54 protein-coding genes (2 of these 54 running past the window's edge) are annotated in these 57,168 nt (G+C 67.6%); 35 read left to right on the top strand and 19 right to left on the bottom strand.

What is annotated here, in order from left to right; translation table 11 throughout:
* A protein-coding gene (locus tag GNX95_RS02110; protein WP_222853340.1) for a serine hydrolase domain-containing protein crosses the window boundary here: on the bottom strand, positions 1-504 show its start. Its footprint begins 837 nt before the window's first position; the window shows 504 of its 1,341 coding nt (coding positions 1-504); it begins with the start codon at positions 502-504; the stop codon falls past the left edge of the window.
* Positions 497-1,486 (bottom strand): methyltransferase, encoded by a 990-nt coding sequence (locus GNX95_RS02105; RefSeq protein ID WP_163505409.1) that lies wholly within the window; start codon positions 1,484-1,486, stop codon positions 497-499. Before GNX95_RS02105 ends, GNX95_RS02110 begins: the two co-directional genes overlap by 8 nt.
* A 91-nt stretch (positions 1,487-1,577) precedes the next feature.
* Between GNX95_RS02105 and GNX95_RS02100 the strand changes: the two genes are divergently transcribed.
* On the top strand, positions 1,578-3,221 hold the full coding sequence (locus GNX95_RS02100) for a glutamate--tRNA ligase (RefSeq protein WP_163505408.1): 1,644 nt from the start codon (positions 1,578-1,580) through the stop codon (positions 3,219-3,221).
* A gap of 755 nt (positions 3,222-3,976) precedes the next feature.
* Complete coding sequence (locus GNX95_RS02095) at positions 3,977-6,754, top strand: AfsR/SARP family transcriptional regulator (protein ID WP_163505407.1); 2,778 nt, start codon at positions 3,977-3,979, stop codon at positions 6,752-6,754.
* Here GNX95_RS02095 and GNX95_RS02090 read toward each other — a convergent pair.
* A complete protein-coding gene (locus tag GNX95_RS02090) occupies positions 6,751-7,311 on the bottom strand; it encodes a TetR/AcrR family transcriptional regulator (RefSeq protein WP_163505405.1) in 561 nt (186 codons plus the stop codon). The genes GNX95_RS02095 and GNX95_RS02090 overlap by 4 nt on opposite strands.
* Before the next feature lie 78 nt (positions 7,312-7,389).
* On the opposite strand from GNX95_RS02090, the gene GNX95_RS02085 reads away from it, so the two are divergent.
* Together GNX95_RS02085 and GNX95_RS02080 are read left to right on the top strand one after the other, a co-directional pair.
* The gene (locus GNX95_RS02085; RefSeq protein WP_163505403.1) at positions 7,390-7,806 is read left to right on the top strand and encodes a PNPOx family protein; all 417 of its coding nucleotides are present in this window, start codon (positions 7,390-7,392) and stop codon (positions 7,804-7,806) included.
* A gap of 74 nt (positions 7,807-7,880) precedes the next feature.
* Positions 7,881-9,452 carry a serine/threonine protein kinase gene (locus GNX95_RS02080; RefSeq protein ID WP_163505401.1) on the top strand — a complete coding sequence of 524 codons (1,572 nt, stop codon included), beginning with the start codon at positions 7,881-7,883 and terminating at the stop codon, positions 9,450-9,452.
* 40 nt (positions 9,453-9,492) lie between these two features.
* On the opposite strand, the gene GNX95_RS02075 is transcribed toward GNX95_RS02080, so the two are convergent.
* Positions 9,493-10,320 carry a helix-turn-helix transcriptional regulator gene (locus tag GNX95_RS02075; protein WP_246281488.1) on the bottom strand — a complete coding sequence of 276 codons (828 nt, stop codon included), beginning with the start codon at positions 10,318-10,320 and terminating at the stop codon, positions 9,493-9,495.
* Positions 10,321-10,443: 123 nt separating this feature from the next.
* Between GNX95_RS02075 and GNX95_RS02070 the strand changes: the two genes are divergently transcribed.
* Positions 10,444-11,157 carry a dienelactone hydrolase family protein gene (locus tag GNX95_RS02070; protein ID WP_163505397.1) on the top strand — a complete coding sequence of 238 codons (714 nt, stop codon included), beginning with the start codon at positions 10,444-10,446 and terminating at the stop codon, positions 11,155-11,157.
* On the opposite strand, the gene GNX95_RS02065 is transcribed toward GNX95_RS02070, so the two are convergent.
* The 8 genes from GNX95_RS02065 to GNX95_RS02030 form a co-directional block, all read right to left on the bottom strand.
* A complete protein-coding gene (locus GNX95_RS02065; RefSeq protein ID WP_222853339.1) occupies positions 11,144-11,812 on the bottom strand; it encodes an alpha/beta fold hydrolase in 669 nt (222 codons plus the stop codon). The two genes, GNX95_RS02070 and GNX95_RS02065, sit on opposite strands and share 14 nt — an antisense overlap.
* Positions 11,812-12,399, bottom strand: coding sequence for a TetR/AcrR family transcriptional regulator (locus tag GNX95_RS02060; RefSeq protein ID WP_163505395.1), 588 nt, complete (start codon positions 12,397-12,399; stop codon positions 11,812-11,814). Before GNX95_RS02060 ends, GNX95_RS02065 begins: the two co-directional genes overlap by 1 nt.
* 10 nt (positions 12,400-12,409) lie before the next feature.
* Positions 12,410-13,216 carry an ATP-binding cassette domain-containing protein gene (locus GNX95_RS02055; RefSeq protein WP_163505393.1) on the bottom strand — a complete coding sequence of 269 codons (807 nt, stop codon included), beginning with the start codon at positions 13,214-13,216 and terminating at the stop codon, positions 12,410-12,412.
* Positions 13,213-14,877, bottom strand: coding sequence for a dipeptide/oligopeptide/nickel ABC transporter permease/ATP-binding protein (locus GNX95_RS02050; protein WP_163505391.1), 1,665 nt, complete (start codon positions 14,875-14,877; stop codon positions 13,213-13,215). Before GNX95_RS02050 ends, GNX95_RS02055 begins: the two co-directional genes overlap by 4 nt.
* Positions 14,874-15,815, bottom strand: coding sequence for an ABC transporter permease (locus tag GNX95_RS02045; RefSeq protein WP_163505389.1), 942 nt, complete (start codon positions 15,813-15,815; stop codon positions 14,874-14,876). The genes GNX95_RS02050 and GNX95_RS02045 overlap by 4 nt, the downstream gene beginning before the upstream one ends.
* Before the next feature lies 1 nt (position 15,816).
* On the bottom strand, positions 15,817-17,337 hold the full coding sequence (locus tag GNX95_RS02040) for an ABC transporter substrate-binding protein (RefSeq protein ID WP_163505387.1): 1,521 nt from the start codon (positions 17,335-17,337) through the stop codon (positions 15,817-15,819).
* 62 nt (positions 17,338-17,399) lie between these two features.
* On the bottom strand, positions 17,400-18,377 hold the full coding sequence (locus GNX95_RS02035) for a methyltransferase family protein (protein WP_163505385.1): 978 nt from the start codon (positions 18,375-18,377) through the stop codon (positions 17,400-17,402).
* Between the two features lie 64 nt (positions 18,378-18,441).
* Positions 18,442-19,368 (bottom strand): aldo/keto reductase, encoded by a 927-nt coding sequence (locus GNX95_RS02030; protein ID WP_163505382.1) that lies wholly within the window; start codon positions 19,366-19,368, stop codon positions 18,442-18,444.
* Positions 19,369-19,435: 67 nt separating this feature from the next.
* On the opposite strand from GNX95_RS02030, the gene GNX95_RS02025 reads away from it, so the two are divergent.
* A complete protein-coding gene (locus GNX95_RS02025) occupies positions 19,436-20,158 on the top strand; it encodes an SDR family NAD(P)-dependent oxidoreductase (protein WP_187369580.1) in 723 nt (240 codons plus the stop codon).
* Here GNX95_RS02025 and GNX95_RS02020 read toward each other — a convergent pair.
* The gene (locus GNX95_RS02020) at positions 20,151-21,500 is read right to left on the bottom strand and encodes an amidohydrolase (protein ID WP_222853338.1); all 1,350 of its coding nucleotides are present in this window, start codon (positions 21,498-21,500) and stop codon (positions 20,151-20,153) included. The two genes, GNX95_RS02025 and GNX95_RS02020, sit on opposite strands and share 8 nt — an antisense overlap.
* A 75-nt stretch (positions 21,501-21,575) precedes the next feature.
* On the opposite strand from GNX95_RS02020, the gene GNX95_RS02015 reads away from it, so the two are divergent.
* The 11 genes from GNX95_RS02015 to GNX95_RS01965 all read left to right on the top strand — a co-directional run bounded on the left by GNX95_RS02015 (position 21,576) and on the right by GNX95_RS01965 (position 32,217).
* Positions 21,576-22,673, top strand: a complete 1,098-nt coding sequence (locus GNX95_RS02015; protein ID WP_187369579.1) for a zinc-binding dehydrogenase — start codon at positions 21,576-21,578, stop codon at positions 22,671-22,673.
* Positions 22,674-22,683: 10 nt separating this feature from the next.
* On the top strand, positions 22,684-23,640 hold the full coding sequence (locus GNX95_RS02010) for an aldo/keto reductase (RefSeq protein WP_163505380.1): 957 nt from the start codon (positions 22,684-22,686) through the stop codon (positions 23,638-23,640).
* Positions 23,640-24,614 carry an alpha/beta hydrolase gene (locus GNX95_RS02005; protein WP_222853337.1) on the top strand — a complete coding sequence of 325 codons (975 nt, stop codon included), beginning with the start codon at positions 23,640-23,642 and terminating at the stop codon, positions 24,612-24,614. The genes GNX95_RS02010 and GNX95_RS02005 overlap by 1 nt, the downstream gene beginning before the upstream one ends.
* The gene (locus GNX95_RS02000; protein ID WP_163505376.1) at positions 24,611-25,555 is read left to right on the top strand and encodes an alpha/beta hydrolase; all 945 of its coding nucleotides are present in this window, start codon (positions 24,611-24,613) and stop codon (positions 25,553-25,555) included. Before GNX95_RS02005 ends, GNX95_RS02000 begins: the two co-directional genes overlap by 4 nt.
* 61 nt (positions 25,556-25,616) lie before the next feature.
* Positions 25,617-26,552, top strand: a complete 936-nt coding sequence (locus GNX95_RS01995; protein ID WP_222853336.1) for an AraC-like ligand-binding domain-containing protein — start codon at positions 25,617-25,619, stop codon at positions 26,550-26,552.
* A gap of 74 nt (positions 26,553-26,626) precedes the next feature.
* On the top strand, positions 26,627-27,394 hold the full coding sequence (locus tag GNX95_RS01990; RefSeq protein ID WP_163505372.1) for a MoaF C-terminal domain-containing protein: 768 nt from the start codon (positions 26,627-26,629) through the stop codon (positions 27,392-27,394).
* A 9-nt stretch (positions 27,395-27,403) separates the two neighbouring features.
* Entirely contained in the window at positions 27,404-27,790 is a 387-nt protein-coding gene (locus tag GNX95_RS01985) for a nuclear transport factor 2 family protein (protein WP_163505370.1), read from the top strand.
* A 17-nt stretch (positions 27,791-27,807) separates the two neighbouring features.
* Positions 27,808-28,977: an ABC transporter substrate-binding protein gene (locus GNX95_RS01980; RefSeq protein ID WP_163505368.1), complete on the top strand. Its 1,170-nt coding sequence runs from the start codon at positions 27,808-27,810 to the stop codon at positions 28,975-28,977.
* 9 nt (positions 28,978-28,986) lie between these two features.
* Entirely contained in the window at positions 28,987-29,847 is an 861-nt protein-coding gene (locus tag GNX95_RS01975; RefSeq protein ID WP_163505366.1) for a branched-chain amino acid ABC transporter permease, read from the top strand.
* A complete protein-coding gene (locus GNX95_RS01970) occupies positions 29,834-31,528 on the top strand; it encodes a branched-chain amino acid ABC transporter ATP-binding protein/permease (RefSeq protein WP_163505364.1) in 1,695 nt (564 codons plus the stop codon). The genes GNX95_RS01975 and GNX95_RS01970 overlap by 14 nt, the downstream gene beginning before the upstream one ends.
* Positions 31,525-32,217 carry an ABC transporter ATP-binding protein gene (locus GNX95_RS01965; RefSeq protein ID WP_163505362.1) on the top strand — a complete coding sequence of 231 codons (693 nt, stop codon included), beginning with the start codon at positions 31,525-31,527 and terminating at the stop codon, positions 32,215-32,217. Before GNX95_RS01970 ends, GNX95_RS01965 begins: the two co-directional genes overlap by 4 nt.
* A 166-nt stretch (positions 32,218-32,383) precedes the next feature.
* On the opposite strand, the gene GNX95_RS01960 is transcribed toward GNX95_RS01965, so the two are convergent.
* Positions 32,384-33,184: an SDR family NAD(P)-dependent oxidoreductase gene (locus GNX95_RS01960; RefSeq protein WP_163505353.1), complete on the bottom strand. Its 801-nt coding sequence runs from the start codon at positions 33,182-33,184 to the stop codon at positions 32,384-32,386.
* 172 nt (positions 33,185-33,356) lie between these two features.
* Between GNX95_RS01960 and GNX95_RS01955 the strand changes: the two genes are divergently transcribed.
* Complete coding sequence (locus GNX95_RS01955; RefSeq protein WP_163505352.1) at positions 33,357-34,112, top strand: MoaF C-terminal domain-containing protein; 756 nt, start codon at positions 33,357-33,359, stop codon at positions 34,110-34,112.
* Positions 34,102-35,700 carry an amidohydrolase gene (locus GNX95_RS01950; protein WP_163505350.1) on the top strand — a complete coding sequence of 533 codons (1,599 nt, stop codon included), beginning with the start codon at positions 34,102-34,104 and terminating at the stop codon, positions 35,698-35,700. Before GNX95_RS01955 ends, GNX95_RS01950 begins: the two co-directional genes overlap by 11 nt.
* Here the strand turns inward: GNX95_RS01950 and GNX95_RS01945 are convergent.
* Positions 35,651-36,055, bottom strand: coding sequence for a peptidase inhibitor family I36 protein (locus tag GNX95_RS01945; RefSeq protein WP_163505348.1), 405 nt, complete (start codon positions 36,053-36,055; stop codon positions 35,651-35,653). The two genes, GNX95_RS01950 and GNX95_RS01945, sit on opposite strands and share 50 nt — an antisense overlap.
* A gap of 46 nt (positions 36,056-36,101) precedes the next feature.
* Entirely contained in the window at positions 36,102-38,006 is a 1,905-nt protein-coding gene (locus GNX95_RS01940; RefSeq protein WP_163505346.1) for an ABC transporter ATP-binding protein, read from the bottom strand.
* Between the two features lie 52 nt (positions 38,007-38,058).
* On the opposite strand from GNX95_RS01940, the gene GNX95_RS01935 reads away from it, so the two are divergent.
* Together GNX95_RS01935 and GNX95_RS01930 are read left to right on the top strand one after the other, a co-directional pair.
* Positions 38,059-41,178, top strand: coding sequence for a lantibiotic dehydratase (locus tag GNX95_RS01935; RefSeq protein WP_163505344.1), 3,120 nt, complete (start codon positions 38,059-38,061; stop codon positions 41,176-41,178).
* On the top strand, positions 41,175-42,425 hold the full coding sequence (locus GNX95_RS01930) for a lanthionine synthetase C family protein (RefSeq protein WP_163505343.1): 1,251 nt from the start codon (positions 41,175-41,177) through the stop codon (positions 42,423-42,425). Before GNX95_RS01935 ends, GNX95_RS01930 begins: the two co-directional genes overlap by 4 nt.
* Before the next feature lie 34 nt (positions 42,426-42,459).
* Here the strand turns inward: GNX95_RS01930 and GNX95_RS01925 are convergent, their stop codons facing one another.
* Entirely contained in the window at positions 42,460-42,714 is a 255-nt protein-coding gene (locus GNX95_RS01925) for a hypothetical protein (protein ID WP_163505341.1), read from the bottom strand.
* A 207-nt stretch (positions 42,715-42,921) separates the two neighbouring features.
* Between GNX95_RS01925 and GNX95_RS01920 the strand changes: the two genes are divergently transcribed.
* The 9 genes from GNX95_RS01920 to GNX95_RS01880 all read left to right on the top strand — a co-directional run bounded on the left by GNX95_RS01920 (position 42,922) and on the right by GNX95_RS01880 (position 52,565).
* Complete coding sequence (locus GNX95_RS01920; RefSeq protein ID WP_163505339.1) at positions 42,922-43,446, top strand: peptidase inhibitor family I36 protein; 525 nt, start codon at positions 42,922-42,924, stop codon at positions 43,444-43,446.
* Positions 43,447-43,610: 164 nt separating this feature from the next.
* On the top strand, positions 43,611-44,249 hold the full coding sequence (locus GNX95_RS01915; RefSeq protein ID WP_425483888.1) for a DNA alkylation repair protein: 639 nt from the start codon (positions 43,611-43,613) through the stop codon (positions 44,247-44,249).
* Positions 44,250-44,310: 61 nt separating this feature from the next.
* Positions 44,311-44,646 (top strand): hypothetical protein, encoded by a 336-nt coding sequence (locus tag GNX95_RS01910; protein ID WP_163505335.1) that lies wholly within the window; start codon positions 44,311-44,313, stop codon positions 44,644-44,646.
* Between the two features lie 177 nt (positions 44,647-44,823).
* The gene (locus tag GNX95_RS01905; RefSeq protein WP_163505333.1) at positions 44,824-45,999 is read left to right on the top strand and encodes an NAD(P)/FAD-dependent oxidoreductase; all 1,176 of its coding nucleotides are present in this window, start codon (positions 44,824-44,826) and stop codon (positions 45,997-45,999) included.
* Positions 45,996-46,880, top strand: a complete 885-nt coding sequence (gene sigJ / locus GNX95_RS01900) for an RNA polymerase sigma factor SigJ (protein ID WP_163505331.1) — start codon at positions 45,996-45,998, stop codon at positions 46,878-46,880. The genes GNX95_RS01905 and sigJ overlap by 4 nt, the downstream gene beginning before the upstream one ends.
* 116 nt (positions 46,881-46,996) lie before the next feature.
* The gene (locus GNX95_RS01895; protein ID WP_163505329.1) at positions 46,997-47,191 is read left to right on the top strand and encodes a hypothetical protein; all 195 of its coding nucleotides are present in this window, start codon (positions 46,997-46,999) and stop codon (positions 47,189-47,191) included.
* A gap of 3 nt (positions 47,192-47,194) precedes the next feature.
* Positions 47,195-50,089, top strand: coding sequence for a lantibiotic dehydratase (locus GNX95_RS01890; RefSeq protein ID WP_163505327.1), 2,895 nt, complete (start codon positions 47,195-47,197; stop codon positions 50,087-50,089).
* A complete protein-coding gene (locus GNX95_RS01885) occupies positions 50,086-51,330 on the top strand; it encodes a lanthionine synthetase LanC family protein (protein ID WP_163505325.1) in 1,245 nt (414 codons plus the stop codon). Before GNX95_RS01890 ends, GNX95_RS01885 begins: the two co-directional genes overlap by 4 nt.
* Positions 51,327-52,565 carry a lanthionine synthetase C family protein gene (locus GNX95_RS01880; RefSeq protein ID WP_163505324.1) on the top strand — a complete coding sequence of 413 codons (1,239 nt, stop codon included), beginning with the start codon at positions 51,327-51,329 and terminating at the stop codon, positions 52,563-52,565. Before GNX95_RS01885 ends, GNX95_RS01880 begins: the two co-directional genes overlap by 4 nt.
* A gap of 41 nt (positions 52,566-52,606) precedes the next feature.
* Here the strand turns inward: GNX95_RS01880 and GNX95_RS01875 are convergent, their stop codons facing one another.
* Positions 52,607-53,542 carry an SDR family NAD(P)-dependent oxidoreductase gene (locus GNX95_RS01875; protein WP_163507776.1) on the bottom strand — a complete coding sequence of 312 codons (936 nt, stop codon included), beginning with the start codon at positions 53,540-53,542 and terminating at the stop codon, positions 52,607-52,609.
* Between the two features lie 75 nt (positions 53,543-53,617).
* Between GNX95_RS01875 and GNX95_RS01870 the strand changes: the two genes are divergently transcribed.
* The gene (locus GNX95_RS01870; protein ID WP_163505322.1) at positions 53,618-54,187 is read left to right on the top strand and encodes a TetR/AcrR family transcriptional regulator; all 570 of its coding nucleotides are present in this window, start codon (positions 53,618-53,620) and stop codon (positions 54,185-54,187) included.
* On the opposite strand, the gene GNX95_RS01865 is transcribed toward GNX95_RS01870, so the two are convergent.
* A complete protein-coding gene (locus GNX95_RS01865) occupies positions 54,188-54,565 on the bottom strand; it encodes a nuclear transport factor 2 family protein (protein WP_163505320.1) in 378 nt (125 codons plus the stop codon).
* Positions 54,566-54,676: 111 nt separating this feature from the next.
* Here GNX95_RS01865 and GNX95_RS01860 point away from each other — a divergent pair, with 111 nt between their 5' ends.
* The 4 genes from GNX95_RS01860 to GNX95_RS01845 all read left to right on the top strand — a co-directional run.
* Positions 54,677-55,459, top strand: coding sequence for a helix-turn-helix domain-containing protein (locus GNX95_RS01860; RefSeq protein WP_163505319.1), 783 nt, complete (start codon positions 54,677-54,679; stop codon positions 55,457-55,459).
* A gap of 165 nt (positions 55,460-55,624) precedes the next feature.
* The gene (locus GNX95_RS01855) at positions 55,625-55,969 is read left to right on the top strand and encodes an ArsR/SmtB family transcription factor (RefSeq protein WP_163505317.1); all 345 of its coding nucleotides are present in this window, start codon (positions 55,625-55,627) and stop codon (positions 55,967-55,969) included.
* Positions 55,969-56,457 carry an SRPBCC family protein gene (locus tag GNX95_RS01850; RefSeq protein WP_163505315.1) on the top strand — a complete coding sequence of 163 codons (489 nt, stop codon included), beginning with the start codon at positions 55,969-55,971 and terminating at the stop codon, positions 56,455-56,457. Before GNX95_RS01855 ends, GNX95_RS01850 begins: the two co-directional genes overlap by 1 nt.
* Positions 56,457-57,168 carry the 5' portion of a dihydrofolate reductase family protein gene (locus tag GNX95_RS01845; RefSeq protein WP_163505314.1) on the top strand. It continues 5 nt past the right edge of the window, so only the first 712 of its 717 coding nucleotides appear in the window; the start codon lies at positions 56,457-56,459; its stop codon lies beyond the right edge, outside the window. Before GNX95_RS01850 ends, GNX95_RS01845 begins: the two co-directional genes overlap by 1 nt.

The raw sequence follows: 57,168 nt of genomic DNA, 5'->3' as shown, positions 1-57,168 counted from the left end.
GTCCCAGACTTTCCCGGTCACCACCTCGACAATCCGGCCGAGGATGGTGAAACCGCTGTTGCAGTAGGACATCGTGGCGCCAGGCGGGTGGTTTTGCCGTACGCCGGCACAGGCTTCGACGAACCCGCGTACGCAGTCGTCGCCGCGGCCGGTGTCGCGGATGACGTCGCCGTCGATGCCACTGGAATGGGTGAGCAGCTGGCGGATGGTGATCTCGCCGGTCGCCGCCGGATCGGCGACCTTGAACTCCGGCAGCACGTCGACGACCCGTTGGTCGATGTCCAGTCCGAGCCCCATCACCAGGGACGCCGTGTATGTCTTGGTGATCGAGCCGATCTGGAACAACGCGTCGGTCGTCGCCTCGACACCGGTGCCGCGATGCAGCACTCCGCTGGCAAACTCGTGGATCTGTCCGTCAGCCAGCACCGCGAGCGTCGCACCTGGCACGTGATGCCGTAGGCGCTCCTCGTCCAGCCGCTGTTGCCATCGCGAGAAATCAGTCACCCGGCACACAATCGACGAACAGGTAGCCGGGCGCAATTGTCCGTACGTGCGACACCCGCAGGCCCACCGCCTTGGCCAGCGCGCCGAAACCGTCCGCGTCGCGCTCTCGGCCACCGGCGAAAACGAGCATCCGCAGATCCATCTCCGCGTCCATGGCTTGCGTGCTGCGCGATTCCACGATCAGGACACGACCGTCTGGTCCGGCGGCGTCGACGCAGCGACGCAGGATCGCGACTGCCTCCTCGTCGGCCCAGTCGTGCAGCACGCCGGCGAGCACGTACACGTCGGCGCCGGCCGGCAGCGGCTCGAAGAAACTCTGTCCGACAAAGTCACAGCGATCGGCCAGGCCGCGCTCGGTCAACAGCTGCCGCCCGCGGTCGACGGTGTCCGGCAGGTCGACCAGCGTGCCACGGATGCCAGGATTGGCCCGCAAAACCTCGGCAAGCAACGCGCCGCTGCCGCCGCCGACATCCGCCAGGTGCCGCACGCCAGACCAGTCGTACTCGGCCACCGCCTTGGCGCGCGACGAGCCGGCCATCATCGCGTCGAAGGTCGCCGACAGCTCCGGATTGGCGGCCAGATAGTCCCAGATGGGCGCGCCGAAGACCGTCTCCCAGGCCGGCTGGCCGGTGCGTACGGTGTGCAACAGGCCGGTGAACGCGAGATCCATCCGGCCGTTGAAGCCGTCGAGATCCAGCGCATCGCGCATCCGCTCCGGATGGTCCGAACGCAGCAGGTCGGCCAGGTCGTTGCTGGCGAACCGGCCGGTCGCCGGCTCCGCGAAAACGCCGTGGCAGACCAGGTGGCGCAGCAGCCGGCCGAGCGCATCGGCGTCTGTCCCGCTCTCCCCCGCCAGCTCGTCGACGTGCCGCGGACCATCCGCCAGCAGGTCGGCGAGCCGCAACGTCGCGGCCACGCGTACGGCCATCGGCGTCACCAGATCCATCACCGGAGCCAGCCGGTCCCAAGCGCTGTCGGTCATTCGCCACACCGTAACGGCGGTGCGGCCACCCCGCTTGGACGAAACTGACCCGGCGCCCGAGCGCGAAGGCGCATGTAGAAGACTTCTTCCCATGTTGGACCGCACACTCGTCGACAGCCTGTTCCCCACCGACCTGCCGGATCCGGCGTTCTGGGAGGAGCGCTATCCGCCGCGGCAGCAGCCGGCGGAGGCGAAGGTGACGCGGCTCGGACCGTCGCCGACCGGGTCACTGCACCTCGGCGGACTGTACGTGGCGACCCTCAACGCCGACATCGCGCGCCGCTCCGGCGGTGCCTACCTGGTGCGCGTCGAGGACACCGACCAGGCGCGCGAGGTCGAAGGAGCCGTCGAGCAGTTCGACCGCGCCTTCGCCTACTTCGGCCTGCAGCCGGACGAGCACGGCGAGACCGGCTCGTACGGCCCGTACACCCAGTCGCAGCGCGCGATGATCTACCAGAGCTACGTCCGCGAGCTGCTGCGCCGCGACCAGGCATACCTGTGCTTCGCCACCAAGGACGAGCTGGCCGCGATCACCGCGCAGCAGCAGGCGCAGAAGGTGCCGACCGGCTATTACGGCACGTGGGCCCTGTGGCGCAACGCGAGCGCCGAGGAGGTGCGGGCGAAGCTGGACGCCGGCGTGCCGTACGTGGTGCGGTTCCGTACGCCGGCGGAGGCGGCCAACCAGCGCGTACATTTCGTCGACGCGATCCGCGGCCGGCTGGAGCACGAGGCCAGCCGCAACGACGCCGTGCTGCTGAAGAGCTCCGACCAGGACCCGCGGCTGCCGACGTACCACCTGGCGCACGTCGTCGACGACCACCTGATGCGCGTCAACCTGGTGATCCGCGGCGAGGAGTGGATCTCCTCGGTGCCGCTGCACCTGCAGCTGTTCGCCGCGCTCGGCTTCGAGCCGATCGAGTACGCGCACGTCGCGCCGCTGATGAAGCAGGACGGCGGCAGCAAGCGCAAGCTGTCCAAGCGCAAGGACCCCGAGGCCTCCGTCGACTACTACATCGAGACCGGTTTTCCGGCCGAGGCGGTGCTCCACTACATCCGCGGCCTGCTCAACGGCCGGCTCGCCGACACGCCGTTCACCGAGGCGCTGGACGCTCCGCTGCGGCTGTCCGAGTGTGGTGTCGCCGGTCCGCTGGTCGACATGGTCAAGCTGATGGACATCAGCGCGGATTACGTCGCGACGCTCAGCGGCGCCGAGGTCTTCGACGCCGTACGCACCTGGGCCGGCGAGTACGACGCGGAGCTGGCGACCGTACTGGCGAAGGAGCGCGACCTTGCGCTGCGCGCGATCAGCGTCGAGCGCGACGGCGTCGACAACCCGCGCAAGGACCTGCGGGTGTGGTCGGATTTCCGGACGGCATACGGATTCTTCTTCGACGACCTGTTCCAGCCGGTCACCGATCCGTCCGACGAGCGGTTCGGCGGCCTGGACCCCGCGGTCGTACGCGCGCTGGCCGCCGACTTCGTCGCCGGCTATCAGCTCGTGGACGACCCGCAGGAGTGGTTCGGGCAGATCCGCGAGCTCGCCGCCAAACACGGGTTTGCCAAGAATCCCAAGGAATACAAGAAGAATCCGGACGCGTATCCCGGCTCGATTCGGGAGGCGGCGCAGGTCTTCCGGGTCGCGATCACCGGCTCCACGCGCAGTCCCGATTTGCACGCGGTCGCGAGCGCGCTCGGGACACCGGAGGTGCTGCGCCGCGTCGGCTCGCTGCGGTGACTCGCCGGCGAGTGCCGCCATTCGCGCGGCACTCGCCGAATGACGCCATTTCCGCGGCGGCCAACGGCGAGCGACGCCAATTACGCGGCACTCGCCGAACGACGCCAAAACCGCGGCAGCCAGCGAGCGACGCCATTCAGGCGGCACTCGCCGAACGACGCCAATTACGCAGCAGTCAGCGGCGAGCGACGCCAATTACGCGGCACTTGGCGAGTGTCGCCAATTCTGCGGCGGTCAGCGATTGCCACCAATTACACGACACTCGCCGAACGACGCCAAAACCGCGGCAGCCAGCGAGCGACGCCATTCAGGCGGCACTCGCCGAACGACGCCATTTCCGCGCCAGCAATCGCCGAACGACGCCAATTACACGACACTCGCCGAACGACGCCAAATCTGCGGCGGCCAGCGAATGACGCAATTTGCGCGGTGCTCGGCGAATGACGTCGATAAGGCGTCAGTGGACGAAGCGGACGATCTCGGCGCGGGACCGTACGGCCGCGTGGCCGGACATCGCGCGAGTGGCGCGACGCGACGCTACAGTAAATGACGAATGACACTCACCGCTCGCGAGATTCGGACGACCGGAACTTGCGTTTCGGTCACCAGCATGAGCCGGACATTGTGACCGGTTCGTTATGGCTACCAGCCATTTCCTTGACCAGAGACACTATGCTCGTGCCGCAATGTATGTTTTCGGCGCCGTCCGGTTGGGCCGAGTGGTGTAGGCGTCGTGCATCCGAGGAGAGTGCGGCATGGCTGCGTCGGCCCTTGAGGACGTACGGATAGCGCTGCTGGGTCCGGTGACCGTCAGCCTCGACGGCTCCGTCGTACAGCTGCCGGGCGGCCGCGCGCGCAGCCTGCTGGCGGCGCTCGCGCTGTCAGCCGGCACGATGATCTCGCTGGACGACATCGTCGGCGTGCTGTGGGACCGCGAGCCGCCGGCGCAGGCGGTGGCCAGCGTCTACAGCCTCGCCTCGCGGCTGCGGTCGCAACTCGGCGGCCATTTTCTCACCAGAGCGGCCGGCGGCTATCGGCTCAACATCGCGCGTGAGTCGGTCGACCTGTTCCGGTTTCGCGAGCTGGTGTCGCAGTCCAGGACGCCCGGTGGCGACGAGCTCGCGCTGCTCCGCGAGGCCGAGGCGCTGTGGCGCGGAACGCCGTTGGCGGGCGTACGGTCGCGGCATCTGCAGCTGTACGAGGTGCCGCGGATCCAGGAGGAGCGGCTGGCCGTCACCGAGCGACGGCTGGAGCTGCAGATCGCCGCCGGCGACTATGCCGAGACGATCGGCGAGCTGCGCGAGCTGACGGCGATGCATCCGCAGCGCGAGCGGCTCTGGGCCGCGCTGGTGCACGCGCTGCACCTGGCCGGGCGGCAGGACGACGCGTACGCAGCGTACGACGTGATCCGCACACGGCTGCGCGACAACCTCGGCGCCGATCCCGGTGCCGGCCTCGCGGCCGAGCTGCAGTGCCTGTTGGCGGTCGGCGGCGAGACCGTCGAGCCAGCGCCGGCAGACGTGCCGCAGCCGCACCAGCTGCCACCGGTGTCCGGCGGCTTCGTCGGCCGCACCGGCCACCTGGCGATGCTCGACCAGGTGCTCACCGAGCAGCGGTTCCGGGTCGTGGTGGTCGACGGCGCCGGCGGTGTCGGCAAGACCACGCTGGCCACCCACTGGGCTCACCAGGTCGCCGACCGGTTTCCGGACGGCCAGCTCTATCTCAACCTGCGCGGCTTCGGCGGCACCGCGCCGCTGCCGACCGAGAGCGCGCTGGAGCTGCTGCTCAACTCGGTCGGTACGCTGCAGGGCCGCGGTCCCGGCATGCTGCCGGCCGACGTGGAGGCACGCTCGGCGCTGTTCCGCACGCGTACGGCCGGACGGCGGATGCTGGTCATCCTGGACAACGCCGCCGACACCGAGCAGGTGCTGCCGCTGCTGCCAGCGGCCGACTGCCTGACCGTGGTGACCAGCCGCAACCAGCTGCGCGGCCTGGTCGTGCGCGGCCGCGCCGCCAGAGTGAGCGTACGGCCGTTCTCGCCGGACGAGTCGAGCCAGCTGCTCGCCGACGTGATCGGCCGTCAACGTACGGTCGCCGAGCCGGACGCCGCGACCGCGCTGGCCGACCTGTGTGGGCACCTGCCACTGGCGCTGTCGATCTTCGCCGAGCGGGCCGCGCGCTTCCCGGCCGCCTCGCTGGCGGCGCTGCTGGACGAGCTGCGCGGACCAGGCGACCGGCTGGACGCCTTCGACGCCGGCGGCGGTGACGACACCAGCCTGCGCACGCTCCTGTCCTGGTCGTACGAGCAGCTGCACGAGCCGGTCGCGCGTACGTTCCGGCTGCTCGGCCGCTATCCCGGCGACAGCGTCAGCATCGCCGCGGCGGCCGCGGTCACCGGACAGTCGATCGCCGTGACGCGCGACCAGCTCGATCAGCTGACCGCGGTCAACCTGCTCGAACAGACCAGCCTGGACCGCTATGAGCTGCACGACCTGCTCAAGTCGTACGCGGCCGGCCGCAACCGAGCCGAAGACGACGCCGCCGCGGCCGACCGCCGGCTGCTCGACTGGCTGTTGCACACCTTCGCCGGGGCCGATCGGTTCATCTCGCCTGGCCGCGCCACCGAGCCGCTCGGCACGCCGGCCGACGGCGTCACGCCGCTCACCTTCACCGGCCTGGCCGCCGCGTTGCGGTGGTGCGAGACCGAATACCGTACGCTCCGGCAGTCGGTGGCATGGGCCGCCGAGCACGGTTTTCCGGAGCATTGCTGCAGAATCGCCTGGCTGCTGGAGCCGTTCGCGTTCCGCGGCAAGCACTGGCAGGATTTCTTCGCCATTCACCACACCGCGTTGGACGTGGCCGGCCGCAACTGCGATCTCCGCGCGCACCTGCTCAACGGCCTGGCCAACGCGGAGGACGAAACCGGCGAATATCACCTCGCCAAACGGCATTTCCACGAGGCCATCCGGATCTTCCGCGACGCCGGAAATCCGGTCGGCGAGAGCAAAGCGCTGTCCAACCTGGCATTGTGCGAGCTCAACCTGCGCGAATACCAGCTGGCACGGGACTATGCCGTACGCTCGCTGGACATCTGCGGCAAGCTCGGCAACGTGTCGCTGTCGGCGACGCGGCTGGACACATTGGCCGAGGTCGACTTCGCCTCCGGCAACATCTCCGCGGCGATCGCCAACTGGCGGCGCGCGTTGGAGATCAACCGCCGGCTGCCGGGACACGAGAACGTGCAGGCGATCAACCTGCACAACCTCGGCAAGGCCTACGCGAGCATCGGCCGCCACGACCGCGCGGTGCGCTGCCTGCGCCTGGCGATCGAGCTGTTCCGGCTGACCGCCGACCAGCGCGCCGAGGCGTTGGCGCGGCTGCAGCTCGGCGAAAGCCTACTCGAGTGCGGCCAGTGGACCGCCGCGCAGGCCGAGTGGCGCCGCGCCACCGAAGCCGTCGCCGACCTGGACGACCCGAAACTCGTGGAGGCGCAGGCCAGGCTCGCCGAGGCGGTCGCCGCCGTGCATGCCTAGTGTCCCGAGACCACGAGCGCGTGCAAGCCGGCACGGATCCGGCGTACGGACATCTTTTCGGCCGTACGCAGGTAATCGACGACGTCCGCACGCACGGCCGTGACCACGACGTACGCGCGATAGCCGGCGTCGGTCTCGCTGTCGACGGCGCGGATGCGGCGGCCGAGCTCGGCGATCCAGAACTGGCTCGCCGGGTTGGCGTAGTACGCGTCCGGCCGGCGGTGCTCGATCGCGCGGATCAGCGCTCGGTTGCCGAGGACGAAGTCGATCAGCGTGTCCAGAAACGCGTGCACACGCTCGTCCGCCGAGCCGCCAGGACCGAGCGGCGGCTCACCGGTGCGTACGCGCTCCTGCACCGCCGCGACCTGTCGCGCCAGCACTGCTTCGATCACACCTTCCAGGCTGCCGTAATGCCGCAGGACGGTCGCCTTGCCGACGCCAGCGGCCTCGGCGATGCGCGCCAGCGTCACGTGGCCGAGGTCGTCGCGCGCGAACAACGCCGTGGCGGCGTCCAAGACCGCGCTGCGGTTGCGTACGACGTCGGCGCGCTCGGCCATCCAGCCCTCCTTGCCAAAACGGTCCAGCGGACCATATCGTCTCGGAGGCAAAAATGGAACCACGGACCGTTTTGGAGTGTGACAGTGCTGGAAGAACTGCGCGGCAGTCCGGTCGTGCCGTACGCGGAAGGCAGACCGGCGGCACGCGTCGTGATGGTGACCGGCCGGCGCAGCGGACAACCGCGGCCGTTCGGCGTCAACGTGACCACCGTCGACGGCCGCCACTATGCCTGCTCGGCGACGCGTGAGCGGGCGTGGGTCCGCAATCTGCTCGCGGCCGGCCGCTGCCGGATCGAACGCGACGGCGCGGACGGCAGCGACACCGAGCGCGTACCGGTGCTGGTCGACGGACCGGAGGCCGCCAGAGTCCTGTCGATCTATCTGCCGCAGGCCGGTTTTCGCGATCCCGTGCTGCCGTACGACCTGGACGCGCCGGTCGAGGAGATCAGCCGCCACCTCGACCACACGGCGGTCATCCGCTTCGATCCGGTTTAGACCGCGCCGGTGCGGGTAATATCCCGTGAGCCTTCTCGCGGGGATTCGCGCCGGACGCAGGAGTGAATGGTCACGTGGTCGTGCAACACCTGCTCAGCGGTCGCTATCGGTTGGACGAGCGCGTCGCCGGCGGCGGGATGGGCGAGGTGTGGCGCGCCGTCGACGAGGTGCTGGACCGGCCGGTCGCGGTGAAGCTGCTGCAGGCGGCGCGGCTGGCCGACGGCGACTTCCGCGAGCGCTTCCGGCGCGAGGCCAGGGCTGCCGCCTCGATCAACCATCCCGGCGTGGTCAGGGTCCACGACTACGGCGAGGATCCCGATCCGTATCTGGTCATGGAGTACGTCGAAGGCCGCAGCCTGGCCGCGGAGTTGCGCGCCAACGGTCCGCTCGACGCCGACCGTACGCTGCGGATCATCGAGCAGACGGCCGCCGCGCTGCAGGCAGCGCACGACCAAGGTGTCGTACATCGGGACGTAAAACCGGCAAACCTCATCATCGGCCCCGAGGACACGGTGAAGATCGCCGACTTCGGCATCGCGAAGGTCGCCGAGGCCGCGCCAATCACCAATGCCGGCCAGCTGACCGGCACGGCGCACTACCTGAGCCCGGAGCAGGCACGCGGCGACGACGTGACGCCCTCCGCCGATCTCTACGCGCTCGGCGCGGTCGCGTACGCATGCCTGACCGGGCGGCCACCGTTTGCCGACGGCAACGAGCTGAGCATCGCCATCGCGCATCTGCAGGAAGCCCCGCCGCCGCTGCCGGAGACGGTCCCCGCCGCGCTCCGCGACCTGGTGTTGTCGCTGCTGAGCAAGGAGGCGCACCAGCGGCCGCCGTCAGCGGCGGCCGTCGCGCACGCCGCCGCGGCGATCCACCAAGCCGAGGTGACCGCGACGCTCGACGCGATTCCGGTCTCGCCGCCGATCAACCTGGCACCGACCGCGCCGCAGCCACGACCCCGGCACCGCCGGACGCGCGGCGTACTCGTCGCCGTCGCTCTCGCCGCCTGCGTGGCGTTGGCGGTCACCGCCGCGTTGCTGAGCTGGTCAGGACTCGGCCGTACGTCGGTGCCGTCGATGACCGGCGCGCCGCTGGCGACCGCGCGTCAGGCGGCCGCGGCGGCGGACCTGCGCGTCGCCGTACGCGAGGCCGACGTGCCGGGCGTGGCCGCCGGCATGGTCGCGGCGCAGGACGTGGCGGCCGGCGTCTCGGTCGCGGTGAACAGCACCGTGCACCTCACGGTCGCGACCGGTCACGTACGACTCGACAGCGGCAGCGTCGTCGGCCAGTCGTACGACCGCGCACTCACCGTCCTTCGTACGCTCAAGCTGCGGGTTGGCAAGGCCTTGAAGGCGACCGACACGGCGCCTGCCGGCACGGTCGTCGCGGTGAGCGCCAGCGGCGAGGTGCCGGTCGACGCGACCGTGGTCGTCACGGTCGCCGTCGCACCTGGCACGTCGCTGACCGGATCGACCCCGCGCACGACCACTGAGCAGCCACAACACCAGCCTGATCCGACGCGGCCGACGGCTCCCGCCGGCGGAACCGGAGGAGGCCGGACCACCGGTCCCATCACGCCGACGCCGAGCAGCGCCCCCACCTCCGAGCCGACCGGCCAACCGAGCCCGTCCCCCAGCGGCAACTAGGGCCTGTCTCCAGGCACATCTCGTCGACTGCGGGCGAGGCTCATCGCTGGTCGCTCCACGAGCCGAGCAGCCGCAGGTTGGTCTCGTCGGTGCTGCCGGGGTCGGCGTGCAGCGTCAGGAGCTGCTGGTCGGCATCCCCCGGCACGGCGAAGTTCTCGTAGTTGAGCGTGAGCTGGCCGACCAGCGGATGAAACAGCCGCTTGCGGCCATGCGTGCGTACTGTCACATGCCGTACGGCCCACAGCTCGCGAAACGGCTGGCTTTTCACCGACAGCTCGCCGACCAGCGCGGCCAGCAGCTCGTCGTCGGGATGGCGCGCCGCGGTGAAACGCAACGCGCCGACGGTCGACGCCGCGACCTCGTCCCAGTCGACGTATCGCTCGCGGGCGACCGGATGCAGGAACAGCAGCCGCGCCAGGTTGCGGTCTTTTGGCGGCATGTCGTGGAAATCCAGGATCGCCTGGGTGGCGAGATGGTTCCAGGCGAGTACGTCGAAACGGTGCGTCAGGACCAGAGCGACGACGTCGGTCATCGCGGACACCAGCTGGCCGAGCTGCGGCCGCACCGACCGCGGCACGCGCGGCTGCCGGCGGCGCAGCGGCGCGGCCAGGTCGTGCAGATGCGCGCGCTCGATGTCGTCGAGCTCCAACGCCCCCGCCAGCGCGTCGAGGACCTGGTCGGACGGCTTGGTCGCGCGCCCCTGCTCCAGCCGTACGTAGTATTCGACGCTGATCCCGGCCAGCCGCGCCACCTCCTCGCGCCGCAACCCGCGAACGCGCCGCCGCGAGCCACCGGGGCTGCCGACCCGCGCCGGATCGGCGAGCGCGCGCCGCGACTGCAGGAAACCACTCAGATCCGGTGTGTCCACGCCGCTGATCCTCCCCGATCGGGGCGGCGACATCGTGGCTCTGCCAGGACCAGTAACAGCGGTGGTCTGGGTCGTACGGTGCACCGCCGGCAGGCTCGAAGCGTCTGACGAAAGGTGACATTCATGTGCCACAGCAATGACAGCCGGCCGCCGGCCGCACCGACCGGTGGCGCGGTCGCCAGCCACGGACCGATCCGGCTGAGCACCGCCGACGGCTTCGACTTTCCCGCGTACGAAGCGATCCCGGCCACTGCGAACGGACGCGGCGTGGTGTTGCTGCCCGACATCCGCGGCGTCGCGCCGTTCTATCGGGAGCTGGCGCAACGGTTCGCCGAGGCCGGCTTCCACACCGTCGCGTACGACTATTTCTTCCGTACGGCCGGATCCGACGCGCGCGGTGACGACTTCGACTTCCGTCCGCACATCGCGCGACTGCGGCGCGAGGAGGTCGTGGCGCAGACCGCCGCGGCGGCGGCTCGTATCGATGGCCGGGTCTTCAGCGTCGGATTTTGCCTCGGTGGCGGCCTTTCCTGGCAGCTGGCCGCCAGCGGCATCGGCCTCGCCGGCACGATCGGCTTCTACGGCCTGCCGCATTTCGTCGACGAGGTGCTGGAGGACGTGGCGGTGCCGCAGCTCTATCTGCTCGCCGGCGCCGATGTCGCCACTCCACCGGAGGCCTTCCAGGCGCTGCGCGAGCGGTTGGACAGGGCCGGCAAGACGTACGAGATGCACACGTACGACGGTGCGCCACACTCGTTCTTCGATCGCGCTCAGGGCGAGTGGTCGCAGGCCTGCGACGACGCGTGGCGGCGGATCCTGCGCTTCACCGCCGCCTGATCTTGAGCTCCCGCGTACGACGCTTCTGAAGGAAATCCAGCGCGGCCGTGCGAAACTCGTCGCTGGCCAGCGCTCCGGCGTGGTCGCCCGGCACGCGTACCAGCCGCGCGCCAGGCACACGCGCGACCACGTCCTCGATGCCGTACGCCATCGGATCGTCCTGGCCTGCCACGAAAAGCGTCGGCACGCCAGGCGCCCGTGCGGACGGATCAAACGGCTCACGCGCCAAGCCTTCGACGACATGCAACAGCGACTCGGCATCCTGACCGGCGATCATCGCCGCCACGACCGCGCTCATCGGATCGGCCGGCGGCGGACCGCCGCGGATCGCCGACCGTACGGCGTCGAGGTCGACACCGCCAAACGGCTCCGTCGCGCTGAGGCCACCGAGGACCAGCCGGCGTACCGGCGCGACGGCGGCGAGGTCCCAGGCCAGCCGCGCACCGAGCGAGTATCCGATGACGTCGAAAGGCCCCGAGCCGATCGACGCGGCCAGCCACGCGACCAGACGGCTCGTCGTCATGGTGTCGGTGACCGGCGGACCTCCTCGATGTCCCGGCAGGCTTACGGCGACGGCCTCCCGGCCCCACCGCGACGCCGGCCAGTCGGTGGCCACGTCGCTGGCGAAGCCGTGGATGAGGACCAGCGGCGGCACTACGCGATCCGCCGCATCAGGCTGTCGACGTACGCGGTGTAGCGGCCGACCAGCTCGCCGACCGGATGCATCAGGCTGGCCACGTTCGCGCCGATCGTGACCGAGATGATCTCGTCGGCCAGCACACCGACAGCGCGCGCGTTGGAGCGCTCACCACGGCCGCGCGCGGCCGCGATCCGCCTGGTCAGCTCGCCGCGCCAGCTGGTCAGCAGGTCGCGATACCGGCGCGCCAGCTCCGGGTTGGCGACCGAGTGTTCCCACAGGACCAGCAGCACACGCGCGGAGGTGATCCGGTCGTGGTCCAGCGGCATCGCGGCCTCGACGAACCCGCGCAGCGCGTCCATCGGACTCAGCTCCGGATCCAGCTCGGCCATCCGTTGCGCGGTCTCCCGCAGCACGCTCTCGAACGTCGCCGCGATGATGCTGTCCTTGTTGTCGAAGTAGTGCTTCAGCGCGCCGTTCGCGTAGCCAGCCGCGGTGACGATGCTGCGCATGGTGGCCGCCTCGAAGCCGCCTTCGATGATCAGCTTCTTGGCGACCTCGACGATCTCGCGGCGCCGCTGATCGTGATCGATGACCTTCGGCATGGTTGCGACCCTAAACGGTCTCGCGGCGGCGCAGCTCAAGCCACGCGGCGCGACGTTCGGCCTGGCGCACCGGGTCGCCGACCGGCGCGGCGAGCAGCAGCCTCTGGGTGTACGTGTGCGCCGGTCGCGCGGTGACCTCGCTGGTCGGTCCGGATTCCACGATCTCCCCCTGATACATCACCGACACGCGGTGGCAGACCCGGCGTACGACGCCGAGGTCGTGCGAGACGAACAGATAGGCCACGCCGGTCTGCGCCTGCAACTCGGCGAACAGCTCCAGGATCGCCGCCTGCGTGGCGAGGTCGAGCGCGCTCACCGGCTCGTCGCAGACGACCAGCCGCGGCTTGCGCACCAGCGCACGCGCGATCGCGATCCGCTGGCGCTGGCCACCGGAAAACTCGCTGGGATAGCGGTGCACGGAGTCGGCCGGCAGCCGTACGCGGTCAAGCATCTCCGCGACCACCGCGCGCGGTCTTGCCCTGCCGGCGACCACCAGCGGCTCGGCGAGAATGTCGCCGATGCTCATGGTCGGATCCAGCGAACCGTACGGATCCTGGAAAACGACCTGGATGTCACTGGCCAGCCGGCGGCGCGCGGCGCCACGTGCGTGCGTGATGTCGGCGCCGTCGAAGGTGATCCGGCCGGCGGTCACCGCGGCCAGACCGAGCACCGCCTTGCCGAGCGTCGACTTGCCAGAGCCGCTCTCCCCCACCAGGCCGACGCATTCTCCCGGCGCGATGGAGATCGACACGCCTTTGAGCGCGCGGAAACGGCGATAGTCGACCACCACCTCGCGTACGTCCAGCAGCGGTTTCACGTCGTCTCCAGCGGCACGTCGTCGAGCGAGGCCTTGATCAGCTCGGCCGTGTACGGGTCGGCCGGCTCGCGGAAAACCCGTTCCACCGGACCGATTTCCACGATCCGGCCGGCCTTCATCACCGCCACCCGGTCACAGATGTCCGCCACGACACCGAAGTTGTGCGTGACGATCACCAGCGCCATGCCGTATTCCTCGCGCAGCTCGCGAAGCAGCTCCAGCACCTCCGCCTGCACGGTCACGTCCAACGCGGTCGTCGGCTCGTCGGCGACCAGCAGCGACGGGCGGCCGGCCACCGCGCCGGCGATCAGCACGCGCTGCGCCATGCCGCCGGAGATCTGGTGCGGATACGAGGAAAGCACGCGATCCGGATCGGAAATGCCGACGCGGTCGAGCATTTGCCGCGCGCGCTCGCGCGCTTTGGCCCTGGACATGCCATGCACGTGCCACAGCGGCTCGACCAGCTGGTGTCCGACCGGATAACACGGGTCGAGGTTGGTCATCGGCTCCTGCGGCACGTAGCCGATCGACCGGCCGAGCAGCGCCGACCGCTCACGCCGTGGCAGGCCGCTGACCTCGCGACCACCGATCCATATGCCGTCCGCGACCGCGATTCCGCCGGCCGGCAACAGATCCAGCGCCGCGAACATCGTTTGCGTCTTGCCGGACCCGGAGTCCCCCACGATGCCGAGCACCTCGCCTGGCGCCGCGTGAAGGGAAACTCCGCTGACGACCTCCTTCTCGCCATAGCCGACACGCAGGTTCTCGATCCGCAGCGCGCTGTCGTCCGCGTGCGTACGACCGACGACGTTGTGTCTGATCGCCGACCGTTTCGGTTGTTCGACACGGATGCTGACCAGGTCGGCCAGCGTCGAGCCGATGAACGCCAGCGCGGCGATCGTCACGCCGAGCGCGATCGACGGCCAGAGCAGGATCAGCGGATAGGTCAGCATGTTCTGGAAGCCGTCGTTCATCATCTGGCCCCAGCTCGGCGTCGAGGCCGAGCCGATGCCGAGAAACTGCAGGCCGGCCTGCATGCCGATGGCGATGCCGGCGGTCAGCGCGGTCTGCACGATCACCGGCGGACCGACCGCACGCAACAGGTGCGTACGCAGAATCCGTACGCTGGTCACGCCGGACACTCGTGCCGCATCGATGTAGGGCTCCCTGGCGACGGCCAGCGCGCGCGTACGCGTGATCCGGAAATAGCCCGGCGTGAGGAAAACGCCGAGCGCGATCATCAGCACGGTGAAATCCTGGCCGGTGCCGGCGGCGACCACCAGCAGCACGACCATGCCCGGGACCGACTGCAGCGCGTCGCTGATCCACGAGCACACTTTGTCGTTGGTGCCGCCGAAAAATCCGGCGGCCATGCCGGCCGGCACCCCGAGCAGCAACCCGGTGGCGCACGTGACGACCGCGCCGTACAAGGTGGTGCTCGCGCCGAAAAGCAACCTGCTGAACAGGTCGCGGCCGGCCGAGTCGCCGCCGAGCAGGTGGCCGTTGCCAGGAATCGCGTGCGTCAGCAGGAAATCCACGCGGTTGGGGTCGTATGGCGCCAGCCACGGCGCCAGGATCGCGGCCAACACGACCACGAGCAGCACCGCGAGCGCGATGACGCCGAGCGGCCGGCGCAGGAACCTGCGCCACAGCGCGGTCATCGTTGGCGCACCTTCGGATTGATCCAGCCGAGCAGGAGATCGAGCAGGAAGTTGACGATGACGACGAAAACCACCGTGACCGCGGTCAGGCCGAGCAGCACCGGAATGTCGCCAGCCTGCGAGGCCGACTGGGTGAGGCTGCCGATTCCCGGCAGGTTGAACACGATCTCGACGACGATGGCTCCGCCCAGCAGCCCGACGAACATCAGCGCCAGCACGGTCAGCGCGGACGGCGACGCATTGCGCAGAATGTGCGCGGTCACGCGCCGGCCGGACAGCCCGCGCGCTCGCAGCGTACGCACGAAATCCTGGTTGCCGACCTGGAGAAAGCCGTTGCGCAGCTGCTCAGCGACCATCACGATCGCGCCGAGCGCCAGTGAGACCGACGGCAGGGTGATCGAGCGCAACCAGCCGCCGACGGACTGGTCCGGCGAGACGTAACCGATGGTCGGAAACCATTTCAGCTGGATGCCGAACCAGGTGACCAACACCAGGCTGACCCAGAATCCCGGCAGTGCGAACAAAACCACCGAGGCGAGCTTCAGGCCGCGATCCAGCAGTCCGCCGGGACGAAGGCCGCAGGCGACGCCGACGGCCAGGCCCAGGACGGCGGCGAGCGCGGTCGCGACGACCACGACCGACAGAGTCACCGGAAACCGCAGCGCGATCTGGTCATTCACCGGCTGGAAGTTTCGCCACGACACACCGAAATCTCCGGTGATCGCGTGCGAAACCCAGTCCCAGAACTGCACCAGCAGCGGACGGTCGATGCCGATCCGACCGCGCAGCGCGGCCTGCTGCGCCGGCGTGGCGCTGTTGCCGAGCAGCCCGGCTGTCGGATCGCCGACGGCCAGGTGCGCGAGGAAAAACATACCGCTGGTGACGACCACCAGCAACAGAATGCCGGACAGCAGCCGCCTGGCGACGAACCTCAGCATGTCAGCCGCGCTGGATGAAACGCAGGGTCGGAAACATCATGCCGGTGATCGGCGTGACCTTGATGCCTTTCACGCTGAAATACGTGTTGTTGGCCTGATACCACACGTCCCACCAGGCGAGGTCGACCAGCTTGGCGTTGAGCTGCCGGAGAAGTTGCGTCTGCGTGGCTCCTGGCGCCGCCTTCTCCACCTGGTCGACCAACGCTTTCACGTCCGGAAATGCCTCGACCGACGGACGCGGGTTGTACCACTGTTTCGAGGTGACCTGGTCGGTCAGCGTGGCCATGTCGTTCGCGTCCATCGCGATGACGGCCAGAAACATCGGAAAGGTCGGCGCGTTCTTCTGGTAGTCGGCCATCGACATGTTCTGCCAACTCACCTTGATGCCGAGCTGACCGAAGGTCTGGTTGGCGGCCGGTTGCCAGGCCTGGAAGATCGGCGACATCGGCATCTTCACCGCGAATCCCCGCGGATATCCGGCGGCGGCGAGCAGATGTTTCGCCTTTGCCAGGTCCGTACGGTATTTTCCGTTGACCGACGGGTCATAGACGGTGCTGTCGACCGGCCACAACTGGTCGGTGACCGTGCCGGCGCCGTTGCCGACCGCCGTGAGAATGCCGGCCGCGTCGTACGCGTAGCTGATCGCCTGGCGCACCCGCTGGTCGCCAAGTGCCTTGACCTGGCTGCCGGTCCGGTCGGCGAACTGCACACCGACCCACGACGCGGCTTTCTGCGCGATGTTCCAGCCGTTTTGTTGCGCCTTCGCGATGTTCGCCGCGTTCGCGAACTGCACGTTGAGCTGTCCGGACAGCATCGCGTTGAAGCTGGCCGTCTGGTCGGTGATCGGAAACAGCCGTACGGTCGCGAACGGATAGGTCGCGGTGTCCCAGTGTTTTGGTTTCTTGGTGAAAACGTACTGTGACTGCGGTGTCGACCCGCTCCGGTCGTATGTGTAGGGACCCGATCCGACCGGCGCTTTGTCGAGCGTGCCGGCGCGGATCGCCGCCGGCGATGCCATCCAACTGCGGCCAAGACCCATGAAATACAGCAGCGAGTCGTCTCTCTTGGACAGGTGGATCTCCACCGCGTCGAGGCCCTTGGCTTCGACGCCGGACACGTTGAGATAGGCCTGGCCAGACCGGACGCCGGCCTTCAGGTGTCGCAGGTTGGTCACCGCGGCGGCAGCGTCGAATTTCTGGCCGTCGTCGAAGGTGACGTCGTTGCGCAGCTGCATGGTGAGAGTGAGCCGGTCTGCCGACCAGCGCCACGAGGTCGCGAGCGCCGGCACCGGACTCGCGGTTTTGTCCAGCGCCACCAACGGATCGTAGACGGCGGACAGGTAGGGTCCGTCGAAGCCGATGTCCGCGCTGGCCGGGTCCCACGACGTCATGTCCAGGAAAACGCCGGCCTTGAGCTCGGCGGTGTCCGTGCTGGCGCCGCTCGGACCGGTGCATCCGGTGAGCGCGACGGCGGCCGCCACGACCAGCGCCGCCAACCGTGTCCTGCGCTGCTTCCTCGGCATGGAGTCCTTCTCTCGGAGGAATGCGGGATAGTCTACGACTGTCGGCAAAAAAATCAACGGTGTCAGACGGCTTCGGCCACCAGGACGCGAGGACTGCCCGGCAGCTCCAGCACGGTTTGCGCGCGCCAGCCGGCTTTGTCGAGCCACGCGCGTACGTCCGCCTCCGGATAGACGACCGTGCCGTCGATAACGAAATACTCGCCGGCGTGCAGTGCGTCGATCCGGCGCTGGCATTGGTTGTCGTCCAGGAAAAAGTCCAGCAACAGCAGGGTCGCGCCGGTCTGCGCGGCCGCGCGGGCATTGGCCAGGATCGCCTGGTTTTGTTCGGCACTGAACCGATGAATCACGTGGTTGACCATCACGATGTCGTGGTCACCACCCGGCGCGGCGGTCGGCGTGTCCGCCGGCTCGACCTTCGCACGGTCGGCAAATCCGGCGGCGGCGAGCGCGTCGACAATGCCTTTCGTCGCCGTCGACGCGAAGACGAACCGTACGGAAAGGTGCGGATTGCCGCGCATGGCTCCGATGGCGAAGGCCGGCGAGAGCCCACCGAGGTCGAGCATGGACCGGAAGGGCGTGAAATCGAAGCTGTCGGCCAACATCGCGGCGTGCACCGCGCTGTAACGCATCACGCCGGCCATGAACGTGCTCCAACCTGCGTCGTCCAACCGCAGCTCACCCGGCTTTGCCGCGTCCACCGCGCCGTCGAACTGCAGCCACTGCCAATAGCTGATCTCGTTGAGAAATCTCAGGAACGGCGCCAAATCGGTGCCGCCATCGCCACCAAGATACGCGGCGGCATCCGGACTCAAGGCATATCGGCCGTCTCGCCGCTCGAGCAGTCCATGCGCGTTCATCGCGTCCGCGAGAATGCGCACGGTCCGGTCACTCACACCCGTCGCCGTGGCCAGCTCGGCCACCGTACGCGGACCGCCGGCCAACGCTTGGAACAAGCCGATCCGCGAGGCGGCGAACAGCTGCTTGGCGGCCATGTAACCAATGGCGATGTCGACGATCCGGCCTGGCGTGGTTGCTGTCATCGCGACTCCTCGTCCGACCGTGAGACCATTAGTCTACGCACGTCGACTAAAAATGCCAGCCGTTTCACCAACTTCCGTCGGCGGCGACCTCGCGGTCCAGCCACAGAGCATCGGTCAGCTCGCGCAGCGTATCCGCGCCGACACGATCGACCAGCTCGATCGCCGCGAGATCGTCCTCCAGCTGCGCAAGGCTCGACACACCGACCAGCACGTTGGCCGTCGCCGGATTGGTCAGGCAGAAGGCAATGCCGAGCTGTGCGGCGGACACACCGAGATCGCCGGCAATGTGGGCCACCTGCGGCCAGGCATCGATGATGCGACCACGGATGCCACCGACGTCGGCACCGATTTTCCGGCCTGGCCGCAGGTTTCCGGCCAGCAGGCCACCTTCCAGTACGTCGGAGGCCTGCAGCGCCAGCTCGCCGGACGCGAACAGCGGGGCGTAGCACTCACCTTCGGCCACCGACCGCCGCACCAGACCGTATTTCAGCTGAGCAAACGACGGAGGCGGCAGGCCGTGCCGCCGCGCGATGTCGATCGCCGCTCGTACGTCGCCAATCCGCCAGTTGTTGACACCCCAGCTGGCAAACCTGCCGGCCTCGACCTGCTCGGCCACGTCCACCACGACACGCTCCACCTCCAGCGCGCCGGCATAGTCGCCAACCACGACCATGTCCGCGCGTTCCACACCTACGCGCTCCAGAGATGTCGTCATTTGCCGGTCGAAACCGGTGCGAGGATAGTCCCAGAGCCAGAGTTTGCCGCAATAAAGCCAATCTTCGCGGGTGAGACCGGCGGCGCGTACGGCTTGACCGAAAATCAGGTCGGTGCGCGAGCCTTCCGCGTGTGGACCCATGTCGTAATGCGCCACGTCGAAGAACGCACAGCCGAGCTCGGCCGCTCGCGCGATCACCGCGACGACCTCGTCGAATTCCATCCGGTCCCAGGTGTGCCACGATCCGAGCGCCAGGACCGGCACGTCACCACGCATGCTTCCTCCTTTACCGTAACGGATTTATTGTCTACGAGTGATGACTATAAACCTGGGAGGAGCCGCGATGAGCGTCGTCCGTACGGTCCTGGTCACCGGAGGTGCCGGCGGCATCGGCCGCGCGATCGCCGCCGCCTTCCGCGATCTCGGCGACGACGTGGTGGTCGCCGACCTCCGCGACGCCGACGTGGCGGCGACCTCGCTCGGCATCCGTGGGGTCGCCATCGACATCACCGACGAGGATTCGATCGCCGCGGCCCTTGAGCGGATCGGTCCAGTCGACGTGCTGGTCAACAATGCCGGCCTGCTGACCGTCCATGGCCGGCTGATGGAGCTGCCCGGCGCGGACATGCTGCGGATCCTGCGTACGAACGCGCACGGCACTTTCCTGATGACGCAACAGGTTGCGCGGCAGCTGGTGTCGCGCGGCAGGGGTGGCGCCGTGGTCAACCTGTCGTCGATCGGCGCGCGCCAGCCGACTCCTGGCATGGGTGGCTACGAATGCAGCAAGGCCGCTGTCGACGCGTTGACGCGCTGGTCGGCGATCGAGCTGGCCGAGCATGGCATCCGTGTCAACGCGGTAGCTCCCGGTCCGGTGCTCACGCCGATGCTCGCCGCCGGACTGCCGGCCGGCTCGCCGGCACGCCAGGCCTGGCTGGACCGGATTCCGTTGCGGGAGCTGGCAACCGTCGAGGCCGTGGCCGCGGCGGTGGTGTTCCTGGCCAGCGACGTCGCGGCGCACATCACTGGCGTGAGCCTGCCGGTCGATGGCGGCCAGCTGCTCACCTGAGCCGCTCGTAGACGATTTTTCCACCGAGCACAGTAAGATCGATCTCCACCTCAGGCAGCTCCGCCGCGGTCAGCGCCAACGGATCGGCGCTCAGCACGCACAGGTCGGCGGCCATTCCGGCGGCCAACGTGCCCTTCCAGCTGTCCGCGCCGTCCTGGCGTGCCGGATTCACCGTATAACAACGAAGAAGGCACTCGACACGCGCGCGCACGTCCGCGGCCGCTCCGAGCCATTCGTCAGCCGCCGCGATCTCGCGCCGCCAGTCGGGCGCGAGCACCGGCGCGTCCGAGGTCAGGCACAGCGGAACGCCGGCCCGCAGAATGTCCTGAAACGGCCACGCGTTTTCCGCGCGACCGGCCGCCAGGACGGCCTCCACGGCCTTGGCCGTACGCACCGCGATGCCGGCCTGCACGGCCAGACCGACGCCCAGCCGCGCCATCCGTCTCAACTGCGCCGCCGTCACCAAGTCGCCGTGAATGACGTAGTGGCGAAGGTCGACGTCTCGCTCCGCCCGCGCCATTGCCACGGCGTCGAGCACGACCTCGATCGCGCGGTCGCCGGTGGCGTGTACGCCGACCTGCAGTCCGGCGCGATGCACGGCCAGGATCATGTCGGTGAGATGCCGCTCTCGCTCGGCATCGTCCTTCCCATCGACCAAAAGCTCGCCTCGGCCACCGTCGGAATAACCGTCATCGAGATATGCCGAACGCATCGGCGGAATGCCATCGGCGAAGATCTTCACACCGGTGAACGACAAATGCCGCGGATCCATCCTGTTGTCGTCTATTGTGGACAGTCCCCTTGCGAGATCGGCGTACGCACTCGGACCGTCCACCTCGCCATACAGCCACAATGCGGTTACCCGTGACCGCAACAAACCCTCGGCCGCGAGCTCACGATATTGCCGTACGACCGAGCTGCCGAAGGCTCCGGTCGACCCGCCGTCCTCCCCCGGACCCAACCCCGGCTCGGTGTAGCTGGTGATTCCCAGTCTCGCCAGGACATCTCCGGCGCGCAGGATCGCCGCTCGGCGCTCGGCGTCCGTCCGTAACGACCGCTGTAACGACCGCTGCGATCCGGCGCTGTCGCCGAGCAACGTATGCGGCCACCGCAGACCGAGCCAGGTCGCATGCAGGTGCGCGTCGTTGATCCCAGGAATCACCGCGCGTCCGTTGAGATCGACCACCGTCGTACGCGGACCGGTCAGGTCGCGTACGTGCGCATCCGTCCCCACTCGCGACACGCGGCTGTTCCGGACGGCCAGCGCGGTCGCCGGATCGCCGCCGGCCATCGTGTGGACCGGTCCGCCGCGGAGGACCAGATCTGCGAACGCTCTCGGCACGGATACTCCCGTCTCCTGCTGGACTTTTTCGTCAACACTCGTAGACTAACCTCAGTTGCCACCGGAAGGACTCAGATGCCGATCCCGACCTCCACTCGCGCGGCGGTGCTGACCGACCACGGCGAACCACTGCGGCTGACCGAGCTGCCGCTGCCGGACGACCTGACTCCCGGCGCCGCACTCGTACGCATCCGTTGTGCCACGCTTTGCGGCACCGACGTGGAAATCTGGTCAGGCCGGATGAGTTTTCCCGGAATGCTGCCGATGGTCCTCGGTCACGAGATGGTCGGCGAGGTGATCGCCACCGGTCCGGACACACGGGACGCGCTGGGTCACGACATCCCGGCTGGCGCGCGGATCGGTTGGTCGGAGTCGACCTGCGGTGAATGCCACGGTTGTGTGATCCTGCGCGAGCCGGTGGCCTGCGCGCGCCGTGGCTACGGATTTCGGCAGCGCAGCGACACTTTCCCGTACGCGACCGCCGGCCTCAGCGAATACGCGTACGTGGTGCCGCGCGCCGCGAAACTGCTGTTGCCGGACCGTGTGCCGGACACCTGGGCCGCGATGGCCGGCTGTGCCGGCAAAACCGTGCTCCGCGCCTTTGATCGCGTCGGCGGAGTCCGACCCGGCGCGACAGTCGTCGTCCAGGGTTCCGGTGCGCTCGGCCTGTTCGCGACCGCGGTCGCTCGCCTTTCCGGTGCCGGACAGGTGATCACGGTCGGCGCTCCGGCCGCGCGCCTTGCGGTGGCGACGAAATTCGGCGCGGATGCGGTGGTCGAGGTCGCCGATGGCATCGTCGAGCGAGTGCTCGACCTGACCGGCGGACGTGGCGCCGAGCTGGTGATGGACTTCGCCGGAGCACCCTCGGTCGGCCGCGAAGCGGTCGGAATGGCCACGCAACGCGGCCGGATCGTCATCGTCGGCAGCACCGCGCCGGCCGTCGCGCCGCTGCCACTTGGCGCGGTGATGGGGAAAGAGCTCACCATCGTCGGCTCGCTCAATGGCGACATCGCCGACTATCACCGCGCCATCGAGTTTTTCACCACGTTCGCCGGCCGGATGTCGTGGGACGATCTGTTCGGCACACCGGTCGGATTGTCCGCCGCGTACCAGCGGATCGAGGCGATGCACCGCCTCGAGGAGATCAAGGCCGTCATCGACCCGCGCAGCTGAAGGAGACCTGGTGGCGCACCTGCCTCGCCGTCGCGTCGGCACGTCCGAGCTCGACGTTTCGTTGCTCTCGCTGGGATCGTGGCACACGTACGACCGGATGGACTTCGCCGACGCGGTCGCCATGATCCGTGCCGCGGTGTCCGCCGGCATCAACCTCTTCGATGTCGGTGTTTACGGAATGCCTGGCGCACCACCGGTTTTCACCGATGTGTTGTGGGGTGCGATCATGCACGCGAGCGGCATTCCTCGCGATGACTACCTGGTCTCGGCGAAACTCTGGGTCGAGGGGTTCGGCGACCAGGGATTCCGGCCACAGCTGGAAAACGCTTTCCTGCGCGGCGGTTTCGACGTGGCCGACCTGGTGATCCTCGGCGACCTGAGGCGTGACGACGTGACGCTCGAGGACCTCGTCGACGACGTTTCCGGCCTCGTACGCGCCGGCCTGGTTCGCGCGTGGGGTGTCAACAACTGGTCCGCCACCAACATCCAGCGACTGCGCGACATCGCGGCCGCTCGCGGCGTCGACGGTCCACAGATCGCGCAGCTGAAATACAGCATCGGCCGGCGCAGCATCCCGGACGGCGAACCGTTTGGCCGGCTGTTCGCCGACGGATTCTCGATGCAGGCCTCCGACGTGCTCGAAGGCGGCATCCTCGCCGGACGCACCGAGCCGGCCCGGCCGATCGGCCGCGATCCTGGCGGCGTACGCGAGACAATTGTCGGAAACGCCGCGGGTGTCACCGAGGTGGCGCGAAAACTCGGTGTCAGCGCGGCCCGCCTCGCGGTGGCTTTCACGCTCACCCATCCAGCCAATGTCAGTACGCTTTTCGGCGCGACGAGATTGGCGCAGCTGCGGGACAATCTCGCGGCGGTCGATCTGGTCGAAGAGGTCGGTGCCGACCAGCTGCGCGCGCTGGTCGAGCCGTACTGTGCCGATCGCGGCATCGTCGACCCGGAGGGGCCGTGATGTCGCGGCCAGTCCCCTTCGACCCGGAGATCGAGCCGCTTCTCGCCGAGATCGTCCCGCCGGACACGCCACCATTCACACCGGACACCATTCCGGCTGTCCGCGCCGCGATGGCAGCGCGTTTTCCGCCTGCCGCACAGGCCATCGACGACGCGCCGGTGGATGTCGAGGAGCGTACGATTCCCGGTCCGGACGGCGCTCCCGACCTGGAAGTCACCATAATGTCGCCACAGGCGGCCGAAAAACCGTTGCCCGGCCTCTACAACATCCACGGCGGCGGCATGATGGTCGGCCACCGCGACATGGATGTGCCGCGGCTTCTCGGCCTTGTCCTGGAGCTCGGCGTCGTCGCCGTCAACGTCGAATACCGCCTGGCGCCGGAGCATCCGCATCCGGCGCCGGTCGAGGACTGCTATGCCGGCCTGGTGTGGACGGCGAAAACCGCCGGCGAGCTCGGCATCGATCCGGACCGGATCGTGGTGATGGGTGGCAGTGCCGGCGGCGGACTTTCGGCCGCGGTGGCGCTGATGGCGCGCGACCGCGGAGGTCCGGCGCTGGCCGGACAACTGTTGCTTTGTCCGATGATCGACGACACCAACACCAGCGTCGCGAGCCACCAGTACGCCGGCCTTGGTCCGTGGCCGCGCGAGGCAAACCTCGCCGGCTGGCGGTCGCTGCTCGGCGATGCGGTCGGCACCGACGCGGTGTCACCCTACGCCGCGCCGAGCCGCGCCTCTGATCTTTCCGGCCTGCCGCCGGCATTCATCGAGGTCGGCAGCGCCGAGCCGTTTCGCGACGAGGACACCGCGTACGCGCTGCGCATCTGGGCCACCGGCGGCCAGGCCGAGCTGCACGTGTGGAGCGGCGCCTTCCACGGATTCGACATGTACGCGCCAGAATGGCCGATCAGCCGCGCCGCGCTCGACACCCGCGACTCGTGGCTGCGCCGCATCCTCGGACTGGGAGGGAAATGACCTGTCCGCCGGTGCCATACGACCCTGAGCTCACGCCGGGCCTCGCGGCGTTCCTCGCGCTGGTGGAGAAGATTCCGTTGCGCGCCGACACCATCCTGGCCAACCGCGCACATTTCGCGACGATCATTCCGCCGCTGGACGAACAAATCCGTGGCCGTCAGGTCAGCGTTTTCGACCACACAGTCAACGCGCAGGTGGACCTGACCATCGTAGGTCCACATGAACTGAGGCCGAACGCCCCAGCGCTTTACCACATCCACGGGGGCGGGATGATCCTCGGCACGCGGTTTTTCGGCCTCGACAGGCTGATCGATGACGTGCTGCGGTTTGCCGCCGTCGGCGTATCGGTCGAATACCGGCTGGCGCCGGAAAATCCGGCTCCCGCCGCCGTCGAGGACTGCTACGCCGGCCTGCGGTGGTTGGCCGCAAACGCGGGTGAGCTCGGTGTCGACGCCAGCCGGATCGTCGTCGGTGGGTTCAGTGCCGGTGGCGGACTCGCCGCCGGAACGTCCCTGCTGGCAAGGGATCGCGGTGGACCGCCCATCGCCGGGCAGATGCTGATGTGTCCGATGCTGGACGACCGCAACGACACCGTGTCGGCGCGCCAGTACGACGGAATCGGCGCATGGGACCGCAACAACAACGAGACGGCGTGGACCGCAGTCCTCGGGGGCGCCGACCAGGCCTCGCCATATGCCGCACCTGCGCGGATGCCGGACCTGTCCGGCCTTCCGCCGGCCTACGTCGATGTCGGCGCCGCTGAGACGTTTCGCGACGAGGCGGTGGAATACGCACGGCGGATCTGGGCCGCCGGCGGCCAGGCCGAGTTGCACGTATGGGCCGGCGGTTATCATGGTTTTACCGGATTTTCACCAAACGCGGCGGTTTCCCGCGCCGCCGAGGCGACCCGGCTGACCTGGTTGCGGCGAATTCTGCGGTGAGAGCGACTTGGCGGGCGGCTTTTGCGCCCCTATGGTGGACCCTCTCAGGGAGGTGAGTGTCGTGACCGTTCCCCAGCAGGCCCTCGTCACCAGGGATTTTGCCGAGTTTCGCGCCGCGGTCTCGCAGTCCTTCGTGCCGCTACAGGCCAGTCCCGGCCACGGCGAGCGTTTCCACGGCAGGCTGCGGATGTGCGGCGCCGACGAGGTCGGTTTCTGCGAGATCGCCGCGTCGCCGCACGTCGTGCAGCGGACGCCGGAGCTGATCGCGCGGTCGGACCGGCCGCGTTACAAGGTGAGCCAGATCCTCGCCGGCACCGGCCTGCTCACGCAGGACGGCCGCGATGCCGTGCTGGGGCCGGGAGATTTCGCGCTGTATGACACCAACCGGCCATACTCGCTGGTCTTCGAGGAGAGTTTCCGTTCGCTGGTGCTGATTTTCCCGCAGCGGCTGATCGACCTGCCGCGCGATCTGGTCGGGCAGCTGACCGCCGTACGAATGTCCGGTCACACCGGGACCGGCGGCGTGGTCGGGCCGTATTTGGCTCAGCTCGGGGGAAACCTGCAGCTGCTCGGCAGTCCGGTCGGCCTGCGACTGGAACGCAACACCGTCGACCTGCTGACCACCATGCTGGTCGCCGAGCTCGGCGTGGACCTGGCCAACGCCGACCCGCACCGCGATCTCATGCGCCGCATCCACGACTATATCGACGCCAACCTGTCCTCGCCTGATCTCGGACCGGCACAGATCGCCGCGGAGCACTACATCTCAACGCGGCATTTGCACGGACTTTTCCGTGAGCAGGGAACGACGGTCGCCGGTTGGGTCCGGCAGCGGCGGCTGGAGCGGTGCCGCCGCGATCTGCGCGATCCGTTGCTGGCCGCGCGTCCGGTCGCGGCCATCGCGGCGCGCTGGGGTTTCATCGACGCCGCACATTTCAGCCGGATTTTCCGGGCCGCATACGACCAGTCGCCGAGCGAGCTGCGCGGCCGCGGTTGACCAGGAGTGACCGGCACTTGCTCGCAAGCGCATGACCGCTCGCCACGGCGCCGCCGTACCACCAGCATGAACGCATGCCGGACACCTCGACCGACGAGTGGCGGACGTACGACGAGTTCGCCGCCGGAATAGACACCTTTCGCCTGCCGGCCGCCGACCTTTCCGGCCGTACGCTGACCGTCAACCTCGACGACGGCGGCCAGCTGGACCTGCGTTTCCTTGACGCGGAAAGGCTCAGCTGCGACGGCGTCGAGGATCCGTACGACGCCGTCGCCGTCCGCGACGACGTTTTCTTCGTGAACATGCCGATGACCAGCGTCGACGGCGAGGCGCTCACGGTCGTCTTCTCCACCACGACGCACCGCGCCATCGTCGTACGATCGACAATCGGTGCGGAAGAGGTCGAAGGTGTACCGCGCGTTTCGCAGACGTTTTCCAGTGGCACGACCGACGGCGGCACGCCAACTGGGGTGACACCAGGTCCGTCCCGCGACCTGATCGGAAAGCGCAACGTCTATCGCTACAGCCCCAACCACCTTTACGAGCACGTCTATCTCTCGTCGCAACGCTATGCTTGGCAATGCGTCGAAGGCGTGCAGCGCGGCCACGGCGACGTCGACCTGTCCACGGTCTGGAAGTTCGCCGACGGCCTCTATCTGTTCTGTTTTCGCGAGTTCCGGATCGCGGTGGCCAGCGTCTGGTTGCACGACCTCGGATACGCGCTGCGCACCACCGGCGTTTTCCTCGGCCTGACCGGCGGCGGCCGGTCAGAACATTCGCGCGCCGGCGGGCACATCTATCCGCTCGGTGCGGTCAGCTATCCCGACGTACAACCCATCTGAAGGAGCGCCGTGTCCAAAGTGGACGTTATCGCCGCGCATTACGCGGCAAGCGATCGCGGTGACCTGGCCGGCATGCTGGCGCCGCTGAGCGCGGACACCACCTGGACGGAGGCGGCCGGTTTTCCGTACGCCGGCACCTACACCGGTCCGGGCGAGGTCCGTCGCAACGTTTTCGAGGCCATCGCGGCCGACTGGGACGGCTATCGGTTCACCTTGGCCGAGTTGTTGGATGCCGGCGACACGATCGTCGGCATCGGCACGTACAGCGGCACGCACCGGCACACCGGCAAGTCGTTCAGCGCACGGGTGGCACACGTCTGGACCTTCGACGGCGACCGGTTGGCACGTTTCGAGCAGATCGTGGACTCCGCACCGGTGATCGCCGCGACCGGTTGACGAAAGCCGAGCTATTCATGCGAAAATCTCTGGCCGCGCTGGCCGCCTTGGTGTTGCTGGCCGCCGGCTGCGCCGGGCCGGCCGATCCCAACGGTCCGATCGTCGTCGGCTCGGTCGACTCGATCAGTGGTCCGGCGACCTTCCCCGAGTCGTCGCAGGCGGCCAAAGCCGTGTTCGACGCGGCCAACGCGGCCGGCGGCGTTCATGGCCGGCGGATCGAATATCACGCCGTGGACGACAAAGGCGATCCGACCGCCGCGGCAGCGGCGGCACGCGAGATCGTCGGCGGCGACCACGCCGTCGCCCTTGTCGGCTCCTCCAGCCTGATCGAGTGCGAGATCAACGCGAAGTACTACCAGCAGGAGGACATCCTCTCGATCTCCGGCATCGGCGTCGACCCGTTCTGCTTCACCAGCCCCAACATCGCGCCGGCCAACGTCGGTCCGTTCCACGACCTGACCCTGACCCTGTTGTACGGCTCGGAAGTGCTGCACCTCAACGACATTTGCGCATTGCTGGAGATCGCCGGCAACACACTGCCGTACTATCGCGCGGCGATCGCCGAATGGTCGACGATCACCGGTAGGAAGCTCAAATACCTCGACGCGACGGTGCCATACAACGGATCCGACTACACGCCGTACGTCGTCAGAGCGAGAGCGGCCGGCTGCAAGGCGATCACCGTGAACCCGGTCGAGCCGGACTCGATCGGCCAGCTCAAGGCCGCACAGGCGCAGGGCTGGAACGACGTGACCTGGCTGCTGTTGACCAGCGTCTACAGCGAGCAGTACGCCAAGGCCATCGCCAACGCCGGTGCCGGTGTCTACGTGCCGGCGGAGTTCTATCCGTTCACCGACGCGGCCAGCCCACGCACCAAAAAATGGCGCGACCTCATGACGCGTAACCACATCCCGCTGACTTCCTTCAGCCAGGGCGGATATCTGGCCGCGACGTATTTCCTGCAGGTCCTGGCCGGCATCAAAGGCGAGATCACCAGAGAGTCGGTGACCAAGGCCTTGCGTGAAATGCGGCCGATCTCCGATCCGATGGCCGGCACGCCCTATGTCTTCGGGCCTGGCCGTACGCACCACGACAACACCGCCGGCTGGCCGATCAAGCTGTTGACCGGCACCAACCGCTGGCAGGTCGCCGCGGACGACTGGCTCCGGATCCCCCGGCGAACCTGAGGAGAGCCGATGTTGCAGGGAGCGTTGGCGGGTCTGGCCGCCGGCGGCTTGTACGCGGTGCTGGCGGTGTGCCTGACGCTGATGTCGCGACTGGTGCGGGTCGTCAACTTCGCTCAGGCGGCGACCGGCATGTTCGGCAGCTACGTATCCGTCTGGCTGGCCGTCCACATTGGACTGCCAAGCTGGCTCGCCGTCGCCGTCGGCGTGCTGCTTGGCGGCGCGCTGAGTGTGGCGCTCGGTTTCGTGGTGTCCACCTGGCTCGCCGAGGCGAGCACCGGCACGCGGTCTGCGGTGACGGTCGCCGCACTACTTCTGCTGATCTCGCTGTCGTTCATCCTGTTCGGCAACAAACCGCAGCCGTTCCAGCCGCTGCTGGCAGGTCCGGCCTTCACCGCCGGCGGCGTGGTGATCAGCCAGGTCACCGTCGCGACCGTCGGCCTCGCGGTCGTCGTGGCGGTCGCCAGCTGGCTGCTGCTGACGCGTACGACCGTCGGCGTTTCGTTGCGTGCCTTGTCAGAACGGCCGACCACCGCGGAACTTCTCGGCATTCCGGCCAAAGCGCTGAGCGCGGCCGTGTGGGGTGTGACCGGACTACTCGGCACGGTCATCATCGAGATCGTCGCGCCATCGCAGTCAAATGACGCGACTTCGCTTTCCATGCTGGTCGTTCCGGCCGCGGCGGCCGCGCTGCTCGGTGGTTTCCGCCGGCTCGACCTCGCCGTCGTCGGCGGCCTGCTGCTCGGTGTCGTACAAGGTGCGCTGGCGCAGTCCGAGCAGCTGTCGATCGCGCGCTATTTCGTACCGTTCCTGGCCATCGCCGGACTCCTGCTGTGGTCACAGCGCAAGGAGGTGTGGGATGCGGCTCGCTGACACGCGCTGGCCCCTGGCGGTCGCGGCGATCGCTTTGGTGGTGGGAAGTCTGCTCACCGTCGGCCTCAACGGCTATTTCGCCTATCTCGGTGTCAGCGTCGTGGTCGCCGCGATCGCGCTGCTCGGCCTCGGCGTCGTCGCCGGCAGCGCCGGCATGATTTCGTTGTGCCAGCTCACCTTCGCGGCCGTCGGTGCCTGGGTCGTATCGGCGCTCAACGTGGCGCACGCGCCAGGCGGCTTCCTGGTGTGGCTGGTGCTCGGCGGTCTCGCGGCCGGCGCGGTCGGCGTCGTGATCGGCCTGCCGGCCTTGCGGCTGCGCGGCATCAACCTGGCGGTCGTCACGCTCGGCTTCGCCGCCGCGGTCGACGCGACCCTGTTGCAAATCCAGTTTCCTGGCACGACCACAGGTGTGTCGACCGACCGGCCGGCACCTTTCGCGGATGACAACGCATACTTCCTGCTGTGCGTCGTCGTCTTGGTGATCTGTTGTCTCGCCGTGCATTTCGTACGACGCGGCCGCTGGGGAAGCGCGTGGGCCGCGGTGGCCTTTTCCGAACGCGGCGCGGCCGCGGCCGGCGCCAACGTACGCACCGCGAAAATCTCCGCGTTCGCGGTGAGCGCCGCGCTCGGCGGCATCAGCGGCGGCCTGCTGACCGGCCAGGTCGGCTATGCCTTTCCCAGCAGTTTCACGCCAATCCAGTCGCTGGCGCTCTACGTGCTGGCGATCATGTCCGGCGCGCACCTGATCGACATGGCGGTTTTCGGCGCGCTGCTCTGGGTCGCGGTGCCGGAGCTGCTCAAACGCTGGGGTGTGCCACAGGACTGGGGTTTCGTGATCTTCGGCCTGCTCGGCATCCAGGCCCTGGCCAGCAAGACAAATCTCGGCGCCACCATCCGTGAGCTGCGGCACCGGCGGCGCGCCGGCGTGGAGCTCGCACCGGAACCGACGAGTGACACGGCGGTCGCGCCAGCCGGCGACCCAGTGTTGGTCGTACGCGGGTTGAGCATCCGGTTCGGACAGGTCGACGCACTGTCCACTGTGGATCTGGACGTGCCGGAAAACGGCGTCCTCGGTGTCATCGGACCCAACGGCGCTGGCAAGTCGACGCTGGTCGACGTCATCAGCGGTTTCCTGCCGCAGGCCACCGGCACCGTCGAGCTCGACGGCCGCCCCCTGACCGGCGATCCGACGCAGCGGGCGCGCAACGGCCTGCGCCGCACCTTCCAGCAGGACCGCGTCCCGGCTGGACTGACGGTCGCGTCGTATGTGCGGTTCGTCGCGCGAAGAAGGCTCGCCGCAACGGACATCACCGAAGCCTTGCGATTTTTCGGCTGTCCACCACCGACAACACGTCTCGAACACGTCGATGTCGGTGCGCGCCGGCTGGTGGAAATGGCCGGCCAAGTGCTCGCGGCACCGCGCGTGCTGCTTCTCGACGAGCCGGCGGCCGGCCTGCCGCACGAGGATCACCTGGTCCTCGCCGAGCGACTGCGCCAGGTGCCGGCCCGGTTTGGCGTATCGGTGCTGCTCATCGACCACGACCTCGAGCTGGTACGCGCCGTCTGCGACACGATCACGGTGCTGGACTTCGGCGAGGTGATCGCCAGCGGACCGCAGGCCGAAGTGCTCGCGGATCCGGCCGTACGCACCGCGTACATGGGTGAGACGGAGTTGCTGTGACCACCTTGCAGGTGCACGATCTGACCGTCGCGCGCGGCGCCGGACCGGTGATCACCGGCGTCGACTTTCGCCTCGAACCAGGCAAGATCACCGCGCTGGTCGGGCCCAACGGCGCCGGCAAGACCAGCACGCTGGAAGCCGTGTCCGGTGTTTTGCCGGCAGCGCGCGGAAACATCACGCTCGGCGGCATTGACATCACGCGTCACTCGCGCGTCGCGCGCGCACGCCTCGGCGTGGCACATGTCGAGCAGGGCCGCACGGTCTTCGGTGGCCTGACAACGCTGGAAAACATCCGGCTCACCGCACGTACGGCCGCCGATGTCGAGGAGATGCTGGCGTTGTTTCCCGAGCTGGACAAGCGCAAGGACGCGCCAGCCGCGTTGCTTTCCGGCGGAGAGCAGCAAATGGTCGTGCTGGCCAGAGCCTTTGCCGCGAAGCCAGCGTTTCTGTTGATCGACGAGATGTCACTTGGGTTGGCGCCGGCGGTTTTCACGCGGCTGTTGCCGGTGGTCACGCGGTTCACCGAGGCCGGCGCGGCCGTACTCCTGGTCGAGCAGTTCACCCATCTCGCGCTTGGTGTCGCGCAAGATGCCGTCGTCGTGGCGTCAGGTCGGGTCACGTACGCCGGCGACGCGGGTACGCTGCTCGACTCGCCGGCCACGCTGCACTCGGCATATCTCGGCGAATGAGTTAGAGCCTGTTGGTGAATTGGGGTGCGCGAGAGTCGAGATCCAAACGTCGTCCTGGCGGTGCCGGGCGATGGCCCAAATAGCAGCGCTATGGTGGGTTATCGTCCGGTGCCACCAGGCGGCGTTTGGGCTCGGCTATCGCGTGCCCCAATTCACCAACAGGCTCTTACATTCCGGCTCGCTCGAACTCCAGTGTCGGCAGGTCGACCGCGTGCGCTCCGCCGTCGGCGACCAGCACCGCACCGGTGATGCAGGAAGACTCGGACGAACCAAGGAAACGGACGACCGAGGCGATTTCCGCCGGCTCGGCCGGTCGGCGCAGCGGCACCTCCGCGGTCACCCGTCGGTAGGCTTCCTCGCGTCCGTTGGTGATCCCGGCGGCCGCGGCGAACTGGTCCATCTCGCCGTCGGCCATCGGAGTGCGGACCCATCCCGGACACACCGCGTTGGCGCGTACGCCACGCGGACCGTAATCGCGCGCGATCGACCGGGTCAGGCCGATAAGCGCGTGCTTGGCCACCGTGTAGCCGGCGACATTGGGCCCGGCGAACAGTCCCGCCAGCGAGGACACGATGACGACCTGCCCTTTCGTTGCCAACAAAGCCGGCAGCGCCGCGCGACAAAACACGAACGCGCTTGACAAGTTCGACTGCATCGCGAGTTGCCACGCGTCGTCGTCGGTGTCGGTCACCGACGACAGACCGTGGCCACCGGCATTCGCCACGGCGACATCGAGCCGGCCGAAGCGGTCGGTGATGTCCGCGATCGCGTTCTCGACATCGGTCCGTACGCACGAATCGGCCACGATGACGTGCGCACCGGTCTCGGCGGCGACCTTCCGCAACGGCTGCTCGCGACGGCCGAGCACGACGACTTTCGCGCCGTCCTGGGCGTATCGGTGCGCCACCGCCGCACCGATGCCGGTGCCGCCACCGGTGATCGCGACGACCCTGCTGGCACTGCTCATCAGTTTCTCCTCGTCGACCAATGAATTCCTCCATCGTGCTGCATGGCCTTCGCGGCGCTTTTGGCCGTGAGCGCAGCGTTCTTGTCGGCTGCGGCAAAAGGTGAGCGGCGTGACTTCCAAACGACCGGGATGTGGCGAACACTTGCGAGGCGACCCGAGGACGGAGGCATTGATGACCAACGGCGGCACGGATCTGTCCGATCTCTCCGACACCTCCACCTGGCTGCCACTGGACGGACTCGCACCGGGCTTCGACGCCAACAAGGCCGCCACCGTGGACGACCTGCACGGCTGCTCGTTCGTGCTGCGCAGCGGCGACGACGAGTTCGCCTGGAGTGCCAGCGAAGATCCGTACGAGGCGTTCCTCGTCGACGACGGTTTGTATTACGTGCAAACGCATCCTGGCGCGGAGACGGCCTACAGCCTGGTGCTCGACCTGCAGCGCGGTCGCGCGCTGGTCGTGACGAGCACCATCGGCGACACGACGCCGCGCCTACGGCAAACGTTCCTGCCGGCCACGATCGACGGCATCGAGGCACACGGCGAGCCGATGGCGGCCAGCGACTCGCTCATCGGCCGCCGTGCTTTGTGGGTCTACAGCCAACATCACGCGTACGAGCACATCTATCTCACGCCACACTGGTACACCTGGCAGTGCCTGGCCGGTCCGGAGCGCGGACTCGCCGACACCGACGAAAACTCCACGTATCAGCTGCGGCAGGGCATCTATCTGTTTGCCTGGCGCGAAAAGGTCATTCCGTGCGCCGCCGTGACGATCGCCGACCATCGCGACGCCAGGCGGATGCGCTCGCACGGAGCGTTGTTCGGCATCGGCGAGGACGGCGTGACGCCGACGCATTTCACCTTTGGCGCATACGGTCGTCTGCTCAGCACGACCGTCTATCCTGGTCACTACGATGGTCCCTGATCTCGTCATCAGCAACGCCACCGTGTACACAGTGGACGGTGGTCGTCCGTCGGCGACCTCCTTCGCCGTGTCCGATGGACGAATCGTGGCGCTCGACAAGGTCGAGCCTGGTCCACGGACCGAGGTCCGCGATCTCGGCGGCGCGTTCGTCATGCCGGGTTTCGTCGACGTACACAGTCATCACGCACTCGCCGGACGCGAGATGTTCGAGCTGCGCCTGTCCCCCGCCGACGACCTGCCACGGATCCTCGCCGCCGTACGGAAATGGGCCGCCGGTCTCGGTCCGGACGACTGGATCGTCGGTGGTGCCTGGCCGTCGACGCTCGCGCCGGCATTGCTGCGCGAGTCCGCGCGACATGCTCTGGACGACGCGGCCGACGGCCGGCCGGTCGTTCTTATCGAAGACAGCCGGCACAATCGCTGGGTCAACAGCCGTGCGTTGGAAATCGCCGGCATCACCGCGGCCACGCCAAATCCGCCAGGCGGCACGATCGGTCGCGATCCGTCGACCGGCGCGGTCACCGGCCTGCTGATCGAATCGGCCGGCCTGCTCGTGGAGCGCGCACGGCAGGCGACGCGACCGCTCACGGCCACTCAACACGCGGACGCGTCGCGGCGCGCGATCGCGATCCTGCACTCGTACGGCATCACCGCGTTCCAGGACGCCGCGGTGTCCCTCGACATCCTCCGTGCGCTGAAAACGCTGGACGACGCCGGCGACCTGGCCGCCTGGGTCGTCTCGTCGATGCTTGTCAACGACCCGATTTTCGGCGTGGAGCCAGTCGGCGAGCCGTTGCTGAAACTCGCGGCAGGCTGTCGCACCCCGCGTCACCGGCCGGATTTCGTGAAAATCTTTCTCGACGGCACCCCACCGGCGCACACGGCGGCATTTCTTGAGCCGTATGGCGGCAAACCGGCGATGTCACCAGACGAACTGGTGTCCTGGCTGGAAATCGCAGCGGCTGAAGGGCTCTCCGCGAAGATCCACTGCACCGGCGACGCGGCCGTACGCGCGACACTCGACGCCGCCGCGACGCTCCGCGCGGGCGGCGACCACACGACCCGAATCCAGGTGGCACACGGCCAGTTCGTTCACCCGGACGACCTACGCAGGTTTGCCGAGCTGGACGTGTCGGCCGACATCTCGCCGTTTCTGTGGACTCCCGGTGTGATTCCGACCGCCATCGCGCAGGTGCTGCCGGCGCGGCTCGCCGACCACATGCAACCCAACCGAGCGCTGCTCGACCATGGCGCGCTGGTCGCCGGCGGCACCGACTGGCCGGTCAGCGAGTCACCGAATCCGTGGCTCGGCATTCAGGGCCTGGTCACCCGCCGCGACCCGAACGGAGTCCACGCCGGCGTTTTGTGGCCGGAGCAGGCCATCTCCTTGTCCGAAGCCATCGAGGTTTTCACCATCAACGCGGCGCGTGCCTGTGGTCTCGACGACGTCACCGGCTCGCTGACCGTCGGCAAGTCGGCCGATTTCCTTGTCCTCGACCGAAATCCGTTCGCGACGCCGGTCGACGAACTGGCTCGGGTCACGGTCGATGAGACGTGGTTTGCCGGCCGCCGAGTGTTCCGGCGTTGACCTTGCAGGAGACGCAGGCCGACTTGAAGCTGTACGCGTCGAAGCCGAGATCGGCGGACTCACTGTTCGCCAACACGGCACGCGACTCGCCGGTGCAGTTGTTGCTGCGATAGAAATAGCCTTCTTGGCCACCGTAGAAAGCATATGACCGCACGACGGCATTCGGCGCGGACGCGCACGAACCCGGAGGTCGTGGCGCCTGCCAGGTCGCCGACTGACCGGTGAAGCCGGCGAGGGACCACCAGCAGTTGGTCTGGGCGGCGCATGGCGCCGCCGCCGGACGCGCCACCGCGGTTTGTGGGATCGTCAGCAATGCGGCCGAAACGACGGCCACGACCAGCAAGCTCCGTTTCACGGACATGTCCCTTCTCTGTCGATGAGACGTAATGGCACTTTAGCGCTCAACCTGTGCCGTCGCATGCCGAGTCGGATTGGAACTGCGCGGCCTGCAATCGATAGAGCGCGGCGTATTTTCCGTCAGCGCGGATGAGCTGAGCGTGACTGCCGTGCTCCACGATCCGGCCGTGGTCGAGAACGTAGATGCGATCGGCGGACGCGACAGACGCGAGACGGTGCGTGATCAGCAGAATCGTACGGCCGTCCCTGGCCATCGCGCCGATCCGGTCGAAGACCTCGATCTCAGCGGCCGGGTCCAAAGCGGAGGTCGGTTCGTCGACGACGAGCAGCCGCGCGTCGCGATACCAGGACCTGGCCAGGCCGAGCCGCTGCCACTGGCCGCCGGAAAGATCGGTGCCACCAAAGAACTCCGGCGCCAGCAACGTGTCCCATCCACCATCCAGGCCGTCGATGACGGTGTCCGCACCGGTGCGGCCGGCCGCCGAAACCAGCCTCGCCTCGTCAACAGCCTCGGCGGATCGTCCGATCGCCACGTTCATCCTCGCGGTGAAAGGCCAACGCGGAAACGACTGCGACAGCAGCGCGACGTGGTCGAACAGCGCGTGCCGGTCGAGGTCGCGTGTGCTCACACCGTCCCACGTGACGGCTCCGCCCTGCGGCAGATAGAGGCCGGTCAACAACTTGGCCACAGTGGACTTTCCTGAGCCGTTTTCGCCGACCAGCGCGACGATCTCACCGCGCCGCAGTTCCAGGTCCACGCCGTCCACCGCGGCGCGCTGCGTGCCTGGATAGCGGAAGGTCAACCGGCAAGCCGAAATTCGCCGCGGATCGGCAGCCGGAGGGCTGCCGCCGTCGCGGATCGCCGACAATTCCGCGCTGTCACAAGCAGCACGCCAGTCCAACACCAGCAGGCCGTCCTCGTACACCTGCTGAAACTGCGTGACGAGCGTTGCCAGGCTCAAGGCGCTCGACCTGATCGCCAGCGCGGCAGCCCCAGCGACCGCCAACGACATGCCGCCAGTGACCGTGAGGAGGACCAGCACGCCGTAAACCAGGACGGCGGCCGCACCGCTCGCAGCGCCGACCAGCAAACGCGTCACGGCCTCCTGACGCGCCAACCTGGCCTGCTCTCCGTCGGAATGCGCCGAGAGCCGCCGAAACTCACGCAACAGAAACCCACCGGCACGATGTGCGCGGATTTCCTCCGCCGTCCGGCGCGCCGTCATCAGCATGCCGAGCTGGTCGACCTGGCGGGTGAGATCCATCCACCGTTTCGCCGACGCATACCGTACGCCGGCCATCCTCGCCGCGCCCCAGCCCCGCGGCACGAGCGTCAGCAACAACAGCGGCAGCAGTCGTGCGTCGAGAATCGCCAGCGCCACCACCATGCCGCACACCGAAACCGCGGCCGTGGACATGCCGACGACGCGATCTGTCAACCGGCGTACGGCATCCGCGCCGCGGCGTGCCGACTCCAGCAGCTGGTGGAACGCCGCGTCCTCGATCACCGCCAGCTCGACCCGTACGGCGCGTTCGAGCAACTCGAGGTTGGCGGCTCTGGCAATCCGCGGTCCCAGCCGTCCGGATGTCGCGGTGGACACCGCGTCGGCCAAGCCGCGGGTGGCAAGCAGCGCCACCATGATCATCGCGATCGGCGCCAGCGCGGCGAGCTTGCCGTTTAGCGCTCCAGCCGCGAACACGCCGGACAGGAAACGTTGTGTGGTCAGGTAAGTCCCCGCCGTAGTCACACCGGTCAGCAACTGACTCACGACCATCGCGCACATCGCCGCGCGGTCCTGTCGCCAACCGAGCCGCGCGGTGATGCCGACCAACCGCGGCAGTGCGCGAAGCGTACGCAGCATTCCGACCGGCGCGCGATCATAGTTGCGCACCTGCGAAAGGCGCAAACCGGAGCCGAAAAGCGGATCCTGCGCGGGTGACGTGGACATGGTAATTAATCTAATGGAGACAGCTGGCGCCGGCCGATCGGAAGGAATCGCAGTGTTCACCGCACTGGAGGTGGGAATCGCTCGCCTTTCCGCGCTGCCGCAATGCACCTCAGTGCCGCCGCTCGACGATGTCGACGACACGACCGCGATGGTGGATTTTCTGCGGAAGCTGGCCGCGGACGCATACGTGCGTGAGGCGTTGACGGTCTCCAGTGCATCGCTTGGCCACACATTGGCGCGGGTCGCCGACGGCGTGAGCGTCGAGCCGAAACGTTTGCGCCGAGCGGTCCTCGCCGCGATCCGTTACGTGTCAAGGATGTCGCACCGGCCGACTCCTTTTGGACTGTTGGCCGGTGTCTGCCGGCTGCGTTTCGGCGATGCCACCGACACGCGTGTCGGCACGGCGCATCGCCGTCAGGTCCGCGTCGACATGGGTTGGCTGGTCGACGTCGTACGGCCGATGGAAACCGATCCGACGGTGCTGGAGAAGCTTCGCCTGGTGGCCAATGACCAGTGCTTCGGGCGCGGCGACCGGCTGGTCCTGCCGATGGTACGCGACGAGATCGAGCGACGCGGGCCGGACGATCGCGAGCACACCGTCAGGCTCACGAACGCGGTGCGTACGGCGATGGCGGCGGCCAGCTCACCGGTCGGCTATCCGGAGCTGGTCAAGCGGCTGCACGCGGATTTTCCGGCAGCCACCGAAACCGAGGTCACCACGATGGTGACCGAGCTGGTACGGCGCGAGTTCCTGCTGACCGATCTGCGGCCGTCGGCCACCTGCACCGATCCGCTGAGCCACGTCGCGCAACGGCTGCCGGAGATGGCAAGTGTCAAGCGGGCGTTGGAAGAATACGCTCGCACGTCGGTCGGCGCTGGTGCCGCTGCCTGGTCGCGGAGCACGGAGGCGTTGCGCCGCTGGAAAACCGCCGACCGGATGATCCAGGTCGACCTCGGCATGGACGCCGACGTGGTCATACCGGCCGCCGTCGCCGACGAGCTCGTCGAAGCGGCCGCGGTCGCGTGGCGGCTCACGCCGGCGCAACTGGCACCGGCGGATCCGCTCGCCGGTTTCCGTGCCGAGTTCATCGAGCGTTACGGCACCAACGTTTTGGTGCCGGTGAAGGAAGTCCTCAACCCGACCACCGGACTTGGCGCGCCCCCTGGATATCTGCTGCCACCGAGCAGCCGGCGCGCTGTCGAGTTGGAGACCGGGTCGGCACAGCGCGACGAGCTGCTTTTCCAGCTGGCCTGGGGAAGCGGCCGCGAGATCGTACTCGATGAGGAGCTGGTCGAGCGGCTCGGCCGCACGGACCGCGCGGACGAACCACCGCCATATCTGGAGGCATGCGTCCAGGTCCTGGCCGACTCGACGGATTCCCTCGCCGGCGGCGATTTCCGGCTGGTCGCGGGATCGGCCAACTTCAACCGGCCCGGAGCGATGTTCGGCCGGTTCCTGCATCTGCTTCCGGAGCTCGCCACGCCGATGTCCCAGCTGGCCACCGAGCTGGCCGGTGACGCCACGCCGACGCAGCTGTGCGGTCCGCTCACGCAGTCGCGTACGTTCAACGTCAGCCAGGTGCCGCGGCTGACCGAGCAGAGCCTGGAAGTCGGCGTTTTCGCCGATCGAGCCAACGCACTGAGCCTGGACGAAGTGCTCGTCGGCGCCGACCACCGGCGGTTCTTCCTGGTGTCCACAAGGGACGGACGACGCATCTCGCCACAGCCGTTCCACGCGCTCAATCCGTTGCTGTCCATGCCGAACGCCGTACGGTTCCTGCTGGAGGTCGGTCAGGCCGACACGCCACCGTGGCCGTTGTGGACCTGGGGTGCCGCCGACCGTCTGCCCTATCTGCCGCGCGTACGCCACGGCCGCACGGTGTTGTCGTCCGCACGGTGGCAGCTCGATCCACGACTGAAGACAGAGCGGAGCTGGACGCGGTGGCGACCGGCTTTCGAACGGTGGCGCAAGGAATGGGACGTTCCGGACCGGGTTTACGCCGTATCTTCCGACAATCGCGTGCTCGTCGACCTGACCGAGCCGGCTCAGCTGCGGATGCTGCACGATGACCTGCGCAAGCGTCCGGCGACCGCACTGCAGGAGGAGCCGGCCGGCGGCGAAATCGGCACCGGCTGGATCGGCGGCCATGCCAACGAAATCGTCATCCCGCTGGTGCCGCGGCGCGTGGCCGACCGTCGTCCCGTCGGCGCACCTAGAGACTGTTGGGGAACTGAGGCACGCGATAGCCGAGCCCAAACGCCGCCGTTTGGATCTCGACTCTCACGCACCTCAGTTCCCCAACAGTCTCTCAGCCGGCATGCGACGGCCGCGAGGTCGTATCCGCCAGGCAGTGAATGGCTCTACGCCAAGGTTTTCGCCGATCCGGGCCGGCACGCCGAGTTGCTGTCCCGCCATCTGCCGGCGCTCGTCGGTCGCCTGACCGGCGTCGATCGGTGGTTTTTCCTTCGCTATCGCGAGGATGGCGCACAGCTGCGGATACGGTTCCACGGCGATCCGGCCGACCTCAACGGCACGGTGCTGCCGATGTTGGCTGCGTGGAGCGCGGATCTCACCGAGGCCGGCATCGTCGGCAACCTGACCCTGGACACCTACCGGCCGGAATACCAGCGTTACGGCGGCTCCTCCGCCATCGAGGCCGCGGAGCACTTGTTTCGCGCGGACAGCGAAAGCGTACTGACACAGCTGCGCCTGCGCGAGCAGGGACAACTCGATCTGCCGGTGGAGATACTGCTCGCCGCCAACCACATCGATCTCGTGCGGTGGATCCACGGCGACGGTTGGTGGGAGTTCCTGCTCTCCGCCTATCCCAAAGGAGACCGCCACGCGACGTTCCAGGAGCATCGCCGCGCCGCGATGCGTCTGCTGGATCCGCTCGGTGGCTGGAAAGAACTCGCCGCGATGCCCGGCGGTCCACAACTGCTGGAAAGCTGGGCACAGAGAGCCTCCGCGGCGGCCGACTACGGACAACTGCTGCGTGCACAGGACACTGACCTCGCCGGTCCCATCTCCAGCATCCTGCATCTCCACCACAATCGCCTGGTCGGCATCGACCGCGGCAGAGAGCAGGACGGATACGCGGTCGCCCGCGGCACATTGCAGGCGCAGGCCGACCGTGATCGTCATTTGCGGAAATCCGGAAGGAATCGATGACCTCCATCGTCGAGTCGATCGCTGCCAGCCTCGCCGATCCCGACCGCGTACGCTCGATCGCCTCGGCGTCGCGAAACGCGATGGTGTTGCCTGGGCGACGCGTCTCGCCGTGGCGGTCGGCCGCATTGTCCGACGGTTTTCCGTCACTGGCGCTGCTCCATGCCGAGCTTGGTCAGCACGACCTGACACACGAATATCTCAGCGCAGCGCTCGCCTCGGACGCACCACCGGCCCTGGGTCTCTACAACGGCATCGCCTCACTCGCTTTCGCGGCGCACGCGGCCAGCACGGTTTTCGGTGGCTACGACACGCTTCTGACTGAGCTGGACCACGCGATCGTGTCGCAGTTACGCGCACGCGTACGTCATGACCGCGAGCGTCTCGCGGCCGGTCAGCCGCTCGGGAGCTGGGACGCGTACGACGTCATCTCCGGAGCCTCCGGTGTCGCACGGCTCCTGTTGGCCCGATACGAGGCCACGCAAGACGACAACATTCGCGACGCGGTTACGGATGTCATCTCGCTTTTCGTCGCGGCCGCGTGTGGCGGCGATAAAGCGTGGTGGGTCGACACGTACGCCTACATCGGCCAGGAAGGCCCGCCTGGACACCTCAATCTCGGTCTGGCGCACGGCATTGCCGGTCCTCTCGCGCTGCTGGCGATCTGCTGGCGACGAGGTGTAAAAGTCGACCGGCAGCAGGAGGCGATGGGACACATCGTTGACCTGCTTGCGAAATGGCAACAGGACGACGACCGTGGCCCGTTCTGGCCGAGCTGGATCCGCGCCGGCGAGGGACCACCGGTCAACAGGTCGCGGGAGGTGTGGTGTTACGGCTGCGGCGGCGTCGGACGGGCGCTCCATCTGGCCGGAAAGGCCCTCGAAAGGCCAAAACTGGCTGAGCTTGGCGAGTCGGCCATGCAGAGCGCGCTCACCGTCGCCGGTGCCGGCATCGGCGATTTCGCGCTGTGCCACGGCTGGTCCGGCCTTCTGCAGATCGCCAACCGGATGGCCTGGGACACCAATGCGGCCACGTACCAATGCGCCGCCGACCGTATCGCGGCGACCATCCGGTCCGGATTTCGCGACGACCACGCGTTTGGCTTTCGCTACACGCATCCGGCCGCCCCTGCCGGGACCGACCGTGCCGGTTTCCTGGAAGGTGCGGCCGGAATCGCGCTGGCCCTGCACGAGCACGCGACCGGTCGCCCGTCCGCGACCGGCTGGGATGCCGCGCTTATGTTGACCTGAGCCGAAAACTTAGCCTCGATCCACGTATCGAGGCTTAGCAGCCACCCGCGCCAGGTGGTGCGCACGTGCCGCAAACCGTCGCACCGGGACACGTGTCGCAGTTGGTCAGGCAGGTGCCGGTGTTGGTGTTGCAGGTCGCCGTACAAGGATTTCCGCAGGTGTCGCAGGAGTCGGTGTGGTCGAGCAGAGCCAGGCCCCGCGCACCGGCGGCATCGGCGGAGCCGAAATGCGCGGCCCAGCCGAACCCGACCGCTGCCTCGACCCGCGGATCGAGGTCGAATTCACCCATCAGAGCCCCTTTCGGTGATCGTCGGTATTCGTCACTGTAGGGGTCGCGTGCAAAGCCTTCAACTTGGCGAACATCAACGGAAGGGTTTCACCAACCGTGCGGGAATCGATCCCGAAAGTAAGTTTCGCCATCCGCGTTTAGCGCTCCAACCCGGCGGGTACCGGACAGCAGTCACGACCGGAACCTCACGAATGTCAGGAGGACCCAGTGAAGCGAACACCTCTGCTCGTGGTCTTGGCCGCCATCGTCGGCCTGACCATGACGGTGGCGGCGATGCCGGCCAGCGCCGCCACCACCGCCGGCACCAGGACCGCGCCGTTGACCGCGATCACCGCCGGCAAGCAGGTGAAACCGGGCGTCTACCAGGGCATCTACCAGGGTGACGCGCGTACGCAGGCGACTTTCTGTACGATCAACTACATCTGCCTGTTCCAGAACCCCAACGCAAACGCTGTTCGCGGCGCGTATCTCGCCTTCCAGTACCAGGTGCCGGCGACCCAGCTGGAGGACCTGGCCAACGTGTCGTGTCCGCCAGACACCGGATGCAGCAACAACGACCTCAACGACGACATGTCCTCGTTCACCAACGCGTCGCCGATCCAGTGGTGCTGGATGCCGGACGCGCACTGGCAGGGCACTCCGCGTACGATGCCGCCGACCGGCGCGGACCACTTCATCAACGTCGCGCCGGCCGACGACAACCAGGCCAGCTCGGCCGCCTCCTGTTACTGACCGTCCTGGCAACGAAAATGGCCCCGCGCCCAACGGTGCGGGGCCATTCGTTTGCTACGGTGCCGACGCCAACAATGCCACCTGGCGGTAATCTTGCGGAAACCAGGCAGGTCAGAGGTGACGCACAGGAGGCTGAGGTGGCCGGGACAACCGTCGGCGAGGTGATGGCCGAGCTGACCTCGCTCGCAGACGCGCGCAGCCGCGAGGTGAATGAGAAACACGGTGACGACCACGCCGTCAACCTGAGCAGACTGCGCGCGCTCGCGAAGCGACTGAAAACGCAGCAGGAACTCGCGCGCGAGTTGTGGCGGACCGGCGACTCCGCCGCGCGCCTGCTGGCGACGCTGATCTGTCGCCCCAAAGCCTTTGACCGCACCGAACTGGACACCATGTTACGCGAGGCGCGTACGCCGAAGGTGCACGACTGGCTGGTGAATTACGTGGTGAAGAAAAGTCCGCACGCCGAGGACCTGCGGACCGCCTGGTCGGCCGATCCGGATCCGGTGGTCGCGAGCGCCGGCTGGGCGCTGACCACCGAACGCGTCGCGAAGAAACCGGACGGCCTGGATTTGCCGGCATTGCTCGACGAGATCGAGGCGAAGATGAAACGCGCACCGGACAGGCTGCAATGGTCCATGAACAACTGCCTCGCGCAGATCGGCATCGAGCACGCCGACCTGCGCGGTCGCGCGATCGACATCGGCGAGCGGCTGCAGGTGCTCAAGGACTATCCGACACCACCAAACTGCACGTCACCGTATGCGCCGGTGTGGATCGCCGAAATGGTACGCCGGCAGGGATAGCCACGCCGTTGAGCGCTCATGACCCGCGGTAGGGTGGACATTCACGGCGAAAGGTGTCACGATGACTGGAATGTCTGTCAACGAAGCAGGCCGTGCGATGCGGGGTTCGTTGCTCTTCATCGTGGTCTGCGGCCTTTTCGCGATTCCGTTGCTCACTCTGCTGTCGGTGGCGTTCAGTGATGGCTGCACCGGCGCGAGCACTGCGATCTGCCGGTCGGCGTACGCGTGGAACACCGTTGTGTTCGGCCCGGCCGTGTTGTGGTTGGTGTCGATCGTCTTGGCTGCGACGGGCCGGCGCTCCACCCGGGCCCGGGAAGTGGCCAGCCTGGGGGTTTTCCTCGCCGCGGTTGTCCTCGGTGTCGTGTCGGCGGGATATTTCCATTCGCTTCCCGGCTGACGCCGCGCCAAGGATCGTACGCAGCCCTCATATGTTCTCTCTCTTTCCGAGCTCACGCGGTCCGTCGCATGCATCGCGACACGGTCCCAATTGCGCTATGTGCCCGCTAAGTCCGCGCTAACAAGTGATCTGCGTCATGCTGTGTCATGTCCGCATGACCGGCGGTGTCTGGAATGCATGACGAAACAAGGCGCAGTTCACAAGGTCGTGGTCATCGGCGGCGGTTACGCCGGCACGCTCGCCGCCAACCGTCTGCGCGTACGGGCGGATGTCGACATCACGCTGGTCAATCCGCGGCCGGCGTTCGTCGAACGCGTTCGGCTGCATCAGTTCGTGGCGCGCACCGGCGCCGCGACCATCGACTTCAACACGTTGCTCGGCAACGGAATTCGGCTGGTGGTCGACACAGCCGTCCGCATCGACGCGGCCGCTCGTACGGTGCGGCTCGCTTCCGGCCGTACGCTGGAATACGACTATGTCATCTATGCCGTCGGCAGCACCGCGCGGATCCCGCTGTCGGTGCCTGGTGCCGCTGAGTTTGCCTTGCCAATTGGTGAGTTCGAGTACGCGCGACAACTGCGCGACAGACTCGCGGCGTTGCCAGTCGATGCTCCGCTCGTCGTGGTCGGTGGCGGACTGACCGGCATCGAGACGGCCGCTGAGCTTGCCGAGCAGGGACGCGCGGTCACCCTGATATGCGGCGGAAATCTGGCGCCGACCTTCGGCGCACCCGGCCGCGGATACATCGCCAGGTGGCTGGCCAGGCACGATGTCACCGTGTTGGAGACCAGCGAGGTGACCGAGGTCCGGCCGGAGGCGGTCGCCCTGTCCGACGGATCGGCGCGTACGAGCGCATTGACCATCTGGACGGCCGGTTTCGGTGTGCCTGAGCTGGCGGCGGCGAGCGGACTGCGCACCGACGCGCTCGGCCGGCTGATCACCGACGAGACACTGACCAGCCTCGACGACAGCCGGGTGATCGCCGCCGGCGACGCCGCCGCACCGTCCGGCAGGCCACTGCGGATGAGCACGTACGCTGCCACACCGCTCGGCGCCCGGGCCGCCGACACCGTGCTGAGCCGCCTTTCCGGCACCGATCCGGCGGTGATCGATCTGGCTTTTTCCGGCGCCTGCGTCAGCCTCGGGCGCCGCGCTGGCATCCGGCAACTGGCCGGCCGAGACGACATCGCGGTCAATTTCTTCGTCGGTGGCCGGCTCGGAGCCGCGATCAAAGAGCTGACCTGTCGTTTCGTGGTGTCCAAACGGCTTCGCCTGGAGGCACGCAAACCGGGCTCGATGCGCTGGCCGACCGGCGGACCGCGGCTGGCCGACCCGACGGTCATGATGCCATGAGCGAGCACGCCGACCGGTTCACCGTGCTGCGGCCGCTACTTTTCACCATTGCCTACGAAATCCTCGGCTCGGTCACCGAATCCGACGACGTGCTCCAGGACAGCTATCTGCGCTGGGCCGAGGTGGATCTCGCGACCGTACGCGACACCAAGTCGTATTTGGCGCGGCTGGTGACGCGGCAGGCGCTCAACGCCTTACGCACCAGTGCTCGCCGGCGCGAGGTTTACGTTGGATCGTGGCTGCCGGAGCCGTTGTTGCTGGAGCACGACGCCTCGGCCGACGTGGTGCTCGCCGAGTCGGTGTCGATGGCGATGCTCGTACTCCTGGAAACGCTTTCGCCTGACGAGCGAGCGGTGTTCGTGCTGCGCGAGGTCTTCGGGTTCGATTACGAAGACATCGCCTCGGCGGTAGGAAAATCCGTGCCGACCGTGCGCCAGGTGGCGCATCGCGCTCGCGAGCACGTACGAGCGCGGCGCCGGCGTTTCACACCGGTCGACACGGCGAAGACCGCCCGGATCACCCAGCGGTTCATGACCGCCGCGACCACCGGTGACGTGGACGGGCTGCTCGCACTTCTCGCGCCGCAGGCCACCTGGACTGCCGACAGCGGCGGTAAAACCCGGGCGTCGCGACTGCCGGTCGTCGGCGCCGAGAAGGTGGCCGCGATCCTGGCGAACGTGTTTCGTCCGGAGCGGCTGGAAAATCCGCGGATCGAGACGCTCAACTGCAACAACTCGCCGGCGATCGCCTACTACGACGGAAGCCAGCTGCACGGCGTCTTCCTGATCGAGATCACCGACGAGAAAATTACCAATCTCTATGCGATCCGTAACCCCGACAAGCTTCGTGCGGTGACGGCGCCACGCCAGGTCAGCCGTTGATGTTCTGGCCTCAACTGGCCGCGTCCGCTGTCGCGGTCTGCCGGCGACCGGTTGACCAGGTGGTGTTCGCTGATTTAGTTTTAGCGCTCCAAACCGTTTCGACGAGAGGAGCTTCGGTGACCGCGGCGAGTGTGGTGGACGACGTTTTCGACCTGGATCTGGAGACTATTGTCGAGCTGGCGCCGGACGGCGTGGTTCGGGACGACATCATGGCCGGCCAAACGGCGTCCGGTTGCATGCCGACGCTGATCTCGTGGGGGACCTGCGGGGAAACCTGCGGCGGTGTGACTGGCCACCCCTGCGCCTGCTGACACGTGCCGGAGCTTGTCTTCGTACGCCTCGCACGACTCGGCGTTCACCGGGCGGTCGAGACGCGTGTCGACGACGATCCCCAGCTCGCTCGCGACCTGCTCGGGAAATGGTCGGCGGATCCGGTGATCCGCGAGGCCGTGGAGGTCGCCAGTCCGGCATTGGGACAGTTGCTCGACAAAATCGACAGCGGCGCGCCGGTCAGCGCCAAGAAGCTGCATCGGGCGCTGCTGTCGATGACGAAGTACGTCCTGCGGATGGCCACCAGGTCGACACCGTTCGGTACGCTCGCCGGAGTCACGTTCGCCGAGGTGGCCGCGACCGGCGAGGCCAAGGTCGGGGACGATCACCGGCGGGTCGCCGGCCCGGACATGGCCTGGCTGGAAACAGTCATCCAGAAATGTCAACGCGACCGGGCGGTGCTCGCGAATCTGCGTGTGGTCACCAACAATCTGTGTCTGACCCGCGGAAATCGCCTGGTCAATCCATATCCACCGCAGGAAGATCCGGACGGGATCACCCGTGAGGTCTCGGTCCGGTTGACGTCGGCGCTGCGGGACGTTCTCGCGCTGGCGCGGCGTCCGGTGCGGGTCGCGGATCTCGTCGCGCGGTTGACCGATTCCTATCCGGCGTACGAAAACACGCGCATCTACGCGATGGTCGACCAGCTCGTCAATGCCGGCTTCCTCGTCACGGACCTGCGACCGCCGTTGGTCGGCGCCGATCCTCTCGCGCACATAGCCGCGCGCATCAACGATCGCCGCGTCACCGATTTTGCGACGGCTGTCGCCGCCTATCAGAATGCTTCGCCCGAAGACGCCGTCGCGGCTTACCGAAAGGCCAACGAGGTCGCCACGGGTGACGGCCAGGCCATACGCGTCGACCTGCGTTTCGACGCGCGGATCAGGATCCCGCAGATCGTGCTGGCCGAGGCGTACGAGGCGGTGTCCGCATTGGACAGAGCCTCGCCGCCGCTGACCGAGCCCGCACACCTGGCCGAGTTTCGCGTGCGGCTGATGGAAAAATACGGACGCAACACGCTCGTACCGCTCTTGGACGCGCTGGACACCGAGCGTGGCATCGGACCGCCACCGATCTATCGCGACCCCGCCGCCAAGACACCATCACCTCCGCACGATCCCCGCACACCGCACCTCGCCAGGTGGGTGCAGGAGGCCACGCTGGACGGCTCGCGCGAGATCGCATTGACGCCCCAACGTCTTGCCTCATGGGAAAGCCCAGTGCCCTCCGGCCGGCCTGCCCGCGAGATGGCGTTCCATCTGATGGCCGACTCGATGCCAGCCGTCGACGCCGGACGGTTTCGGCTGATGCTCGTGCCGTCGATCGCCAGCGGCATCCGCGGCGCGAGCCTCGGTCGTCTCCTGCACCTGTTCGACGACGCGTTCACCGCCGGCGACGAGCATGCGGCGCAGCTGGATTTCGTCGTTACGAAACCGAAACTCACCAATGTGGCGATGCAGCCGCGACTACTGCCGCGGCTGATCCCGATCGGCACGTTCCACGATCCGGACGCCTCCGGCATCGTCTCGCCTGCCAACTTGGCCTTGTACGCCAACGAAGACCGCCTCGGCCTGGTCGGTCTGTCCGACGGCCGCGAGATTCGTCCGGTCACGTACTCGATGCTCAACCCGACCCTTGGCACCAACGACGTCGGACGGCTGCTGCGAGAGCTGGGTCGCGAAGAAGAGCGCTGCGCGTACGACTGGCATTGGGGACGCCTGTCGGCGTTGCCGTTCCTGCCACGCGTCACCTATGGGCGTACGGTGTTGACCGCGGCACGATGGGTCCCGCCGGAGGAACTGGCCGACAGGACCCTCTCCCCCGCTGACTGGGACCGGAAAATGACCGGCTGGCAACGCCGTTTCGACCTGCCGGACGTCCTGCAGCTGAGTTTTGCCGACAACCGCGTCGAAGTCGACCTCGCCAGCGGTCTGCATCGCCGTCTCGTCCAGGCCGAGCTGGCGCGCGGGCTGTCGTGTGTCTTCACCGAGTCGCCGCACACGACGCCGGAAGCCACCGGATGGTTGTCGGGTCATGCCAGCGAAATCGTGCTCCAGGTGCCGCGCGAGGGCGAACCACGGCGACAGCCGGCAGTGCCACGTACGCGAGCGTCGACAGCCTGCCATCGCCTCGGCGGCCCTTGGCTGTATGTGAAAATCTACGCCGCGGCGAGCCGTCACAACAGTCTCCTGACCGGACCGGTTCGTCAGTTGGTCGCCGACCTGCCTGACGGTGTCGATCGCTGGTTTTTCATCCGTTATCGAGATCCGGACGATCATCTGCGATTGCGCTTCCACGCCAGCGATCCGCGCGTACGCACGGCCGTCGAGGCCGCGGTTTTCGCGATGTGCGGCCAACTTCGCGACGACGACCTGGCCAGCCGTGTCGTTGTCGAGGAATACGCACCAGAAGTCGCACGCTACGGTGACGGCGCCGCACTCACGGCCGCGGAACGCGTTTTCCATGCGGACAGCGAACTCGTCCTGACGCAGCTGACCACGCGTCACGACCTGCCGCCGACACTGGTTGCCGCGTTGGACGTTGTGTACATGATGCAAGCACTGCGCGGAGATGCCTGGCGCGACGCGTTGTTGTCCATGTTCAAACGCGAACCGGAGACGCCGGATTTCCGCAGGTTTCGGAGCAAGCTGCCGGCGATGGCCGACACTCAGCCGCCGGCTCTGGCTCGTCGTGGCGAGGCTTTGTGCGCGTACGCGGCACTCGTCGACACGGACGACCACCCAGACGCATTCGGCGGATTGCTGCACATGCACCATAATCGCGCGATCGGCATCGACCCTCACTCGGAAAGCGCCAGCTATGCCGCCGCGCGGAACCTGGCGCAGAGCCTGGTCAACCGCGAACGCGCGAGGCAATGACCGACGTCCGGGCGGCCGCGTACGACATCGCCTGCGCGGTTGCCGAGCGGCTCAGCGATCCGGCCATCGTCGCCGCCGTCGCCACGGCCTCGTGGTCGGCGTGCGCGGCGGCCAGGCCGAGCGAGTGGCGGGCGGCCTGGCTGAGCGACGGCCATCCCGGCATCGCGGTTTTCCTTGCCGAGATGGCTCATGTCGATCCTCGATGGCTGCCGGCCGCGCGCGCTCATCTCGCCGCGGCGGCCACACACCTCGGTCCGTTCGCGCGGCTGCCGAGCCTGCACATCGGCATGGCCGGCATAGGTTTCGCGGCGACCGCTGTCTCCAGATCCAACGCCGACTGTGCCGCCATGATCGCCTACTGCGACCGTGCCGTGCGATCCGGTCGCATCAACACTGCGGACACGACGGATTTCGATGTCATCAAAGGCACCGCTGGCGTGACGCGCTACCTGTTGCATCGCGCCGATCCGGGCGTACGCGCTCACGTGCGCGCACTTATCCGCCATGCTCAGCCAAAAAAGATCGACGGTTGCGCGGTCCCCGGCTGGCTTCTGCCTGGCAATGCACTCACCCTGAGCCGCAACGACCGCGATGAGGTGACCACCGGCCTCGATCTGGGTCTCGCGCACGGCATCGCCGGATCGTTGGCCTGCCTGGCCATCGCCGCCGACAACGGCGTCGACGAAGCCGGCCTCGTCGAGGCGATCGACACGATCGCGACCTGGCTGGCCGGCTGGTATGGCCGATCCGCGACCGGAAACTGGCCGATGGCCGTACGCCTTGAGGAGGAAATCGCCGGCGGACCGGCCGATTCACCGGACCGGGCCGCCTGGTGTTACGGGACACCCGGCATCGCGGCAGCTCTCCACCTCGCCGCCGCTGCCGTCGATCGGCCGGAATGGTCGGCGCTCGCGGCGACCGCTTTGGACAAGCTGTGTGCCAACTCCGCGGACCTGGCGCCGGTCGACGGCACCGGACTGTGCCACGGCTGGGCCGGCCTGCTGCACATCGTACGGCTGGTCGACAATGGTCCGGTCGCCGACGAGCTGGCCAGCCGCATTGTGGAATCCTATGACGACCAAGAAAGTTTCGGCTTTCGCTATGACGGCACACACGGACGTGCGCCGCGCGACATTCCAGGCCTGCTCGGCGGCGCCGCCGGCACGGCCGCCGCACTGCTCGCGTACGCCACCGGCGAGCCGCCGCGTACCGGCTGGGACAAGGCACTGCTGTTGCGATGAATCAACTCCTGGACGCGAAACTCGCGGCAGAGGTCGAGACCGTCGCGCGCGATCTCACCGACCGGCTCGCCGACGACACGGTCCTGGCCGCCGGCATCGGCGCGTGCGCACGGCAAACTCGGTTCCACAGGGAATTCGCCTGGCGCGATCTCTCACTTGCTCAAGGCTCCACCGGACAGGCATTGGCGTTCTTCACCGTCGCCGACGCGTTCAACGTGCCCGCGTACGCTGAGAAAGGCCACCGCGCGCTGCGGACCGCCGCATCGTCGCTGTCATTGCACGACGTCACGCTCTTCGGCGGTGCGTCCGGTTTCTCAGCGGTCGCGGCATTGTCGGCCGGGCAAGGCAATTATCGTCGGCTGCGCCAACAACTCGACACGATCCTGCCGCCTGCCATCCTGGCTCGCGCCGCGGCGGGAGCCGACTTCGACCTCGTCAACGGCCTGGCTGGCTGGATCGCCACGCTCCACGATTCCGAGAGAGCGCGTGACGACATCATCGTACGAGCCACCGAACTCCTTGCGCCCGCGGCAAAGCTGCGGCAGCTCCGGATCCCCGCGTCCCGTCTGGAAGAACAACAACGAGTGCTGGCACCGCACGGCTATCTCGACTGCGGGCTCTCACACGGTCTGCCCGGCCTCGTCGCGGCGCTGGCTATCTCAGCACCACTGTCGGACGCGGCTCTCGAGGCGCTCGGGTACGCCACCGACTGGCTGGCGCGCCAGATCGTGGAAACCACGCATGGCCCCAGCTGGCCACGTTTTGTTCTGCTCGACGAAAACGGCGACCTGGCCGGACCCGGCACGCTCAACCGTCCCGGCTGGTGCTATGGCGATCCCGGTGTCGCACGCGCGATGTGGCTCGCCGGCACGGTCCTCGACCGCGCCGACTATCGCGATCTCGCCATGAAAAGCCTGTCCACCGCGCTCGCCAACGTCGACCAACTGACCTCGCCGACGTTCTGTCACGGGCTGGCCGGCCTGCTCATGACCACCTTCGTTTTCGCCAGCGACACCGGACAACCGGCACTCGTGACAGCGACCGCCGACCTGGTCCGCCGGCTCCTTCGGCATTATGACCCGAATTCTTTGCTCGGATTCCGCGATCACGAGGTCGGCGGTGACGCCGTGGACAACCCCGGCTGGTTGTGCGGCACGGCCGGCATCGCGACCGTGCTCGCGACCATTTGCGCGTACGACCGACCACAGTGGACACGTCTGGTCCTGCTCGACTGAACACGGACCGGGACGCACTAAGCTCTGTTTCGAAACGGGCCTTAGCCGGCGTGTGCGGTCTTTCCGCCGTCGAGCACCATCTGTGCGCCGGTCATGTACGGGAAGTCGTCCGACGCCAGCGCCAGCGCGAAGGCCGCGACCTCGTCCGCGGTGGCCATCCGGCCAAGCCCCGGCACGTGCGACTTGGCCCACTGCGCGGCGAAAACTCGCCACACCGACTCGGGGGCGTTGAGCATGCCGGCGGCGCGCCGCACCAGCTCGGTGTCGGTCGTACCAGGAATCAGTGCGTTGACGCGGATGCCTTTGGGAGCGAAGTCGAACGCCGCCGACTGGACAAGTCCGACGATGCCGCGCTTGCTCGCGGTGTACGCGGCACGGTTTTCGGTGGTGGACAACGCGTTCGACGACGAAGTGACCAGGATGACGCCACCACCCGCGGCGACCAGATGTGGGATTTCGTATTTGGTGGCCAAAAACGCACCACGCAGGTTGGTGTGCACAACCTGGTCGAACTCCGCCGAGCTCAGCTGGTCGACGGGCTTTTCGATGGTGACACCGGCATTGTTGAAGGCCACGTGCAGGCCACCGTACTTTTTCGCGATCTGGTCGACGAAAGAACGCACGCCTGACTCGACGCGCACGTCCGCGCGTATGTAGGTGGCCTCGCCGCCAGCCGCGCGGATCTCCGCCTCGACCGCGCGGCCGCGGTCGACTCGCCGGCCACAGAAGCCGACCTTGCCGCCTTCCGCGGCGAACTGGATCGCCGCGGCACGGCCGATTCCGGAGGTCGCGCCGGTGATCAGCACGACCTTGCCGGCGAAACGGCGGCGTCCGGACGGCCGGTAAGGCGGCGCCGCCGCGCCGACTCCGACGGCCGCGCCAGCGCCAAAGCCCGCGGCGAGTCCGGCCGCGCCGATCGCCGCACCGCGCAACAGTCCGCGCCGGCTGTGTCCGGCCGGCTCGTTGGTCTCGGTCATCACGTCCCCAATCTTGACACTGTCAAGACCGAGGCTAGAGCTGCGATCTGGACAGTGTCAAGATAGGATTTCGGCATGAGCACAACGCGGTCGTACCACCACGGCGACCTACGCGACGCGCTCGTACGGGCCGCCGTCGACCTGCTCGCCGAGCGCGGCGTCGAGAGGTTCAGCCTGCGCGAGACGGCGCGCCGCGCCGACGTGTCACCGGCGGCGCCGGCACACCACTTCGGCGACGCACGCGGCCTGCTGACCGAGGTCGCCGCGCGCGGTTTCGACGCACTGCGGCAGGAACTGCGGTCAGCGGGCGGCGATCCCACCGACCGGTTGTACGCGCAGGCCGTCGCATACGTCCGGTTCGCGCTGGCCAAGCCTGGCCAGTTTCAGCTGATGTTTCGCCGTGACATGCTCAAATCCGCGGATCCGCGGCTGCGGGCCGCGTCGAAGCAGGCACACGGCGAACTCGTCGATGCCGTCCGCGGCTACCTCGGACCGGATCGGGCCTGGCGCCCGGCGGCAACCGGCGCGTGGTCGCTGGTCCACGGCTTCGCCCAGCTCGCACTCGATGGAAAGTTCGACGACACTGACGATCTGGACGCGATGCTGATCGACGTGCTTGAGCTGACTTTTCCCCGTACGCGGTGATTATTCGGCATCGAAGCCCTCCGGTGCTCGGTCGAGAAACGCGCTGACCGCCGCGATCCGCCCGTCGTCGGCGAATTCCAGCACGTCCATGCCGGCTGCGAAGGACTTTCCGTCCCCCACCTCGATCTCCCAGCTGACCCGGGCTCGGTCGGTGTGGAACTGTGGCTTCCCGCGGTGCAAAAACCTCACCGCGCCGACGTTGGCGCCGACGTGGCCGCGAAAGTCGATCATCGCGTCGACGCTCTCCAGAATGCCGACCGGCGCGTGATAGCTGACGCCGTCAGCGAAAACCGTCGTCGCGATGCGCCGCTGTTCCTCCGGTGTGTCGGCGTTCCAGAACGCGAAATAACGCTCGACGGTCGCCTCGTGGTTGGTCATGACGTCCTCCTGCCGGGTGATTTCGTACGCCGACTGTGCCGGGGCTCACGACGCGTGTCGATAACCTGCCAGGTCATTGCCTTGCCGCGGAAAAATGCGCAGGCTGGTGCCATGACGGTGACGGAACCGGTCGGCGCGCTCGTACGGAAGTGGCGGCTGCGGCGGCAACGCTCGCAGCTGGACGTGTCGGTGGCCGCCGACCTCTCGACGCGGCATCTGAGCTACATCGAGACCGGACGCGCCATGCCGAGCCGGCAGATGATCGAGCGGCTGTGCGAGGAACTGGACGTGCCGCTGCGCGAACGCAACGCGTTTTACCTGGCCGCGGGCTTCGCGCCTGCCTACGCCGAGCGTGCGTACGCAGACCTGGCGGCCGCGCGTACGGCGGTGGAGGCGGTGTTGACCGGCCTTGAGCCGCACCCGGCGCTCGCGGTCAACGTGCGCTGGGAACTGCTGGCGGCCAACCGTGCGATGGCTGTCTTTCTTGACGGCGTCCCGGACGAACTGCGCAGGCCGCCGTTGAATGTCCTTCGTGCCACATTGCATCCGGACGGTTTGGCCGGCCGGATCAGCAATCTCGGCCAGTGGCGCGGCCACGTACTGCGCCGGATCCGCCGCCAGCTGGCCAGCACCGCTGCCGACGGCCTCGCCGATCTGTTGGCCGAGCTGGAAAGTTATCCGGCGCCTCACGACGACGGCAGCGTGCCGTACGACGGTCTGGTCATTCCGCTGCGATTGTCGTTTGGCGGCGGTGAACTTTCCTTTCTCTACACCACGACGGTCTTCGGAGCGCCACTGGACGTGACTCTTGACGAGATCGCCATCGAAGCGTTCTTCCCCGCCGACGCGACAACCGCCGACGTTCTTCAGGACATGTTGAAGGAATTCGCGTAGTCATCGGCCAAAGTTTGGTGGCCGAACGATGAGTCCGCGCGGCCGTGACGGAAACGTCGTACGGAATCCGGCCAACACCGCCGCCGACGACATTCCGCCAGCCGCCGGGCGTACTGGATCTCCAGTGGACTTGACGTATCTCGATATCGAAATATGATGGTCGTCATGGCACGAGCAGCGACGACCTCGGACGTCTTCAACGCGATCGCCGAGCCGCAGCGCCGCGACATCCTGATGCTGCTGCGGGCGGGCGAGCGGCCGGTGACGGAACTGGCGCAGGAGCTGGGGATGGCCCAACCGCGGGCTTCCCATCACCTGCGAGTGCTCCGGGAGGTCGGTCTGGTGCGGGTCCGTGGTGCCGGCAAGCAGCGCTTCTATGGCCTCGACGCGCGCGGACTGCGGCCGGTGCACGAGTGGACTGGTGGCTTCGAGCGGTTCTGGAACGAGAGTTTCGACCGGTTGGACGCATACGTACAAAATCTGAAGCAGGCAAAGCAAGGGGACGACTGATGGCAGGAGCAAGGCAGCCGACGGCCGACCGGGAGATCGTGATCTCCCGGGTCATCGACGCACCGCGAGAGCTGGTTTTCGAGGCGTTCACCGAGGTGCGGCATCTGTCGCGGTGGTGGGGCCCGGACGGTTTCACCACCACCACCCGGTCGTTCGAGTTTCGCGCCGGCGGAGAGTGGGATTTCATCATGCACGGGCCGGACGGCACTGACTATTCCGAGTGGATTTCGTGGACCGAGATCACGCCGCCGGAGCGGATCGCACTGCTGCACGGTGAGTCCCGCGGCGACCCGAACGCCTTCGAGTCGGTCCTGACATTCGAGCCGGACGGCACGGCAACACAGATCGTTATGCGAACGCTGTTTCCCAGCAAGGAACTTCGCGACCAGGCGGTCGAGAAATACCACGCGATCGAAGGTGGCCAGCAGACCCTGGACAGCCTGGCCGCGTACGTCGCCGAGATCATTCGAGAGCATGCGGAGGACTGATGGCCGGCAAGGTGTTCTTCAGCGTGACGATGTCGCTCGACGGCTTCATGGCGCCGGAGGCAGTACCGGTCGAGGACGTCTTCTCCCCCGAAGGTCAGAATGACCCGAGGGTCCAGCGATGGATGACAAAATGGTCGGAGCTGCAGGCGTGGGCTTTCCCGCAACGGTTCTTTCGGGAAAACCTCAAGCTCGGCGAAGGCGGCGAGGAAGGACTCGACAACGACATCGCTCGGTCAACGTACGAACGGACCGGGGCGAGCATCATGGGTAAACGCATGTTCGACGCCGGCGAGCTCGCCTGGCCGGAGGACGCGCCGTTCCATACGCCGGTCTTCGTCGTCACACACGAAAAACGCGATCCCTGGGAACGGCTCGGCGGCACCACCTTCCACTTCGTCAACGACGGCGTCGAAACCGCGCTCGACCAGGCCCGCGCGGCCGCCGGCGACCGCGACGTACGCATCGCCGGTGGCGCCGAGACGATCGTGGCGTACGTCAATGCCGGTCTGGTCGACGAGTTCTCGATCGCGCTGTCGCCGGTGTTGTTCGGCTCTGGAATCCGCCTGTTCGAAGGCGTCGACGCGGATCGCGTGGCCCTGGAACCCGTCCGCGCGGAGCCCTCCCCCAGGGTGACCCACCTAACGTACACCGTCCGGAAACGACAGATCTCTGATAACGGCGCCTCTCGCGGGCTTACTCCGGAAGGGAATG

Source organism: Fodinicola acaciae, assembly GCF_010993745.1.
In the GTDB taxonomy this organism is placed as follows: Bacteria; Actinomycetota; Actinomycetes; order Mycobacteriales; family HKI-0501; genus Fodinicola; species Fodinicola acaciae.
The sequence above is the reverse complement of the archived record's forward strand: the minus strand, read 5'-3'. Positions and strand labels throughout refer to the sequence as shown.

Excerpts from the sequence above, each read along its gene's own strand:
- GNX95_RS02105 (WP_163505409.1), bottom strand. The coding sequence starts at position 1,486 with ATGACCGACAGCGCTTGGGACCGGCTGGCTCCGGTGATGGATCTGGTG.
- GNX95_RS02100 (WP_163505408.1), top strand. The coding sequence starts at position 1,578 with ATGTTGGACCGCACACTCGTCGACAGCCTGTTCCCCACCGACCTGCCG.
- GNX95_RS02095 (WP_163505407.1), top strand. The coding sequence starts at position 3,977 with ATGGCTGCGTCGGCCCTTGAGGACGTACGGATAGCGCTGCTGGGTCCG.
- GNX95_RS02090 (WP_163505405.1), bottom strand. The coding sequence starts at position 7,311 with ATGGCCGAGCGCGCCGACGTCGTACGCAACCGCAGCGCGGTCTTGGAC.
- GNX95_RS02070 (WP_163505397.1), top strand. The coding sequence starts at position 10,444 with ATGTGCCACAGCAATGACAGCCGGCCGCCGGCCGCACCGACCGGTGGC.
- GNX95_RS02060 (WP_163505395.1), bottom strand. The coding sequence starts at position 12,399 with ATGCCGAAGGTCATCGATCACGATCAGCGGCGCCGCGAGATCGTCGAG.
- GNX95_RS02050 (WP_163505391.1), bottom strand. The coding sequence starts at position 14,877 with ATGACCGCGCTGTGGCGCAGGTTCCTGCGCCGGCCGCTCGGCGTCATC.
- GNX95_RS02045 (WP_163505389.1), bottom strand. The coding sequence starts at position 15,815 with ATGCTGAGGTTCGTCGCCAGGCGGCTGCTGTCCGGCATTCTGTTGCTG.
- GNX95_RS02040 (WP_163505387.1), bottom strand. The coding sequence starts at position 17,337 with ATGCCGAGGAAGCAGCGCAGGACACGGTTGGCGGCGCTGGTCGTGGCG.
- GNX95_RS02035 (WP_163505385.1), bottom strand. The coding sequence starts at position 18,377 with ATGACAGCAACCACGCCAGGCCGGATCGTCGACATCGCCATTGGTTAC.
- GNX95_RS02030 (WP_163505382.1), bottom strand. The coding sequence starts at position 19,368 with ATGCGTGGTGACGTGCCGGTCCTGGCGCTCGGATCGTGGCACACCTGG.
- GNX95_RS02025 (WP_187369580.1), top strand. The coding sequence starts at position 19,436 with ATGAGCGTCGTCCGTACGGTCCTGGTCACCGGAGGTGCCGGCGGCATC.
- GNX95_RS02015 (WP_187369579.1), top strand. The coding sequence starts at position 21,576 with ATGCCGATCCCGACCTCCACTCGCGCGGCGGTGCTGACCGACCACGGC.
- GNX95_RS02005 (WP_222853337.1), top strand. The coding sequence starts at position 23,640 with ATGTCGCGGCCAGTCCCCTTCGACCCGGAGATCGAGCCGCTTCTCGCC.
- GNX95_RS02000 (WP_163505376.1), top strand. The coding sequence starts at position 24,611 with ATGACCTGTCCGCCGGTGCCATACGACCCTGAGCTCACGCCGGGCCTC.
- GNX95_RS01990 (WP_163505372.1), top strand. The coding sequence starts at position 26,627 with ATGCCGGACACCTCGACCGACGAGTGGCGGACGTACGACGAGTTCGCC.
- GNX95_RS01980 (WP_163505368.1), top strand. The coding sequence starts at position 27,808 with ATGCGAAAATCTCTGGCCGCGCTGGCCGCCTTGGTGTTGCTGGCCGCC.
- GNX95_RS01975 (WP_163505366.1), top strand. The coding sequence starts at position 28,987 with ATGTTGCAGGGAGCGTTGGCGGGTCTGGCCGCCGGCGGCTTGTACGCG.
- GNX95_RS01970 (WP_163505364.1), top strand. The coding sequence starts at position 29,834 with ATGCGGCTCGCTGACACGCGCTGGCCCCTGGCGGTCGCGGCGATCGCT.
- GNX95_RS01960 (WP_163505353.1), bottom strand. The coding sequence starts at position 33,184 with ATGAGCAGTGCCAGCAGGGTCGTCGCGATCACCGGTGGCGGCACCGGC.
- GNX95_RS01955 (WP_163505352.1), top strand. The coding sequence starts at position 33,357 with ATGACCAACGGCGGCACGGATCTGTCCGATCTCTCCGACACCTCCACC.
- GNX95_RS01950 (WP_163505350.1), top strand. The coding sequence starts at position 34,102 with ATGGTCCCTGATCTCGTCATCAGCAACGCCACCGTGTACACAGTGGAC.
- GNX95_RS01940 (WP_163505346.1), bottom strand. The coding sequence starts at position 38,006 with ATGTCCACGTCACCCGCGCAGGATCCGCTTTTCGGCTCCGGTTTGCGC.
- GNX95_RS01930 (WP_163505343.1), top strand. The coding sequence starts at position 41,175 with ATGACCTCCATCGTCGAGTCGATCGCTGCCAGCCTCGCCGATCCCGAC.
- GNX95_RS01925 (WP_163505341.1), bottom strand. The coding sequence starts at position 42,714 with ATGGGTGAATTCGACCTCGATCCGCGGGTCGAGGCAGCGGTCGGGTTC.
- GNX95_RS01915 (WP_425483888.1), top strand. The coding sequence starts at position 43,611 with ATGGCCGAGCTGACCTCGCTCGCAGACGCGCGCAGCCGCGAGGTGAAT.
- GNX95_RS01910 (WP_163505335.1), top strand. The coding sequence starts at position 44,311 with ATGACTGGAATGTCTGTCAACGAAGCAGGCCGTGCGATGCGGGGTTCG.
- GNX95_RS01905 (WP_163505333.1), top strand. The coding sequence starts at position 44,824 with ATGACGAAACAAGGCGCAGTTCACAAGGTCGTGGTCATCGGCGGCGGT.
- sigJ (WP_163505331.1), top strand. The coding sequence starts at position 45,996 with ATGAGCGAGCACGCCGACCGGTTCACCGTGCTGCGGCCGCTACTTTTC.
- GNX95_RS01885 (WP_163505325.1), top strand. The coding sequence starts at position 50,086 with ATGACCGACGTCCGGGCGGCCGCGTACGACATCGCCTGCGCGGTTGCC.
- GNX95_RS01880 (WP_163505324.1), top strand. The coding sequence starts at position 51,327 with ATGAATCAACTCCTGGACGCGAAACTCGCGGCAGAGGTCGAGACCGTC.
- GNX95_RS01875 (WP_163507776.1), bottom strand. The coding sequence starts at position 53,542 with ATGACCGAGACCAACGAGCCGGCCGGACACAGCCGGCGCGGACTGTTG.
- GNX95_RS01870 (WP_163505322.1), top strand. The coding sequence starts at position 53,618 with ATGAGCACAACGCGGTCGTACCACCACGGCGACCTACGCGACGCGCTC.
- GNX95_RS01865 (WP_163505320.1), bottom strand. The coding sequence starts at position 54,565 with ATGACCAACCACGAGGCGACCGTCGAGCGTTATTTCGCGTTCTGGAAC.
- GNX95_RS01860 (WP_163505319.1), top strand. The coding sequence starts at position 54,677 with ATGACGGTGACGGAACCGGTCGGCGCGCTCGTACGGAAGTGGCGGCTG.
- GNX95_RS01855 (WP_163505317.1), top strand. The coding sequence starts at position 55,625 with ATGGCACGAGCAGCGACGACCTCGGACGTCTTCAACGCGATCGCCGAG.
- GNX95_RS01850 (WP_163505315.1), top strand. The coding sequence starts at position 55,969 with ATGGCAGGAGCAAGGCAGCCGACGGCCGACCGGGAGATCGTGATCTCC.